Annotated in this window: 50 protein-coding genes and 1 pseudogene (2 of these 51 only partly in view); 15 read left to right on the forward strand and 36 right to left on the reverse strand. The window is 74.3% G+C overall.

Annotated elements, in window-relative coordinates; genetic code table 11:
- Together aroC and Ae717Ps2_RS14225 are read right to left on the reverse strand one after the other, a co-directional pair.
- On the reverse strand, positions 1-530 hold the 5' portion of the coding sequence (aroC, locus tag Ae717Ps2_RS14220) for a chorismate synthase (protein ID WP_075311707.1). 673 nt of this gene lie to the left of the window's left edge; only the first 530 of its 1,203 coding nucleotides appear in the window; it begins with the start codon at positions 528-530; its stop codon lies beyond the left edge, outside the window.
- 13 nt (positions 531-543) lie between these two features.
- Entirely contained in the window at positions 544-1,212 is a 669-nt protein-coding gene (locus Ae717Ps2_RS14225; RefSeq protein ID WP_083702372.1) for an A24 family peptidase, read from the reverse strand.
- 87 nt (positions 1,213-1,299) lie between these two features.
- Here Ae717Ps2_RS14225 and Ae717Ps2_RS14230 point away from each other — a divergent pair, with 87 nt between their 5' ends.
- On the forward strand, positions 1,300-2,172 hold the full coding sequence (locus Ae717Ps2_RS14230; protein WP_075333484.1) for a spermidine synthase: 873 nt from the start codon (positions 1,300-1,302) through the stop codon (positions 2,170-2,172).
- A gap of 21 nt (positions 2,173-2,193) precedes the next feature.
- On the opposite strand, the gene Ae717Ps2_RS14235 is transcribed toward Ae717Ps2_RS14230, so the two are convergent.
- From Ae717Ps2_RS14235 to shbA, 5 genes and pseudogenes are all read right to left on the reverse strand, one after another.
- Entirely contained in the window at positions 2,194-3,246 is a 1,053-nt protein-coding gene (locus Ae717Ps2_RS14235; RefSeq protein ID WP_075306055.1) for a 2,3-butanediol dehydrogenase, read from the reverse strand.
- Positions 3,247-3,349: 103 nt separating this feature from the next.
- Complete coding sequence (mltG, locus tag Ae717Ps2_RS14240; protein WP_158071495.1) at positions 3,350-4,486, reverse strand: endolytic transglycosylase MltG; 1,137 nt, start codon at positions 4,484-4,486, stop codon at positions 3,350-3,352.
- Positions 4,487-4,585: 99 nt separating this feature from the next.
- The gene (gene ruvX, locus Ae717Ps2_RS14245; protein WP_075306053.1) at positions 4,586-5,035 is read right to left on the reverse strand and encodes a Holliday junction resolvase RuvX; all 450 of its coding nucleotides are present in this window, start codon (positions 5,033-5,035) and stop codon (positions 4,586-4,588) included.
- Positions 5,032-7,692 (reverse strand): alanine--tRNA ligase, encoded by a 2,661-nt coding sequence (gene alaS, locus Ae717Ps2_RS14250; protein ID WP_075334270.1) that lies wholly within the window; start codon positions 7,690-7,692, stop codon positions 5,032-5,034. Before alaS ends, ruvX begins: the two co-directional genes overlap by 4 nt.
- Positions 7,693-8,094: 402 nt before the next feature.
- Positions 8,095-8,616 (reverse strand): annotated as a pseudogene (gene shbA, locus Ae717Ps2_RS14255) (RNA polymerase sigma factor ShbA); the annotation flags it as partial.
- Between the two features lie 486 nt (positions 8,617-9,102).
- Here shbA and Ae717Ps2_RS14260 point away from each other — a divergent pair.
- Positions 9,103-10,155: a S1 family peptidase gene (locus Ae717Ps2_RS14260; RefSeq protein WP_075306047.1), complete on the forward strand. Its 1,053-nt coding sequence runs from the start codon at positions 9,103-9,105 to the stop codon at positions 10,153-10,155.
- A 7-nt stretch (positions 10,156-10,162) separates the two neighbouring features.
- Here the strand turns inward: Ae717Ps2_RS14260 and Ae717Ps2_RS14265 are convergent, their stop codons facing one another.
- Together Ae717Ps2_RS14265 and Ae717Ps2_RS14270 are read right to left on the reverse strand one after the other, a co-directional pair.
- Positions 10,163-11,533 (reverse strand): replication-associated recombination protein A, encoded by a 1,371-nt coding sequence (locus tag Ae717Ps2_RS14265; protein ID WP_075306046.1) that lies wholly within the window; start codon positions 11,531-11,533, stop codon positions 10,163-10,165.
- Positions 11,534-11,576: 43 nt separating this feature from the next.
- Positions 11,577-12,878, reverse strand: a complete 1,302-nt coding sequence (locus Ae717Ps2_RS14270; protein ID WP_075333485.1) for a hypothetical protein — start codon at positions 12,876-12,878, stop codon at positions 11,577-11,579.
- Between the two features lie 179 nt (positions 12,879-13,057).
- Here Ae717Ps2_RS14270 and Ae717Ps2_RS36120 point away from each other — a divergent pair, with 179 nt between their 5' ends.
- From Ae717Ps2_RS36120 to Ae717Ps2_RS14280, 3 genes are all read left to right on the forward strand, one after another.
- On the forward strand, positions 13,058-13,276 hold the full coding sequence (locus Ae717Ps2_RS36120) for a hypothetical protein (RefSeq protein ID WP_139318704.1): 219 nt from the start codon (positions 13,058-13,060) through the stop codon (positions 13,274-13,276).
- A 77-nt stretch (positions 13,277-13,353) separates the two neighbouring features.
- Entirely contained in the window at positions 13,354-13,869 is a 516-nt protein-coding gene (locus tag Ae717Ps2_RS14275) for an Lrp/AsnC family transcriptional regulator (protein WP_075306042.1), read from the forward strand.
- A complete protein-coding gene (locus Ae717Ps2_RS14280) occupies positions 13,866-15,020 on the forward strand; it encodes an aminotransferase class I/II-fold pyridoxal phosphate-dependent enzyme (protein ID WP_075333486.1) in 1,155 nt (384 codons plus the stop codon). The genes Ae717Ps2_RS14275 and Ae717Ps2_RS14280 overlap by 4 nt, the downstream gene beginning before the upstream one ends.
- A 47-nt stretch (positions 15,021-15,067) precedes the next feature.
- Here Ae717Ps2_RS14280 and Ae717Ps2_RS14285 read toward each other — a convergent pair whose 3' ends face one another.
- The 6 genes from Ae717Ps2_RS14285 to Ae717Ps2_RS36130 form a co-directional block, all read right to left on the reverse strand.
- Positions 15,068-15,943: a GDSL-type esterase/lipase family protein gene (locus tag Ae717Ps2_RS14285; protein ID WP_170917153.1), complete on the reverse strand. Its 876-nt coding sequence runs from the start codon at positions 15,941-15,943 to the stop codon at positions 15,068-15,070.
- A gap of 109 nt (positions 15,944-16,052) precedes the next feature.
- Entirely contained in the window at positions 16,053-17,258 is a 1,206-nt protein-coding gene (locus Ae717Ps2_RS14290) for a hypothetical protein (protein WP_075306039.1), read from the reverse strand.
- Between the two features lie 11 nt (positions 17,259-17,269).
- The gene (locus Ae717Ps2_RS14295; RefSeq protein ID WP_075306037.1) at positions 17,270-18,211 is read right to left on the reverse strand and encodes a DUF389 domain-containing protein; all 942 of its coding nucleotides are present in this window, start codon (positions 18,209-18,211) and stop codon (positions 17,270-17,272) included.
- Positions 18,212-20,056, reverse strand: coding sequence for an aspartate--tRNA ligase (aspS, locus tag Ae717Ps2_RS14300; RefSeq protein ID WP_075334271.1), 1,845 nt, complete (start codon positions 20,054-20,056; stop codon positions 18,212-18,214).
- Between the two features lie 58 nt (positions 20,057-20,114).
- A complete protein-coding gene (locus tag Ae717Ps2_RS36125) occupies positions 20,115-21,212 on the reverse strand; it encodes a radical SAM protein (RefSeq protein ID WP_233147770.1) in 1,098 nt (365 codons plus the stop codon).
- A complete protein-coding gene (locus Ae717Ps2_RS36130; RefSeq protein WP_143510388.1) occupies positions 21,104-22,138 on the reverse strand; it encodes a hypothetical protein in 1,035 nt (344 codons plus the stop codon). The genes Ae717Ps2_RS36125 and Ae717Ps2_RS36130 overlap by 109 nt, the downstream gene beginning before the upstream one ends.
- Before the next feature lie 109 nt (positions 22,139-22,247).
- Between Ae717Ps2_RS36130 and Ae717Ps2_RS14310 the strand changes: the two genes are divergently transcribed.
- The gene (locus tag Ae717Ps2_RS14310; protein WP_233147560.1) at positions 22,248-23,933 is read left to right on the forward strand and encodes a YibE/F family protein; all 1,686 of its coding nucleotides are present in this window, start codon (positions 22,248-22,250) and stop codon (positions 23,931-23,933) included.
- 3 nt (positions 23,934-23,936) lie between these two features.
- Here Ae717Ps2_RS14310 and Ae717Ps2_RS14315 read toward each other — a convergent pair whose 3' ends face one another.
- The 4 genes from Ae717Ps2_RS14315 to Ae717Ps2_RS14330 all read right to left on the reverse strand — a co-directional run bounded on the left by Ae717Ps2_RS14315 (position 23,937) and on the right by Ae717Ps2_RS14330 (position 27,630).
- Positions 23,937-24,806: a dioxygenase gene (locus Ae717Ps2_RS14315; protein WP_075306035.1), complete on the reverse strand. Its 870-nt coding sequence runs from the start codon at positions 24,804-24,806 to the stop codon at positions 23,937-23,939.
- The gene (locus Ae717Ps2_RS14320) at positions 24,803-25,600 is read right to left on the reverse strand and encodes a citryl-CoA lyase (RefSeq protein ID WP_075333487.1); all 798 of its coding nucleotides are present in this window, start codon (positions 25,598-25,600) and stop codon (positions 24,803-24,805) included. The genes Ae717Ps2_RS14315 and Ae717Ps2_RS14320 overlap by 4 nt, the downstream gene beginning before the upstream one ends.
- A complete protein-coding gene (locus Ae717Ps2_RS14325; RefSeq protein ID WP_369804839.1) occupies positions 25,597-26,751 on the reverse strand; it encodes a CaiB/BaiF CoA transferase family protein in 1,155 nt (384 codons plus the stop codon). Before Ae717Ps2_RS14325 ends, Ae717Ps2_RS14320 begins: the two co-directional genes overlap by 4 nt.
- A 69-nt stretch (positions 26,752-26,820) precedes the next feature.
- Entirely contained in the window at positions 26,821-27,630 is an 810-nt protein-coding gene (locus Ae717Ps2_RS14330) for an IclR family transcriptional regulator C-terminal domain-containing protein (RefSeq protein ID WP_075306031.1), read from the reverse strand.
- A 180-nt stretch (positions 27,631-27,810) separates the two neighbouring features.
- Here Ae717Ps2_RS14330 and Ae717Ps2_RS14335 point away from each other — a divergent pair, with 180 nt between their 5' ends.
- Positions 27,811-29,232, forward strand: coding sequence for an amidohydrolase family protein (locus tag Ae717Ps2_RS14335; RefSeq protein WP_075306029.1), 1,422 nt, complete (start codon positions 27,811-27,813; stop codon positions 29,230-29,232).
- Between the two features lie 14 nt (positions 29,233-29,246).
- On the opposite strand, the gene Ae717Ps2_RS14340 is transcribed toward Ae717Ps2_RS14335, so the two are convergent.
- On the reverse strand, positions 29,247-29,792 hold the full coding sequence (locus tag Ae717Ps2_RS14340; RefSeq protein ID WP_075306027.1) for a bifunctional 2-polyprenyl-6-hydroxyphenol methylase/3-demethylubiquinol 3-O-methyltransferase UbiG: 546 nt from the start codon (positions 29,790-29,792) through the stop codon (positions 29,247-29,249).
- 8 nt (positions 29,793-29,800) lie between these two features.
- Positions 29,801-31,102, reverse strand: a complete 1,302-nt coding sequence (gene hisS, locus Ae717Ps2_RS14345; RefSeq protein WP_020625475.1) for a histidine--tRNA ligase — start codon at positions 31,100-31,102, stop codon at positions 29,801-29,803.
- 133 nt (positions 31,103-31,235) lie between these two features.
- Here hisS and Ae717Ps2_RS14350 point away from each other — a divergent pair, with 133 nt between their 5' ends.
- Complete coding sequence (locus Ae717Ps2_RS14350) at positions 31,236-32,081, forward strand: peptidylprolyl isomerase (RefSeq protein ID WP_075306025.1); 846 nt, start codon at positions 31,236-31,238, stop codon at positions 32,079-32,081.
- A gap of 39 nt (positions 32,082-32,120) precedes the next feature.
- Here the strand turns inward: Ae717Ps2_RS14350 and Ae717Ps2_RS14355 are convergent, their stop codons facing one another.
- The 8 genes from Ae717Ps2_RS14355 to ruvC all read right to left on the reverse strand — a co-directional run bounded on the left by Ae717Ps2_RS14355 (position 32,121) and on the right by ruvC (position 41,332).
- Positions 32,121-34,409, reverse strand: coding sequence for a bifunctional (p)ppGpp synthetase/guanosine-3',5'-bis(diphosphate) 3'-pyrophosphohydrolase (locus Ae717Ps2_RS14355; protein ID WP_143510534.1), 2,289 nt, complete (start codon positions 34,407-34,409; stop codon positions 32,121-32,123).
- A gap of 123 nt (positions 34,410-34,532) precedes the next feature.
- Positions 34,533-35,066, reverse strand: a complete 534-nt coding sequence (locus Ae717Ps2_RS14360) for an adenine phosphoribosyltransferase (protein ID WP_075334272.1) — start codon at positions 35,064-35,066, stop codon at positions 34,533-34,535.
- 38 nt (positions 35,067-35,104) lie between these two features.
- Positions 35,105-36,283 carry a protein translocase subunit SecF gene (gene secF / locus Ae717Ps2_RS14365; RefSeq protein ID WP_075306022.1) on the reverse strand — a complete coding sequence of 393 codons (1,179 nt, stop codon included), beginning with the start codon at positions 36,281-36,283 and terminating at the stop codon, positions 35,105-35,107.
- On the reverse strand, positions 36,280-38,025 hold the full coding sequence (gene secD / locus Ae717Ps2_RS14370) for a protein translocase subunit SecD (RefSeq protein ID WP_083695981.1): 1,746 nt from the start codon (positions 38,023-38,025) through the stop codon (positions 36,280-36,282). The genes secF and secD overlap by 4 nt, the downstream gene beginning before the upstream one ends.
- 152 nt (positions 38,026-38,177) lie before the next feature.
- Positions 38,178-38,552: a preprotein translocase subunit YajC gene (yajC, locus tag Ae717Ps2_RS14375; RefSeq protein WP_075306020.1), complete on the reverse strand. Its 375-nt coding sequence runs from the start codon at positions 38,550-38,552 to the stop codon at positions 38,178-38,180.
- A 352-nt stretch (positions 38,553-38,904) separates the two neighbouring features.
- On the reverse strand, positions 38,905-39,924 hold the full coding sequence (gene ruvB / locus Ae717Ps2_RS14380) for a Holliday junction branch migration DNA helicase RuvB (protein WP_198932306.1): 1,020 nt from the start codon (positions 39,922-39,924) through the stop codon (positions 38,905-38,907).
- A 50-nt stretch (positions 39,925-39,974) separates the two neighbouring features.
- The gene (ruvA, locus tag Ae717Ps2_RS14385; protein WP_075329803.1) at positions 39,975-40,580 is read right to left on the reverse strand and encodes a Holliday junction branch migration protein RuvA; all 606 of its coding nucleotides are present in this window, start codon (positions 40,578-40,580) and stop codon (positions 39,975-39,977) included.
- A gap of 101 nt (positions 40,581-40,681) precedes the next feature.
- Complete coding sequence (gene ruvC, locus Ae717Ps2_RS14390) at positions 40,682-41,332, reverse strand: crossover junction endodeoxyribonuclease RuvC (protein WP_075306014.1); 651 nt, start codon at positions 41,330-41,332, stop codon at positions 40,682-40,684.
- 142 nt (positions 41,333-41,474) lie between these two features.
- On the opposite strand from ruvC, the gene Ae717Ps2_RS14395 reads away from it, so the two are divergent.
- From Ae717Ps2_RS14395 to Ae717Ps2_RS14405, 3 genes are all read left to right on the forward strand, one after another.
- Positions 41,475-42,623: an alpha/beta hydrolase gene (locus Ae717Ps2_RS14395; RefSeq protein WP_075333490.1), complete on the forward strand. Its 1,149-nt coding sequence runs from the start codon at positions 41,475-41,477 to the stop codon at positions 42,621-42,623.
- Positions 42,623-43,201, forward strand: coding sequence for a molybdenum cofactor biosysynthesis protein (locus Ae717Ps2_RS14400; protein WP_075306010.1), 579 nt, complete (start codon positions 42,623-42,625; stop codon positions 43,199-43,201). The genes Ae717Ps2_RS14395 and Ae717Ps2_RS14400 overlap by 1 nt, the downstream gene beginning before the upstream one ends.
- Before the next feature lie 294 nt (positions 43,202-43,495).
- Positions 43,496-44,149, forward strand: coding sequence for a hypothetical protein (locus Ae717Ps2_RS14405; protein ID WP_075306008.1), 654 nt, complete (start codon positions 43,496-43,498; stop codon positions 44,147-44,149).
- Positions 44,150-44,162: 13 nt separating this feature from the next.
- Here the strand turns inward: Ae717Ps2_RS14405 and polA are convergent, their stop codons facing one another.
- Both polA and Ae717Ps2_RS14415 read right to left on the reverse strand, forming a co-directional pair.
- Positions 44,163-46,958 (reverse strand): DNA polymerase I, encoded by a 2,796-nt coding sequence (polA, locus tag Ae717Ps2_RS14410; RefSeq protein WP_083695858.1) that lies wholly within the window; start codon positions 46,956-46,958, stop codon positions 44,163-44,165.
- Positions 46,959-47,089: 131 nt separating this feature from the next.
- Positions 47,090-47,839 (reverse strand): YebC/PmpR family DNA-binding transcriptional regulator, encoded by a 750-nt coding sequence (locus tag Ae717Ps2_RS14415; RefSeq protein ID WP_020621849.1) that lies wholly within the window; start codon positions 47,837-47,839, stop codon positions 47,090-47,092.
- Positions 47,840-48,127: 288 nt separating this feature from the next.
- Between Ae717Ps2_RS14415 and Ae717Ps2_RS14420 the strand changes: the two genes are divergently transcribed.
- Both Ae717Ps2_RS14420 and Ae717Ps2_RS14425 read left to right on the forward strand, forming a co-directional pair.
- Entirely contained in the window at positions 48,128-48,406 is a 279-nt protein-coding gene (locus tag Ae717Ps2_RS14420) for a DUF1490 family protein (protein WP_226362629.1), read from the forward strand.
- A 40-nt stretch (positions 48,407-48,446) separates the two neighbouring features.
- On the forward strand, positions 48,447-50,666 hold the full coding sequence (locus Ae717Ps2_RS14425) for a cation-translocating P-type ATPase (RefSeq protein WP_139318738.1): 2,220 nt from the start codon (positions 48,447-48,449) through the stop codon (positions 50,664-50,666).
- Here the strand turns inward: Ae717Ps2_RS14425 and Ae717Ps2_RS36135 are convergent.
- Positions 50,597-51,100: a hypothetical protein gene (locus Ae717Ps2_RS36135; protein ID WP_139318739.1), complete on the reverse strand. Its 504-nt coding sequence runs from the start codon at positions 51,098-51,100 to the stop codon at positions 50,597-50,599. The two genes, Ae717Ps2_RS14425 and Ae717Ps2_RS36135, sit on opposite strands and share 70 nt — an antisense overlap.
- 137 nt (positions 51,101-51,237) lie before the next feature.
- Between Ae717Ps2_RS36135 and Ae717Ps2_RS14430 the strand changes: the two genes are divergently transcribed.
- Together Ae717Ps2_RS14430 and Ae717Ps2_RS14435 are read left to right on the forward strand one after the other, a co-directional pair.
- Positions 51,238-51,864: a TetR/AcrR family transcriptional regulator gene (locus Ae717Ps2_RS14430; protein ID WP_075306719.1), complete on the forward strand. Its 627-nt coding sequence runs from the start codon at positions 51,238-51,240 to the stop codon at positions 51,862-51,864.
- Positions 51,861-53,042, forward strand: coding sequence for an oxygenase MpaB family protein (locus tag Ae717Ps2_RS14435; RefSeq protein ID WP_020621854.1), 1,182 nt, complete (start codon positions 51,861-51,863; stop codon positions 53,040-53,042). Before Ae717Ps2_RS14430 ends, Ae717Ps2_RS14435 begins: the two co-directional genes overlap by 4 nt.
- A 181-nt stretch (positions 53,043-53,223) precedes the next feature.
- Here Ae717Ps2_RS14435 and pdxT read toward each other — a convergent pair whose 3' ends face one another.
- From pdxT to Ae717Ps2_RS14455, 4 genes are all read right to left on the reverse strand, one after another.
- Positions 53,224-53,853: a pyridoxal 5'-phosphate synthase glutaminase subunit PdxT gene (gene pdxT, locus Ae717Ps2_RS14440; RefSeq protein ID WP_020621855.1), complete on the reverse strand. Its 630-nt coding sequence runs from the start codon at positions 53,851-53,853 to the stop codon at positions 53,224-53,226.
- 148 nt (positions 53,854-54,001) lie between these two features.
- A complete protein-coding gene (locus Ae717Ps2_RS14445) occupies positions 54,002-55,408 on the reverse strand; it encodes an NAD-dependent malic enzyme (protein ID WP_020621856.1) in 1,407 nt (468 codons plus the stop codon).
- A gap of 61 nt (positions 55,409-55,469) precedes the next feature.
- Complete coding sequence (locus Ae717Ps2_RS14450; protein WP_075333491.1) at positions 55,470-56,744, reverse strand: DUF4032 domain-containing protein; 1,275 nt, start codon at positions 56,742-56,744, stop codon at positions 55,470-55,472.
- Positions 56,745-56,864: the 3' end of a LacI family DNA-binding transcriptional regulator gene (locus tag Ae717Ps2_RS14455; protein ID WP_139318741.1), read on the reverse strand. The gene runs 915 nt beyond the window's last position; only the last 120 of its 1,035 coding nucleotides appear in the window; its start codon lies off the right edge, out of view; it ends in the stop codon at positions 56,745-56,747.

A 56,864-nucleotide genomic window follows, 5' to 3' on the forward strand; every position in this document is an offset into this window, starting at 1 on the left:
TCCGGGGCGTCGACGGCACCGATGCCCACGACGTGGGACACGATCGTCACACCGAGCGCCTGCTGCAGGAACGCCTTCGCGACGGTGCCGAGCACGACGCGCGCCGCGGTCTCGCGGGCGCTGGCCCGCTCCAGGACCGGACGGGCCTCGTCGAAGCCGTACTTGGTCATGCCGGCGAGGTCGGCGTGCCCGGGGCGGGGCCGGGTCAGCGGCGCGTTGCGGGCGCGGTGCGCGATCAGCTCCGGGTCCACCGGGTCGGCGGCCATCACCGTCTCCCACTTGGGCCACTCGGTGTTGCCGATCCGGACCGCGACCGGGCCGCCCTGGGTGACCCCGTGCCGCAGGCCGCCCAGGACCTCCAGCTCGTCGGCCTCGAACGCCATCCGTGGGCTGCGGCCGTAGCCGAGCTTGCGGCGGGCCAGCTCGGCCTGCAGCTCCTTCGTGGTGACCGAGACACCGGCGACCATGCCCTCCAGCACGCCCACCAGGGCCGGACCGTGGGATTCCCCGGCGGTGATCCATCGCAGCACGGCGACCATCCTCTCACCCGGCCCCGACGGCACCCGACGGCACCACGACCGTCGCGGCGACGACCACCAGGGCGGCACCGAGCAGCACCGGCCCGTGCGGGAGCCTGCTCCCCCACCCGGCCCGGCCGGCCGCAACCACGACGAGCGCCACCACCGCCGAGGCGATCGCGGCGCCCACCGCCACCACCGGCAGCAGCGCCCACCCCGTCCCGGCGGCCGCGGCTCCCACCGGGGCGGCCAGCTTCACGTCGCCGCCGCCCATCGCGTGCGGCGAGACCAGGTGCACCACCAGGTAGGCGCCGCCGAGCAGCACCGCGCCGGCCAGGCCGCGCAGCACGGCGCCGCCCCCGGCCGGGACGAGCGCGGCCAGCACCAGCACGAACCCGGGCACCGTGAGCGCGTTCGGCAGCCGGCGGACCAGCAGGTCGGTCGCCGACCCGGCCACGGCCAGCCAGGACAGCACCGCGAGCAGCGCCGCCCACCGCGGGTCGAGCCGTCCGGTCTGCACCGCCAGCGCAACCGCCGCCCAGCACAGTGCCGTCCCCGCCGCCGTCCCCGCCGCCGTCCCCGGCCCGCACCACCGCTCCGGTACCGGCGCCCCGCGGGGCGCCCGGGCCAGCAGGTACCGGGTACCCGCACCGGCGACGAGACCCAGGGCGGCGGCGAGGACGACGAGGCTCATACCCCGATCCTGGGGCCCGGGGCGCCGCCCGGACCGACCGATCGCCCGCCTGTGGACAACTCGTCGGCCCGGGGCAGGATGACCGGAATGGGATCCCGTGCACCGCAGGACGACCGTCGGGCCGGCGCGGTGGTCCGCGCCGAGGTCGACCACGGCGTCGCCGAGCTGGTGCAGGACGCGGCGCGGCCGTCGTCGTGGACGTTGCTGCTCGACGGGACCGCCCAGTCCCACGTCGACCTCGACGCCCCCGAGCACCTCGAGTTCGAGTACGTCCGCCGGATCGGCCACCTCGTGGACCTCGCCGCGCCGCCCGCCGTGCCGCTGCGGGTGCTGCACCTGGGCGGCGGGGCCTGGACGCTGGCCCGCTACGTCGCCGCGACCCGCCCCGGGTCGGCCCAGACCGTCGTCGAGCTCGACGCCGAGCTGGCCGCCCTCGTCGCACACCGGCTGCCGGGCCCCGGCGTCGCGGACGGGCTGGCCGTGGTCACCGGGGAGGCACGCGCCACCCTGGGCCGGTTCGCGCCCGGGTCGTTCGACGTCGTCGTCGTCGACGTGTTCGCCGGCGCCCGCACCCCGGCCCAGGTGACGACGGCGGAGTTCCTCACCGCCGTCCGCCGGGTGCTCGCGCCGACCGGGATGCACGTGGCGAACCTCGGCGACGGCGCCCCGTGGCCGTTCCTGCCCGGTCAGATCGCGACGGCCGGCGCGGCGTTCGCCGAGCTCGCACTCGTCGCCGCGCCGGACGTGCTGCACGGTCGCCGGTTCGGGAACCTCGTGCTCGCCGCGTCGGACCGGGAGCTCCCGGTGCCCGGCGTGACCCGCCGCGCGGCCGGGGACCCGTTCCCGGCCCGGGTCCTCGACGACGCCGACACCCGCGCCCTCGGCCGCGGCGCGGGCGTCGTCACCGATGCGTACGCGGTCCCCTCACCGCGGCCGCCGGAGGGCTTCTGGGGGCAGTGATCCCCGGTCAGGGACCCCCGGTCAGGCCAGGGACGGGTCGACCAGGACCTTCATCTTCCGGCCCGCGTGCAGCGCCTCGAAGCCCTCCTCGACGACGTCGCGCATCGCGATCCTCTCCGTCCAGCCGGTGGTGTCGTAGTGGCCGCCCGCCATCAGTTCGATCACCGCCCGGTAGTCGTCGTGGGTGTAGCAGAGCGAGCCCTGGATGCGGGACTCCCCGAGGACCAGGCTGAGCAGCGGGGTCACCAGGGGCGTCTCGTAGATCGCGACGCTGACCATCGGACGGCCGGCACCGAGGGTGTCCAGCGCCGTCGCGACGGCCGGGGCGACGCCCGCGGCGTCGTAGCAGGCGTCGGCGCCGCGGCCGTTCGTCAGGTCGGCGACGATCGCGGGCACGTCCTGGGAGGTCGGGTCGAGGGTCTGGGCGCCGAGCCGCTCGATCGCGCCGCGCCGGGTCGCCGACGGCTCGACGACGCGGACGTTCTCCACGCCCATGCCGCGCAGCGCGAACCACAGCCCGATCCCGATCGGCCCGGCGCCGAACACCAGGGCGGTGTCGCCCGGGTCCACCTCGCCGAGCTTCGCCGCGTGGTAGGCCACCGACATGGGCTCGACGAGCGCGCCCATCTCCAGCGACACGTTCTCCGGCAGCGGGTGCAGCATGTGTGCCGGAACGACGGTCGACTCGGCCATGCCGCCGTCGGCCATCAGCCCGTGGAAGCCGATCTGCGCGCACACGTTCTCGCGGCCCTCGGCGCAGCGCGAGCACGTCCCGCAGCTGTAGAGCGGCATCACCGCGACCCGGTCGCCCTCGGTGACGCCCTGGACCCCCGACCCGATCTCGACGACGGTGCCGGAGAACTCGTGGCCGAGGGTCAACGGCAGCTCGCGGCCGGTCAGCGGGTGCTTCTGCCCGTTCGGGATGAAGATCGGCCCCGCGTAGTACTCGTGCAGGTCCGAGCCGCAGATGCCGTTGAACCCGACCCTGAGCCGGACCTCGCCGGGGCCCACCTCGCCCTCGGGCACGTCGGTGATGTCGAGGTCCCCGCGTCCCCGGTAGACGACCGCACGCATCGTTGGCTCCTCTCGCCTGACGTCGTTGTCGGGACCGGTCTACCGGTGGCGGGTGAGCGCCGTCACGGGTTGGGGCGGGGTTGCATGCGCGCCCGGTGATGGGTCAGAACGCTCCGGCGGCGCGGGCACGGTCGACGTTGCCGAGGTGCTCGGGGTAGGTCGTGGCGAAGCAGGAGGCGCCCTCGGTCGTGCACCGCACGAAGAACAGCCAGGGCCCCGCGGCCGGTTTCTCCGCGGCCGCCAGCGCGGCGGTGGACACCGAGGCGACGGGCGTCGGTGGCAGCCCGGTGTTGAGGTAGGTGTTGTACGGGCCGGGGGTGTTGCGGGCCTCGGCGGTGGTGCGCAGCGCCTGCACGTCGAGCGGGTAGTTGACGGTGGAGTCCATCTCCAGTCGCTGGTTCGCGGCGAGCCGGTTCTCGATCACCCGTGCCACCTTGGGCATGTCGGGGACGAGCGCCTCCTTCTCCACGACCGAGGCGAGCACGAGGGTGCGGTAGGAGTTCGCGCCGCCCAGCCCGGCGGCGTCGAGCCGCTTCGCCGAGGCGGTGAGGACCTGCCGCAGCACCTGCTCGGGGGTGCCACGCGGATCCAGGTCGTAGGGGCCGGGGGCGACCAGGCCCTCCATCCGGCGCTCGGGCGCCGCGGCCCGGTAGCCGGCGCGGGCCCAGTCGGGGACGGCGATCGCGGCCGGGTCGGCGTCGGCCATCGCGGTGCGCAGGGCGTCGACGCTCGTGCAGGTGGGGTCGCCGTCGGCGGCGCCGAGGCAGGTGGCGCGGGAGATCTGGGACAGCACACCCGGGGAGACGGTGCCGTCCGGGGCGCGGGTGTCGTCGAGCTGGACGCCGCCCTTGACGTCGAAGAACCCGACGCGCCGCTCCGGGTCGAGCAGCGCTTCCACCGCGGAGTCGCCGGACATGTGCGAGCGGAGCTCGTAGTAGCCGGGCTGGACCCGCTGGATGCCGGGCTCTTCGGCGGCGGCCTCGACGAAGGCCGCCCGGGACTTCACCACGTCCAACCCGACCAGGGTGTCCCCGATCGCGCTGGTGGAGTCGCCGGACTCGACCCGCACCACCACCGAGCCGCTGCCGGAACCGGTGTAGTCGTCGGCGCCGCGCAGGTACAGACCCGCCGCGACGAGAACCGCACCGGCCAGCAGCGCCGACCCCAGCAGGGCGAGCCGCCGCCGCCGGAAGTGCACCGGGGTCGGACGGTGCCGCACGGGGCCCGCGGTCGTGCTCACACCGGGCCCCGGGACGTCACGTCGTACTCGCCGGCGCCGGTCACGGGCACGAGGGTAACGGCCCGGCGCCCGCCGGGTGGTCACCCCCGGTGGCGGTGATCAGCCGTCGCGGGTGGTATCCAGCCAGCCCTGCAGGATGGCGACGGCGGCCTGCTGGTCGATCACGGAGCGTTGCTTGCGGCCGCGCACGCCGCGCCCGGCGAGCTGCCGGGTCGCGACGACGGTGGTCATCCGCTCGTCGGTGAGCTCGACCGGCACCGCGCAGCCGGCGGCGGCGAGACCCGCCTCCAGCGCGGCCGCGAACTCCCGCGCGGCGACGGCTGCCGGGCCGTCCTCGCCGCGCAGGTTCCGGGGCAGCCCGAGCACGATGCCGACGACGTCGTGCTCGGCCACCAGATCGGCGATCCGGCGCACGTCGGCGCCGCCCTCGGCGTCGCGCGCGACGGTCTCGACCGGGGTCGCGAGGATCCCGTCCGGGTCGCACATCGCGACGCCGACGCGGACGGCGCCGACGTCGATGCCCAGGCGCCGCCCGCGGACCGGCGTCACGGACGCAGCGCGGTGCGCAGCTTCTGCACCGCGGCGTCGATCCCGGCCGGGTCGGTGCCGCCACCCTGGGCGAGGTCGGGCTTGCCGCCGCCGCGCCCGCCGACCGCCGGGGCGAACTCGCCGATCAGCTTCCCGGCGGCGACCCCGTTGTCCCGTGCCGCCTTCGTGGTGGCGACGACGAACGACACCTTCTCCCCGTCGACGCCGAACAGCACGACCACACCGGGCCGGTCTCCCAGTTTGCCGCGCACGTCGGCGGCGAGGGTCCGCAGGTCGTTGCCGGTCACCCCCTCCGGGGCGGTGACGGCGACGAGCGCGGTGCCGTCGAGGTCCTCGGCCCGCTCGGCCAGCGCCCCGGCCGAGGCCAGGACGGCGTCGGCGCGGTGCTTCTCCAGGTCCCGCTCGGCCGTCCGCAGCCGCTCGACGATCCCGTTGATCCGTTCCGGCAGCTCCTCCGGGCGGGCCTTGAGCTGGTCGGCGAGCTGGTTGACCAGCAGGTGCTCGGTCGTGGCGTGCTTGAAGGCGTCCAGTCCGACGAGCGCCTCGACCCGACGCACGCCGGAGCCGATGGAGGCCTCGGACAGCACCCGGACCAGGCCGAGCTCGCCGGTGCGCCCGACGTGGGTGCCACCGCACAGCTCACGCGAGTAGTCGCCCATGTCGACCACGCGCACGCGATCGCCGTACTTCTCGCCGAACAGCATCATCGCGCCGAGCGTGCGCGCGGAGTCGATGGAGGTCTCGTAGGTCTGGATCTCCCGGTCCTCCTGCAGGACCGAGTTCACCTCCTCCTCGATCTCGACCAGCGCCGCGGGCGGCACGGCCCCGGTCGGGGAGGTGAAGTCGAACCGCAGCCGGCCCGGGGCGTTGAGCGACCCGGCCTGCGCGGCGGCGCTGCCCAGCGCCCCGCGGACCCCGGCGTGCACGAGGTGGGTGGCGGTGTGGGCGCGCGAGATCGCGGACCGGCGGGTGCGGTCGACGTCGGCGACGACCTCGGCGTCGAGGGTCACGGTGCCGGCGGTGACGACGCCGCGGTGCACCCGCAGCCCGGCCACCGGCGACTGGACGTCGTCCACCCGGACCTCGAACGACGCACCGCGGAGCACACCGGTGTCGGCCTGCTGGCCGCCGGCCTCGGCGTAGAACGGGGTGCGGTCGAGCAGCACCTCGACCTGCTCGCCCTCCTCGGCCGCGGGCACGGTGGCGCCGTCGCGCAGCAGCCCGACGACCCGGGCCTCGGACTGCAGCGTCTGGTACCCGGTGAAGTCGGTGGCGCCGTGGGTGTCGAGGACGGCGCGGTACACCGAGGCGTCGACGAAGCCGACCTTGCGCCCGGCGGCGTCGGCCTTGGCCCGCGAACGCTGCTCGTCCATCAGCGCGGTGAACCGCTCCCGGTCGACGGTGAGTCCGGCCTCGGCGGCCATCTCCAGGGTCAGGTCGATCGGGAAGCCGTAGGTGTCGTGCAGCGCGAACGCCTGGTCGCCGGGCAGGGTGTCGCTCCCGGCGGAGCGCGCCTTCGACACCGCGCCCTCGAAGATCCGCTCCCCGGCGGTCAACGTGGCGCGGAAGGTGTCCTCCTCGGCCCGGATGACCGCGGAGATGCGCTCGAAGTCGGTGGTGAGCTCGGGGTAGGTGGGCGACATGGTCTCGCGCACGACCTCGGCGAACTCGCCCAGGCAGGGACCGGTGACGCCGAGCAGCCGGGCGGAGCGCACGATGCGGCGCAGCAGCCGGCGCAGCACGTAGCCGCGGCCCTCGTTGCCCGGGGTGACGCCGTCACCGACGATCATCATCGAGGACCGGGCGTGGTCGGCGATGACGCGGAAGCGGACGTCGTCGGCCTCGTTCTCGCCGTAGCGGCGGCCCGAGAGCTGCTCGGCCTTGGCGATCACCGGTCGGACGAGGTCGGTCTCGTAGACGTTGTTGACGCCCTGCAGCAGGAAGGCGACCCGCTCGACGCCCATCCCGGTGTCGATGTTCTTGTGCGGCAGCGTGCCGATCGGCGGATGCCCCTTCTTCGGGGACAGCTCGCCGCGCTCGTCCTGCATGAAGACGAGGTTCCAGATCTCGAGGTAGCGGTCCTCGTCGGCCTCGGGGCCGCCCTCGGCGCCGAACTCCGGGCCGCGGTCGACGTAGATCTCCGAGCAGGGTCCGCCGGGACCGGGGACGCCCATGTCCCAGTAGTTGTCGTCGCCGCCGCGGCGCTGGATGCGCTCCTCGGGCAGGCCCGCGATCTCCTTCCAGAGCGCGATGGCCTCGTCGTCGTCGTGGTAGACGGTGACCCAGATGATCTCCGAGTCGAAGCCGTAGCCGCCCTCGTCCTGGCTGCGGGTGATCAGCGACCAGGCGAACTCGATGGCGCCGCGCTTGAAGTAGTCGCCGAAGGAGAAGTTCCCGGCCATCTGGAAGAACGTGGTGTGCCGGGTGGTCTTGCCGACCTCGTCGATGTCCGGCGTGCGGACGCACTTCTGGATCGACGTGGCGCGCGGGTAGGGCGCGGGGACGTCGCCGAGGAAGTACGGCTTGAACTGCACCATGCCCGCGTTGACGAACAGCAGCTGCGGGTCCTCGAGGATCAGCGAGGCGCTGGGGACGGGCGTGTGCCCGTTGCTCTCGAAGTGGGCGGTGAAACGACGGACGATCTCGTGGGTCTGCACCGGTGGGTCTCTCGTGACGGGTACGGCTGGCGACGGGTCGGCGACGGGGCGGGCGCCCTGCGCCCGCGCCACACCGTAGGCCGCGCGGCGTGGGGACGCCGCGGGAGGCCGGTCGTGCCAGGTTACCGGCACCCGCAGCAGCGACGGCCGGTGCCGGTGCGCGCCCGAGCGCACCGGCACCGGCCGCCTGCGGGCCGCGCCGTGCTCCCGGTCCGGGGGGTCGACCGGGGAGCGGGCGGGCCCGCCGTCACGCCGCGGTCACACCGCGACCGGCAGCGGGGCGTCGAGTGGGGGCCGCGGCGCGGGGACCGCGGGGACGAGGGCCGCGGGGGCGCGGACGGGGGCCCGCGGGGCGGGGACGGCGACGACCGGGGCACCCGCCCGGCGGGACGCGCGGTCCTCCAGCTCGCGGCGCAGCCGCTGCAGCGCGCGGTGCTGGGCGACGCGGACCGCACCCGGGGTGGAGCCGAGCACGTCGGCGGTCTCCTCGGCGCTCAGCCCGACCGCGACGCGCAACGTGAGGATCTCGACCTGGCGCGGGCCGAGCAGGCCCATGAGGTCGGACAGCCGGTCGTTGCGCTCGGCGTGGAGCACGAACTGCTCCGGGTCCTCCTCGCGGCTGAACCGCTCGGGGACCTCCTCGACGGCGTCGCAGCGGTTGCGGGCCATCGCCCGGAACGCGTCGGCGACCTTGTGCCGGGCGATGCCGAACACGAACGCGCGGAACGACATGCCCGAGGGCCGGTAGTCCGGCAGTACGGAGAGCACGGCCATGCAGACGTCCTGTGCGACGTCGTCGGCGCAGCCGAGGATGGTCTCGCGCCGGCCCAGCCGGGCGCGGCAGAAGCGCGCCACCTGCGGATGCACCTTGGCCAGGAGCAGTGCGACGGCGCGCTCGTCGCCGGCGACGGCGGCGGCCAGCATCTCCGGCGGGAGCAGGTCCGGCGCCTGCCCGGGGTCGGTCTCCTCGACGGTGTCGTCGGGTGCGGTGTCGTCGGGTGCGGTCGCGATGGCCACGGGTCCGTCGTGCATCTACCCAGCTCTCCTCGGTCGCGCCCCGGGGGGGCGCGTCAGGCGCCGGCACCGCCCGTCCGACCCCGGGAGAGGTCGGGCGGCGCGACTGTCGCGCTGTCCTCCGCCGGTGGTGGTCGGCGCTGCCGGCAGGTCCACCCGGCCGCGCCCCGGCCTGCGTTCAACCCTCGCGGTGCACCCTTTCGGGGTCAATTAATATGCACAATTTGCGGTATATGACGACGGACAGTAGGAGCCTCGGGTCCTGACGGGGGTGACCCAGGCCACGGACGGACGTCTCCATCTCACAGTGGGGTGCCATCCGTCTGCGGGGCGTGACCCATGCGGAGCAGCGTCGTTGGGCCGGGTGTCACGCTCCGCCCGCCCGAAGGAACGCTCGTGCCTCTGCGTCGCCCGCACCGTCTCCTGCTCGCCGCTCTCGGCACCGTCGCGATCGGTGTGGCGGTGGCCGTGCCGGCGACCGCGGCGCCCGAGCCGGCCCCGGTCACGGTCGGCGACGACGCGGCCGCGGCGCTGGTGCCGGCGGTGACCGAGGCACTCGGCCCCGCACTGGCCGGGACGTGGCTGGCCGGCGACCGGCTGATGGTGGGCACCTGGGACGCCGGGACGGCTCCGCTGATCACCGCGCTCGGCGCGACGCCGGTGGTGCGCGATGAGCCGCGCCGCGACCCGGTCGCGGTGCTGTCGGCGCTGGCCGCCCGCACCGCGACCGGGATGCCCGCCGGCCTGGACTCCTACGGCGTCGACCCCCGCACCGAGCAGGTCGTGCTGAGCGTCGTCGACGGGCCGGGTGCCGACGCGCTGGCCGCGCGCCTGACCGGTGGGCTCGACCCGTCCGCGGTACGGGTGGAACGGGTCGCGGCGCCGGCGCACCGGCAGGCCGCGGTCGGCGGGGGCGACACCATCACCGACGGGACCCGCCGCTGCACGGCCGGGTTCGCCGCCTCGGACGGCAGCAGCGACTGGCTGATCACCGCCGGGCACTGCACCCGGAACTCGTCGTCCTGGTACGCCGTCGACGGCTCGACGATCGGCTCGGAGGTCGAGACCGCGGGCGGCGGGGTCGACGTCGGGGCGATCGCGGTCGGCCCGGGCAGCGTGTCGCCGACGGTGTCGGGCATCCGGGTCGCCGGCAGCCGTCCGGCGCCCGTCGGCTCCTCGGTCTGTCTCTACGGCTCCACCAGCGGGCGGTCCTGCGGCACGATCCAGCGCACCGACATGACGGTGAACTTCGAGGGCCAGAGCCAGTCCGGGCTGACCTCGGTGGCGGCGTGCGCCCAGGAGGGCGACTCCGGCGCCCCCTACATCACCTCGTCCGGGCAGGCCCAGGGCGTGCACACCGGCGCCGGCGGCGACGGCAACTGCACCAGCTACTTCACCCCGATCCGCACCGCGACCGGAGCGCTCGGGCTGACCCTGCGCACCGGCTGATCCGGGCTCAGTCCCGGGTACCGCGCACGACGCGCCGCAGCTTCGGCAGCCGCTCGGCCAGGACGCGCTCGTGCCCACGCCCGGACGGCGCGTAGTAGTCGACGCCGACGACGTCGTCGGGCGGGTACTGCTGGCGCAGGACGCCGTCGGGGTCGTCGTGCGGGTACCGGTAGCCGACGGCGTTGCCGAGCTTCTGCGCGCCGGCGTAGTGGCCGTCGCGCAGGTGCGGGGGCACCCCGCCGACCTTGCCGGAGCGGACGTCTGCCATCGCGGCGTCGATCGCGGTGATCACGGCGTTCGACTTGGGCGCGGTCGCCAGGTGCACGGTGACCTGGGCGAGCGCGATCCGCGCCTCGGGCATCCCGACGAGCTGCACGACCTGGGCGGCCGCGGTGGCGGCGGGCAGCGCGGTCGGGTCGGCCAGCCCGACGTCCTCCGAGGCGTGGATCATCAGCCGGCGTGCGATGAAGCGGGCGTCCTCCCCGGCGACGAGCATCCGGGCCAGGTAGTGCAGGGCGGCGTCGGGGTCGGAGCCGCGGATGGACTTGATGAACGCGCTGATGACGTCGTAGTGCTGGTCGCCGGCGCGGTCGTAGCGCACGGCGACCTCGGTGACGGCGCGCTCGACGGCGGCGAGGTCGATCACCGGGTCGCCGCCCGCGCCGAGGACGCCGTCGGCGGCCGCCTCCAGCGCGGTGAGCGCGCGGCGCCCGTCGCCCGCGGAGAGCCGGACCAGTGCCTCCTCGCCGTCCTCGGCGAGCTCGACGGTCGCGTTCAGGCCGCGCTCGGAGGTGACGGCGCGATGGAGCAGGGTGCGCACGTCCTCCTCCCCGAGGGACTGCAGCTGCAGCACGAGGGAGCGGGACAGCAGCGGGGACACGACGGAGAACGACGGGTTCTCGGTGGTCGCGGCGACGAGCAGGACGAGCCGGTCCTCGACCGCGCCGAGCAGGGCGTCCTGCTGGGTGCGGGAGAAGCGGTGGACCTCGTCGATGAACAGCACCGTGGTCGTGCCGCTGCGGTCGCGACGCCGGCGTGCCTCCTCGATGACCGCCCGCAGCTCCTTCACCCCGGCCGACAGCGCCGACAGGGCGACGAAGTGCCGGTCGGCTCCCCCGGCGCCGGCCATCAGCCGGGCGAGGGTGGTCTTGCCCGTGCCGGGCGGGCCGTAGAGCAGCACCGACGCCGCGGCACCGCCGTCGAGGAGGCGGCGCAGCGGGGCGCCGGACTTCAGCAGGTCGGCCTGGCCGACGACCTCGTCGAGGGTGCGCGGACGCATCCGGGCGGCGAGCGGCGCGTCGGGACGGACGGCGTCGCCGTCACCGGTGTCGCGCTCGTCGCCCCCCGGGTCGATGTCGAACAGGCCGTCGGTGCTCATCGCATCCAGCCTGCCAGGACACCGGCCCCGGGGGACGAGCGCCTCAGGCCCGGTCGATCTCGTCGGCGAGGACGGGGGTGTGCACCGGGTTGTGCTCGTGGAAGCGGCACTCCGCGTAGGTGACGATCATGGCGGCGACACCGGCCATCTGCAGCGGCAGCTGCAGCAGGACCGCCACGAGCTCACCCAGGACGGGGCTGAGGAACATCAGCGGCGTGGCGATGACCAGCGAGATGATCATCGAGTACACGACCGCGATCAGGAAGAAGACCACCAGCCGGCCGAGTACGGGGAAGAAACGCGGGTTGACCAGGGTGAACGCCCGGCCGATCCCGGCCCGCTCGATCACCACGACCCCCATCAGCGCGCCCGTGAACACCACGCCCAGGTAGATGGCCGGGATGACGAGCAGGAAGAACCCGATGACGAACAGCAGCCCGGCCAGCAACGACCAGCCGATCACCGGGAGTGCGCGGTTCTTCGCGAACGCGATGACCTGGTCCTGGTTCCACGGGCGCTGTGCCGCGTCGCGCACGACGACGAAGACCGACGCCGCATAGCCGAGAGCCGACAGCACGAGGGTGACCACGGCCAGGAGCAGGGTGGTCAGGCCGAGGCCCGCCACGACGCCGGCGCTGAGGTCGAGGTCGACGGGGTCGAACGACGACCGCGTGCTCCCGTCGAGGACGTAGCCGAGGGCGCTGAGGATCGCGGTCGGGATCAGCACGATCAGGTTGATGACCAGCAGCGGCTTCCAGCTCCGCTGCAGCACGCCGACGATCTTGGAGAACCAGTCGCCGAAGGAGAACGGCACCAGCGGATCCGGGGAGGTGCCGCTGGGCGGGGCGCCGCCGGCGGGGTAGGCGGGCTGGCCGTAGCCGCCCTGGGGGTACGGACCGCCGTACTGCTGGCCGGGCGGGTACTGGGCGGGGTACTGCTGCCCGGCCCCGGGGTACTGGCCGGGGTACGGGGTCCCGGGCTGCTGGCCGCCGTAGGGCTGGCCCGCGCCGGGGTACTGGCCGGGGTACGGCTGCTGACCGTACTGCGACCCCGGCTGGCCGTACTGCCCCGGCTGGCCGTACTGCCCGGGCTGGCCGGGCGGGCCGTACTGCCCGGGCTGGCCGTACTGCTGCCCCGGGTCCTGCCCGTACTGCTGGCCCGGCTGCCCGTGCTGCGTGCCGGGGTCCTGCCCGTGGGGAGCCTGGCCGTACTGCCCACCCTCCGGCGTGTCCGGCCGGTCGCCGCTCCAGGCCGCGTGGCCGGGCTCCTGGGCGCCACCGGGCGGCGCGGCGCCCCCGGGACCGGCCTGCGGGTCCTCGCCCCGCGGCGGTTCGTTGCTGCTCATGCGCGCGGACCCTAGTTGCGGACCAGGTGCGGCGGCGCCGAATTCACCGGCTCGCCCCCGATTCGTGACCGTCGCGTACGCACCGTGATCGTCTCCGACCCCGGATCGTCGCCGGAACGCAACGCCGCGGACGCGCGGTGTCACCGCCTCGCAACAGATCCCGTGCATGCTCACAGGGCATGGACACGATCCCGAGTTGCCCGCTCTGTTCTCGTCCGCGCACCCCCGCCGACGTCCGCGGACTCGCGTGGAGCAGCCACCACGGCCCGGCCGGCACGGTGTACGTGTGCGGTCCGTGTACGCGGCTGCACCTCGTCGACCTGGAGTGCGGGCTGCTCGACCCGGCCCGCGGCGCCGTCACTCCGGGCGTCGCGGCCCCGCTGCCGCGCGCGGCCTGACCGGTCGGACGGGGCGGGCCACGACCGACCCGCCCGGCCCGCGGCGCGACGACGGGCGGTCGTCGTAGGGTCACGCCGTGCGCGAGATCCTCGAGTTGCTCGAACGTGACGCGTCGTTGAGCCACGACACCGTCGCCACCATGCTGGGTCTGACCCGGGACGAGGTCGACACCCGGATCGCGGAGTGGGAACGCTCCGGGGTGATCCGCAGGCACAAGGCCGTCGTGGACTGGGCCCGCTACGAGGACGGCGGCGACGGCCACCCCGGCGCGGGCCGCGCCGGTGCGCAGGTGACGGCGTTCATCGACGTCTCGGTGGCCCCGGCCCGTGGGGTCGGGTTCGACGACGTCGCCGCTCGCATCTCCCGGTTCGACGAGGTCCGCGACTGCTACCTCGTCTCCGGTGGGCACGACCTGCGCTGCACGGTCGTCGGCCCGGACATCCGCGCGGTCAGCGACTTCGTGTCCCAGAAGCTGTCCACGATCGACCGGGTCCGCTCGACCGCCACGCACTTCGTGCTGGCCACGCACAAGCGCGACGGCGACTCCTTCGCCGAGCCGGAGCCCGACCACCGGCTGCCGGTGACCCCGTGAAGCCGCTCAACACGACGATCTCGGCGATCCCGCCGTCGGGGATCCGGCGGTTCTTCGACATCGCCGCCGAGATGGACGACGTCATCTCCCTCGGTGTCGGCGAACCCGACTTCGTGACGCCGTGGCGGATCCGCGAAGCCGGCATCTACGCCCTGGAGCGCGGCTACACCACCTACACCGGCAACGCGGGCCTGCCGAAGCTGCGTGAGCTGGTGTGTGCGGACCTGGCGTCGCGCTACGACGCCCACTACGAACCCGCCACCGAGTGCCTCGTGACGACCGGGGTGTCCGAGGGGCTCGACCTGGCGTTCCGGGTGCTGCTGAACCCGGGCGAGGAGGTCATCGTCCCGGAGCCCTGCTACGTCGCCTACCAGCCCTGCGTCGCGTTCGCGGGGGGTGTCCCGGTCGGGGTGCCGACCCACGCCGAGGACGGGTTCGCCATCGACATCGCCGCGGTCGAGGCCGCGGTCACCCCGCGGACGAAGGCGATCCTGATCGGCTCGCCGGCCAACCCGACCGGCGCGGTGCAGCCGCCCGAGGTGCTGCGCGAGCTCGTCGCGCTGGCCGAGCGGCACGACCTGTACCTGCTCTCCGACGAGATCTACGACCGTCTCACCTACGTCGGCACCCACACCTGCCTGGGTGCGGTCCCCGGTGCGCGGGAGCGGACGGTGGTCCTGGGCGGGTTCTCCAAGGCCCAGGCGATGACGGGGTGGCGGGTCGGCTGGCTCGCCGCGCCGGAGCCGATCGCCGAGCTGTGTCTGCGGGTGCACCAGTACACGATGCTGTGTGCGCCGCACGTCTCGCAGATCGCCGCGGTGGAGGCGCTGACCAGCGCGGAGGGCGACGTCGCGGAGATGGTGGCCGACTACGACCGTCGCCGACGGGTGTTCGTGAAGGGCCTGCGCGAGGCCGGGCTGGACTGCCCGGAGCCCGCGGGCGCGTTCTACGCGTTCCCTTCGATCCGCGCCTCCGGCCTGGACTCGGAGACCTTCGCCGAGCGGCTGCTGCGGGAGGAGTCGGTCGCCGTCGTCCCGGGCAGCGTGTTCGGGTCGCCCGGGGAGGGGCACATCCGCTGCTCGTACGCGACGGCGCTGCCACAGCTGGAGCAGGCCGTGGAGCGGATCGGGAACTTCCTGCGACGCCTGTAGCGGGACTCCCCGGCTCCGACGGTGACCGACGCCGGCCGGGGCACGGGTCAGGCCGAGAGCCTGCGCACCCGCGCCCCCTCCACCAGGCCGCGCACCATCACCGGCCCGAGGTCCCGGCCCCGCCGCACGAGCCACGGCACGCCCTGCACCACCAGCCACGCCCCCCGCTGCCAGGCCGTCACCTCCCGGCCACCGGCGGCGTCGAGCCCGACCTCCCCCGGTACCGCGAACCCCGCGGCGCCGAGCAGCCCGGCGAAACCCCGCGCCAGCAGCCGGTGGCCCAGCTCGGACGGGTGCAACCGGTCCACGCTCCACGCCGCCGGGTCGTAGCTGCCGGCGGTGTCGAGGTCGAGGATCCCGACGGCGGACCGTCCCGTCGCGGCGACGGCGTCGGCCACCGCCGCGTCGACGGCCCCGTTCAGAGCGGAGATCCGGGCGGCGAGCGCCCGCTGCAACAGGCCCGGCAGCGGCCAGACGCGGGTGTGGTCGTGGAAGCGGAGCAGCAGCACGGTCGCACCGGCCCCCAGCAGCAGCTCCAGTGACTCCGCGCAGTCCCGCCGGATCCCGGCCGGGTCGAAGTCCGAGCGGAGGGTGTCGTTCATCCCGACGCACAGCACGACCACGTCGGGCCCCGACGCCGCGGCCACGGGAACCTGACCGTGCCGGGCGTCGGCCATGCGTGCCCCGGTCCGGGCGTGGTTGTCCAGCCGGACCGAGCCGGGGCGGGCGGGATCGTCGAGGGCGTCGCGCAGCAGTGGGCCGACACCGCGCCAGCCACCGCCCGGCAGGGGATCCCCCAGCCCGACGGCGGTGGAGTCGCCCAGCAGCACGAGGTGCCGGACGGGCCGCCCGGTCGCACGCGGTGCGGCGACGGGACGGACGGAGCGCAGGACCGGATCGACGACGGACGGGCGCGCGGTCATCGGGGACACGCCGACACCCTCACCGCCGCAGCCACCGTTTCCGTGTGCAACCGGTGACGCGTCTCGTACCGCCGCGGGAACTCTCGGGGCAGCGCTGTCGTGCAGACCCCTACCAGTCGCCGCCACGGAAGGCCGGGAACAGCGGCAGCGTCGACGACGCGTCCGGGAAGCGGGTGTCCAGCGCCGTCACCACGGCGTCGGCCAGCGCAGCCGTGCCGGGCCGGGCCGTCGCCTCCGCGGTGACACCGAGGCGTCGCCAGTAGTGCCGCAGTGCCGTCGAGATCCGGGGGGACCGGCCGGCGTCGGGGCCGATCGGCCCGTCGCGCTCGGGCACCCGCGGCAGCAGCCGCCAGGTCGACCACCACACCCACAGCACCTGGGCGTCGGCGAGGCGCGACTCCAGCAGCTCCGGGTCGTCCAGCTCGGGCCACACCGGCGCGACCTCGGCCCGCCAGGCGTCGAGCATGGCGTCGGCGACGGCGTCGGGCAGGGCGAAGCTCGACGAGCACCCGGGGAAGGGCACCCGCACGTAGGCCGCGTCGAGGACGACGTCGCGGAAGCAGCCCCACTCGAAGTCGACGAACCGAACCCCGCGGCTGGTGACCAGGTTGTTGTCCGGGCAGGTGTCGGACGGGCTGAACGCACGGAACCCGGTGCCGCCGAGCAGGCGCACCCCGCCCTGGGCCTCCCACGACGCCAGCTCCGGCACCTCGACCCCCAGGATCCCGGCCAGCAGCTCCGGCAGGCCGGCCAGCGCGGCGCGGGCCTGGTCGGCGACCGGGTCCCGGCGTGCCTTCTCCCCCAGCCGGCGCAGCAGCGCGCTGAAGTCACCCTCCCGACCGGCGGTCGCGGCCTGCATCCGGCCCAGGCCACGGGCCCAGCCGAGCAGGCAGGTGCGGGCGGCGTGGGCGTCCGGGCCGAAGAGCTTGTCGGCCAGGGTCAGGCTGCGGCCGAGATCCTCCAGGACGAGCAACCGCTGCTCGGGGTCGTGCGCGATGATCACGGGGCTGGGCCGGACGTCGCTGGGCAGCGCGGTGAACAGCTGGCAGGACGCGACCTCGTAGCGGAACGGGTCCGACACCAGGTCCGCGCCGGCCGAGCCGTCCTCGGGCGGCGCGTAGTGCTTCACGACGACGCTGCGCCGGTCGGAGAACGGGTTCTTCGCCATCCGCGCCCGGGCGACGACCGAGCGGCCGCTGCCGCCTAGGTCCTCGGGCTCGTACAGCTCGACCTCCGAGCCGGCCCGCCGCGACAGCAGGCGCGCGGCCCCGGCCACCGCCGCGACCGCGCCCGGAGTCGACTGCGGATCGGTCATCGAAGGCGACCCTACCCTTCGGAGAGCGCGCGGTCCGCGCCCCGACGTCGCGACCCGCGCCGGGCGAACGCCAGCACCGCGGCCGCGGCGCCGATCGCGCCCACCAGGTTGACCCCCAGCTGCAGCGCCGACAGTGCCGCCTCGTTCCAGCGTCCCTCGATCACCGCGACCGAGGCGTAGGCGGCGGCGGGGACGGTCGTCACCGAGATGACCACGCCGACCATCGCCGACGACCGCGCCGAGGTCAGCGAGAGCATCCCGGCCGCCCCGGCGAGCACGGCGACGACCAGCGAGAACGGCCCCACCTCGTAGATGAAGTCCATCTGCTCCAGGCTGTCGAGCCCGGCCGAGGACAACCAGCCGAGCAGGTCGAACACCAGGGTCGCGACGGCGGTCACGGCCATCGCCAGCGGGAACCCCACGGCGAGCGCGAGCGCGCCGCGCGAGACCAGGTCGCGACGACACAGCACCAATCCGACCGCCATCGCGGCCATCGGGCCGAACTCCGGGCCCAGCACCATCGCCCCGACCACGGTGACCGGCGAGTCGGTGACCGCGCCGACGGCGGCGAGCAGGCAGGCGATGGTGAGGAAGGTCAGGAACGTCCCCGACAGCCGCGACTCCTCGCCGGTGCGCTGGATCAGCTCGTCCCAGACGACGGCGTCGGCGCCGTCCCCCGGGGCGGCCTCCTCGGCGGCGTCGGCCCGGTCGGACAGCACCGTGTCGAGCTGTTCGAGGGTGATGCCGCCGTCGTGGTCGACGCCGAGATCGGACAGCCTGCCCAGCAGGTCGTCGGCGCACTCCCGGGCGACATCGGCCTCGATCAGGTCACCGGCCGGATGCACGGCCACCCCGGGGTGGACCACCAGGTGGGCCACCCCGGGTTCGGTGTCGAGGACGGTGCGGACGTCGGCGGTCCGTCCGGCTGGACAGACCACCCGTAGGTGCAGCACCTACGCGGCCGGGCCGGGCTTCTCCGGGGCGCCGCCGCCGGTCTCCGACGACGGGCCGGGCACGGACCCCCCGGGCGCGGGCGCGGCGGGCTTCGCGTCGACGCCGGCCTCCTTGCGCTGGGCGGCGGTGATCGGAGCGGGTGCCTGGGTCAGCGGGTCGAACCCGCCGCCGGTCTTCGGGAAGGCGATGACCTCGCGGATCGAGTCGACGCCGGCGAGCAGCGCGGTGATCCGGTCCCAGCCGAACGCGATCCCGCCGTGCGGCGGCGGACCGTAGGCGAAGGCGTCGAGCAGGAAGCCGAACTTCTCCTGCGCCTCCTCCGCGGACAGGCCCATGACCTCGAAGACGCGCTTCTGCACCTCGGCCGAGTGGATACGGATCGAGCCGCCACCGATCTCGTTGCCGTTGCAGACGATGTCGTAGGCGTAGGCCAGCGCGTTGCCCGGGTCCTTCTCGAGGCTGTCGATCCACTCCGGGGTCGGCGAGGTGAACGCGTGGTGCAGCGCGGTCCACGCACCGCCGCCGACGGCGACGTCGTCGGTGTCGGCGGCCGACTCGAACAGCGGGGCGTCGACGATCCAGACGAACGACCAGGCCGACTCGTCGATCGCGCCGATGCGCCGCGCGATCTCGCCCCGGGCGGCACCGAGCAGTGCGCGGGCCTCGCTCGGCGTCCCCGCGGCGAAGAAGATGCAGTCACCGGGGTTCGCGCCGACGGCCTCGGCCAGCCCGGACCACTCGGCCTCGGACAGGTTCTTGACGACGGGGCCGCGCTCGTCGACCTGTCCGTTCTCGCCGATCAGCACGTAGGCCAGACCGCGGGCGCCACGCTGCTTGGCCCACTCCTGCCAGCCGTCGAGCACCTTGCGGGGCTGCGACGCCCCGCCCGGCATGACGACGGCGCCGACGTAGGGGTTCTGGAAGACCCGGAACCCGGTGCCCGCGAAGTACGACGTGAGCTCGGTGAGCTCGATGTCGAACCGCAGGTCGGGCTTGTCCGAGCCGTAGCGGGCCATCGCCTCGGCGTAGGGCATCCGGCGGATCGGGGTGGGCACGTCGTAGCCGACGAGCTTCCACAGCGCGACCAGCACCTTCTCGGCCAGCGCGATGACGTCGTCCTGCTCGACGAAGCTCATCTCGATGTCGAGCTGGGTGAACTCCGGCTGCCGGTCGGCGCGGAAGTCCTCGTCGCGGTAGCAGCGCGCGATCTGGTAGTACCGCTCCAGCCCGCCGACCATCAGCAGCTGCTTGAACAGCTGCGGGCTCTGCGGCAGCGCGTACCAGGAGCCGGGGCGCAGCCGGGCCGGGACGACGAAGTCGCGCGCGCCCTCCGGGGTCGACCGGGTCAGGGTCGGCGTCTCGACCTCGATGAAGTCCTCGGCGGCGAGCACGTCGCGGGCGGCCTTGTTCACGTCGCTGCGCAGCTTCATGGCCGCGGCCGGCCCGGGACGGCGCAGGTCGAGGTAGCGGTGGGAGAGCCGGATCTCCTCGCCGACGCCGGTGTGCTCGTCGATCGGGAACGGCAGCGGCGCGGACTCCGACAGCACGGTCAGCCCGGTGACCGTGACCTCGATGTCGCCGGTCGGCAGGTCGGCGTTCTCGTTGCCCGCGGGCCGGCGGACGACCTCGCCGACGACCTGGATGCAGAACTCGGAGCGCAGCCGGTGCGCCCGCTCGGCCATCTCGCCCTCGCGGAACACCACCTGGGCCGATCCGGAGCGGTCCCGCAGGTCGATGAAGATCACGCCACCGTGATCGCGGCGGCGGGCCACCCATCCGGCGAGGGTCACGGTCTGGCCGGCGTTCTCGGCACGCAGGGTGCCGACGGGGTGGGTTCGCATCACGGCGGTCAAGGCTATCGGCACCACCCGGGCCGCCTGCCACCAGGTTTCCGGCGCCGCCTCACAGCAGGCTCAGCTGCCCCGCGTCCGGGTCCGGTGGCCGCACCGGCGCGACCGGCTGCCGGGTCCACCCCGGGTCCCGCGGGTTCGGTTCGGGCCGGTCCAGGCCGTGCCGGGCCAGCAGCGGGGAGACCCGCCGGGCCAGGGCCCTGCGGTAGTCCGGTGTGGCGTAGGCCCCGCCGCGGTAGAGCCGCGCGTAGCGCGGCAGCAGCGCGGGGTGGGTCCGCCCCAGCCAGGCCAGGAACCACTCCCGGGTCCCGGGGCGCAGGTGCAGCGCGAGGACCGTGGCCCGGCTCGCCCCGGCGGCGGCGATCTCGCCCAGCAGTGCGTCGAGGGCCTCGGTGGAGTCGGTCAGCCACGGCAGCACCGGGGCCACCATGACCCCGCAGGGCAGGCCCGCGTCGGTGATCCGGCGGACGAGGTCGAGCCGGGCCCGCGGGCTCGGCGTGCCCGGCTCCAGGTGCGACTGCAGCTCCCGGTCCAGCAGCGCGATCGACACCCCGGTGCCGACGCGCACATCGGCGTTCGCGGCCGCGAGCTGCGGCAGGTCCCGGCCCAGCACGGTGCCCTTGGTCAGGACGGAGAACGGCGTGCCGGAGCGGGCCAGTGCGCCGATCACCCCCGGCATCAGCCGGTAGCGGCCCTCCGCCCGTTGGTAGGGGTCGGTGTTGGTGCCCATCGCGACGTGCTCGCGCCGCCACGACGGCCGGGCCAGCTCCCGCTCCAGCACCCGGGCGACGTTCACCTTGACCACGATCTGGGAGTCGAAGTCCGCGCCGGCGTCCAGGTCCAGGTAGGTGTGGGTGTTGCGGGCGAAGCAGTTGTGGCTGACCACCCCGGCGGCGACGAAGTCACCGGTGCCGGTGGTGATGTCGACCATCGGACGCAGGGTGCCGGTGTCGCGGATCGACACCACCCGCGGCGCTCCCCCGGGCGGCTCCTCGACGCGGGCTCCGCCGACGTCACGCATCCGGGCCACGGCCGGGTCGGTCACCGCGACCAGCCGCAGCTGCTCGGCGACCCCGCCCAGCACCCGCAGCGCCCGCACCCCGGGCCGGGCCGACGGCTCCGAGGCCACCCGGAACCCGAGCCGCCGCAGCGCGTCGACGCAGGCGCGGGCGAGCGTCTCCTCGCCGGGCACGATCCGCAACACCCCGGCGGAGACCTCACCGCAGGCGTCGACGATCCCGCCGACGAAGCCGGCCGACCAGCCACGGGCGGGCCGGTGCGGCCAGGCCGTCGGCGACGGTGCGGCCAGGCCGTCGGCGACGGTGCGGGCGCCGCGAGCATCCCGGCGGCCACGGGCACCGGCCGCGCGGTCAGCAGGTGGTGGGCGCGGGCGAGCGCCTCCAGCTCCACCCAGCCGGTCGGGAACGGCTCGGCCCGCACCCGCCCGCGCACCGCGTCGGCCCGGACCAGCCCGCAGAGCCAGCCCTCGGCGTACCCCTCGGGCCGGGGCCCGCCCGGGACCGCGGCCGCACCGGGCCCGACCAGTGCCGTCCCCGGTGTCAGGTGCGGCCGGTCCGCCGAGGAACGGCAGCGCCCCGGGCGCACGTGTGCCCAGCCGGTGGTGGTGAGGAAACGGTGTTCGGCGGAGGTGACGAGCACCGTGCCGTCGTCGAGGGTCACCTCCTGCGCCCGGCGCCGGGTCGACCAGCGCGCGAGCACCGGGGTGCGGACGAACCGGCGCCGCCCGCCGCCGTCGGCGAGGGTGCCGACCACCTCGTCACCCGGGCGCAGCTCCCCGATGGGCCGGGACCGGCCGTCGGCGGTGAGCACCGGGGTGTCCGGGACGAGGCAGTAGGTGCAGGCGTGCGAGCAGCCGCGGTAGGGGTTGACCGTCCACCCGAACGGCACCGGCGACGACGACGGCACCCGGTTGAGCACCGAGCGCGCCTCGACCTCGTGGAACACCGTGTCCGCGAACCCGGGGGTGCGCACCGAGTGCAGCAACCCCCGCATCCCCGGCAGCGCCGTCGCGTGTCCGACCCCGTCCGCCCCGACCTGCTGTCCGTCCCATCGCACCGCTCCAGTCGAACACAAGTTCGAACGACGGACAACCGGTCGTCGCCGGGCGGTCGCGTCCGGGCGAACGGCACCCCGCAGGCCGAAGATCGTTTGCAAGGATGCGGAGGTGCCCCCGCCCCCGCCCGTCCCGCGCGACCCGTCCGCCCCCGACGGCGGCCGGCCCAGCGCTCCGCGGACGGACGGCGGCCGGCCCACCGCTCCGCGGACGGGGGGACGGCGGCGCGCCGAGGACCGGGCACCGGGCGCCTCCGGCGGGCACCTGTTCCCGGCAGAACCGGCGCAGCACCGGGCCCGGCGGACACCGGGCACCCGGCCACCCGCCCCGCGCCGTCCGTCCCGCGAGGAGAACGGCGCCTCCCCCGCACCGGCAGGACGTGCCGCGCCGGGCCCCACCGGCGGCACCGACAACAGCACCGACGACAGCGCCGAGACCGGTCCGATCCCCCGCGCCGGGCACCCGGGCGGCTGGGGCGACTGCCCCGGCGCGGCGGGGCCCGGCACCACGACCGGCGCGCCGGCACCGCCCGCCACCGGGCACGACCACGGCGCGGGACTCGGGGAAGGACACCGAGACGGACACAGCGCGGGACACCGAGAGGGACCCAGCGCGGCACACGGCCAGGGACACGAGCAGGGACACGGCCACGGCCACGGGCACGGCGCCGCGTCCCCGGCCGGACGACGGGTGCGGCGGCTGCTCGTCGCGCTGCTCGTGCCGTGCGTGCTCGCGACGCTCGCCGGGGTGGCCCTGCTGTGGCCGGGGGCGACCCCGGTCCCGGAGATCCCGCCCACCCAGCAGGTGCACGGCACCGTCACCACGGTGCAGGTCGCGGACTGCTCCCCCGGCGCCGGGGACCGTCGCTGCACCGGGGTGACGGTCGCGCTGTCCGACGGGCCCCGTGCCGGACGGGACCTGGTGCAGCTGGTGCCGAACGAGCCGTCGACACCGCGGTTCGCGGTGGGCGACCCGGTCACCCTGTCGTGGTCGGGCGCCAACCCCGACGACGCGGGCTCCTACCAGCTCGTCGACTTCCAGCGCGGCGCCCCGCTGGGGTGGCTGGCGGCGGCGTTCGCCCTGGCCGTCGTCGTGCTGGGACGGCTGCGCGGGTTCGCGGCGCTGGTCAGCCTGGCGCTGAGCTTCGTGATCCTGCTGTGGTTCGTGCTGCCGGCGATCCTGTCCGGTGGCTCCCCGCTCGCGGTCGCGGTCACCGGCGCCTGCCTGATCATGTTCGTGGTGCTGTACCTGACCCACGGGTTCACCGCGCGGACGTCGTGCGCGGTGCTCGGCACACTGGCCTCGCTCGCCCTGATCGGGCTGCTCGGCTACTTGTTCACCGTCACCTCCCGGCTCACCGGGCTCGACGACACCACCGCCACCCTGATCGGCACGCTCGGCCCCGGCGTACCGATCGACCCCCGCGGCCTGGTGCTGGCCGGGCTGGTGATCGGCGCGCTCGGGGCGCTGGACGACGTCACCGTCACCCAGGCGTCCGCGGTGTGGGAGCTGGGCGCGGCGAACCCGGGGATGAGCGTGGGCGAGCTGTTCGCCGCCGGGATGCGGATCGGCCGCGACCACGTCGCGTCCGCGGTGAACACCCTGGTGCTGGCCTACGCCGGGGCGGCGCTGCCGCTGCTGCTGTTGTTCACCGTCGCCGCCGGCGGGGTGACGCAGGTGCTGACCAGCCAGGACGTGGCGACCGAGATCGTGCGGACGCTGGTGGGCAGCATCGGTCTGGTCGCCGCCGTCCCGGTGACGACCGGGCTGGCCGCGCTGGTCGTCGGGCGGCGCTGAGTCTCACCCGGCGGGCTGGAGCACGAAGTCGTAGCGGGCCTCGTACCAGGGGGTGTCGCTGTGCCCGCCGTCCGGCGTGGGGCCGGGCTCGTGGCGGTCGAACGCCACGACGAGCTCGCGCTTCACACCGAACACGACGTCGGAGTCGAGGTACTCGGTGCCCTCCCGGAACAGGTGGGTGATCAGCGGTGCGTAGCCGGGCACGGCGAGCAGGAAGTGGATGTGCGCGGGCCGCATCGGGCTGATGTCGGTGCGCGAGATCAAGTCGCCGACCGGGCCGTCCATCGGGATGGCGTAGCCGAGCGGGGCGATGGTGCGCACGCAGTAGCGGCCGTCGGCGTCGGTCGTGTACTTCGCGCGCAGCCGGGCCTCGTCGACGTCGAGCTGGGCCTCGTAGGTGCCGTCGGCGTCGGACTGCCACACGTCGAGCACGGCGCCGGGGACGCCGGTGCCGTCGAGCGAGCGGACGGTGCCGTGCACGAACAGCAGGTCGCCGGGCAGCCCGTCGGACATGTCGGCGCCGAAGTCCTTCTCCGGGGAGCCGTCGATGTGGAACGGGCCCAGCACGGTCGCCGGGGTGGCGGCCGGGTCGAGGCGGTGGTTCTGCTGGACGACGAGCATGGACAGCCCGAGCACGTCGGAGGCGAGGATGAACTCCTCGCGCTTGTCGTCGGAGATCTGCCCGGTGGCGGTCAGCCAGCGCACGGCGGCCATCCACTCGTCCTCGGTGAGGTGGGTCTCGCGGGCGAAGTCGTGCAGGTGGCGCACCAGGGCGGTCATCAGCTCGGCGGTGCGCGGGTCGTGCGCGGTCGCCCAGCGCGCGACGGCGGCGTCGGTGATCGTGTCCTCGGTGACGGTGGTGGGCTGCGTCATCGCAGGTCTCCCTCGGGCTGGTACGGGTCGGGGTCGACGGACCGGTTGTGCAGGTCCACGGACAGGAAGATGTCGTTCGCGACGGGGTGGCGCAGCTCCTCCGCGAGCTGACCGATCAGACCGGCGGTCCGGGCGAGCAGCGCGAAGCCGCGCAGCAGCTCCAGCGGCAGCCCGAGGTCGGCCAGTGCCGCGCCGCAGACCCCTGCGCCGTTGAGCGGCAGCGTCCGGCCCAGCACCTGCGGGTGCACCCGGTCGATCGCGGCGAACAGGCGCAGGTGCGGGCCGAGCAGCCCCTCCTGTTCCGCGATGGCGAACAGCCGCGGGGTGCGGGGGTCGCCGTCCTTGTGGACGTGGTGGCCGAGGCCGGGGACGAACCGCTTCGCGGCCCGCTGCGCGGTGACGACGTCGAGCGCGACGGCGTCCCAGCCGTCGTCGTCGGTGGGGCGCTCGGTGGGCAGGTGGTCGTGCAGGAACCGGCCGCAGTCCTCGGTGACGCCGAGGAAGCGCGAGCCGCCACCGAGCAGGCCGGCGGCGAGCGCGCCCTGCACCGAGTCCGGCGCGGACAGGTGGGTGAGCCGCGTGACGATCGCGGTCGGGGTGAACCCGTGGTCGGCGAGGGCGGCGAGGACGGCCTCGAACACCCGGGTCTCACCGGGGGTCGGGCGGCGCTGGGTGGCGAGCCAGAACGCGAGCTCACCGAACCCGACGGTGCCCATCACGTCCTCGGCGAGGTCGTGGCCGAGCAGGGTGATGGCGTCCTTCGACGAGGCACCCAGGGCGGCGGGGTAGGTCATGAGTCGAGCCACTTCCGCAGGTCGGCGCCGTGCTCGTCGAGCTGCGGCGGGGGGAGCCGGTAGACGGCAGGGGTGGCGGAGAAGCGGACCGGGTGGCGCGTGGTGGGCACCGCCCGCTCCCCCTCCCCGACGGTGACGACGGGGTCGAGGCCGAACCGCTCCGCCATGGCGAAGCCGCCGTCGATGGTCTGGATGGGGCCCGACGGCACGCCGGCCTCGGTGAGCAGCTCGAACCACTCGACGGCGCCGCGGGTCGCGAGCCGCTCCTCCAGCAGCGGGCGCAGCGCCTCGCGGTGCACGGTGCGGTCGGCGTTGCGGGCGAAGCGGGGGTCGTCGGCGAGGTCTCCGACCCCGAGCACGACGCAGAGCTTGCGGAACTGGGCGTCGTTGCCGGCAGCGACGATGAGGTCGTCGTCGGCGGTCGGCATCGGCTCGTAGGGAAAGACCGACGGGTGGGCGTTGCCCATCCGGTACGGCACGGTGTCCCCGGCGACCCAGGCGGAGCTGTGGTTGACCAGCCCGGTGAGCGCCGAGGAGAGCAGGTTGACCTCGACGTGCTGGCCGGTGCCGGTGCGGTCGCGGTGGCGCAGCGCGGCCAGGATCCCGATCGCGGCGTGGTTGCCGGCCATCACGTCGAACACCGAGATGCCCGCCCGGTACGGCGGCCCGTCCGGATCGCCGGTGAGGCTCATGAGCCCGGACATCGCCTGGACCATGAGGTCGTAGCCCGGCACGTGCGCGCCCGCGCCGGAGCCGAACCCGGAGATCGAGGCGTAGACGACGCCCGGGTTGGTCGCGGCGACGGCGTCGAAGTCCAGCCCGAAGCGGGTCATCCCGCCGGGGCGCAGGTTCTCGATGACGACGTCGGCCCGCCGCGCGAGCTCGCGGGCGGCGGCGAGGTCGGTCTCGTCGCGCAGGTCCAGCGCGATGGAGCGCTTCCCGCGGTTGATGCCCAGGTAGTAGGTGGACTCCCCATCGCGCTCGGGCGGCATCCACGTCCGGGTGTCGTCGCCGGCCGGACCCTCGACCTTGACGACGTCGGCGCCCATGTCGGCCAGCAGCATCGTCGCGTACGGCCCGGCCAGGATGCGCGAGAAGTCGGCCACGAGGATGCCCTCGAGCGGCCCGCCGGTTCCGGCTTCCGCCATCATTTCCTCCGAAGTGATCGCTGTGCGGACGCCTGTCCGCCAGACGATCGTGGCCCCGTCCGGGCCGGGAGGTCAAGCCGGGGCGGACACGGTCACGTGCGGGGCGGTGGCGAGCCGGGCGAAGTCGGCGCTGATGTCGCCCGCGGTCTGCAGCAGCAGCGGCAGGTGGTGTTCGAGGAGGGTCTCCAGCGAGGTCTCCGCGGCGTGGCAGTTGACGTTGACCCCGGCGATCACCCGGCCCTCGCCATCGCGCAGGGGGGCGGCGACCGAGCGGATTCCGGGCGCCAGCTGCTCGTCGGTGAGCGCCCAGCCGCGGGCGCGGACCTCGCGCAGCTCCGCGTCGCGCTCGGCCGGAGTGGGGGCGCTGCGCGGGGTCAGCCCGGACCGCGACGGCTCGGCCAGCACGCGTTCCAGCTCGTCCGGGGCGAGCGCGGCGAGCTGCACCTTCCCCAGCGAGGTCGACGCCGCCGGGAACCGGGTCCCGATCTGGACCGACAGTGCGACGATCTTGGGCACCGCGACCCGCGCGACATAGACGATGTCGCTGCCGTCGAGCTGGGCGATCGAGCACGACTCGTGCGTGCGCCCGACCAGGCGCTCCAGGTGCGGGCGGGCGACGTCCCACAGCCCGGTGGAGCGGACGTAGGCGACGCCGAGGTCGAGCACCCGCGGCGTGAGGGTGTACCCGCGCTCGCAGGCGCGGACGTAGCCGAGCTCGGCCAGGGTGAGCAGCACCCGGCGCACGGTCGGCCGGGCGAGCCCGGTCGCCGCGGCGAGGTCGGCCAGGGTCATCTCCGGCCGGCCGGGCCGGAACGCGGTGATCACCTCCAGGCCGCGGGCGAGCGCCTCGATGAAGTCCGGGCCGGTCCCGTCGCGTGGCATGGGCGTCACGGTAGCGCCTCGCGTCCGCCCTGCGGACACACCGCGACCGACCGCACGACGACGGCGGCCCGGACGGTGACAGCCCGGACGTTGACAGCACAACCAGCGTGCGCGACAGTGACCGCCGTTCCACGGTGTCCGTTCAGCGGACGTCTGTCCGGCAGATCGAGGGGTGCGCCGATGAGCGTCGTCTTCCGCAACACGACCGTCCTGACCGTCGATGCGAGCCGGACGGTCCTGTCCGGCCACGACGTCCTGGTGACCGGCGACCGGATCGCCGCCGTCGGCGTCGGGCTGGCGGTTCCCGAGGGCACCGAGGAGATCGAGGCGGCCGGCGGCATCGTGATGCCCGGCATGATCGACACCCACCGGCACATGTGGCAGACCTCGCTGCGCGGCTACGGCGCCGACTGGACGCTGACCCAGTACTTCGTGTGGAACTACCTGGAGTGGGGGAAGGTCTTCCGTCCGGAGGACATCCACGCGGGCAACCTGCTCGCGGCGCTGGAGGCCCTCGACGCGGGCGTCACCACCACGGTCGACTGGTCGCACGGGCTGCAGACCCCGCAGCACGCCGACGCCGCCGTCGACGCCCTGACCTCCACCGCGGGCCGGTTCGTGCTCGCCTACGGCAACATCCACGACGCCCCCGCGAACTGGACCGCCGACCCCGGGTTCGCGGAGTTCGTGTCGCGGCGCATCACCCCCGGCGACGACATGCTGGGCTTCCAGCTGGCCTTCGACGTCACCGGCGACCCGGCGTTCCCCGAGCGTCCCGCGTTCGAGGTGGCCCGCGAGCTCGGCGTCGGCGTCACCACCCACGCCGGGGTGTGGGGCGCCACCAACGACGACGGCGTCCGGCTCATGCACGAGCACGGCTTCGCCGGCCCGGACACCGTCTACGTGCACGCCGCGTCGCTGTCCGCGGACTCCTACCACCGGATCGCCGCGACCGGCGGCTCGGTGTCGGTGTCCACCGAGAGCGAGCAGAGCGCCGGTCAGGGCTACCCGCCCACCTGGGCGCTGCGCGAGCACGGCATCCCGGTGTCGCTGTCGATGGACTCGTCGATGTGGTGGAGCGCGGACCTGTTCTCGGCGATGCGCACCACGCTGGGCGCCGACCGGTCCCGCGAGCACCTGGAGGCGCACGGGCGCGGGGACACCGTCACCCACTCGTCGCTGCGGGCCGAGCAGGTCGTCGAGTGGGCCACCCGCGGCGGGGCCCGCGCGATCGGGCGCGAGTCGGACCTGGGCTCGGTCGAGGTCGGGAAGAAGGCCGACCTGGTGCTGCTGCGCAACGACCACTCACCGGTGTCGTTCCCGGTGCTGCACCCGCACGGCCACGTCGCGTTCCAGGCCCAGCGCGGGGACGTGCACACGGTCCTGGTTGACGGGCGCGTGGTGAAGCGCGACGGGCGTCTCGTCGACGTCGACCTGCCCGCCGCCCGCGCAGCGGTCACCGCGACCGTGGAGCACCTGCGCGCGACGATGGGCGAGCAGGCGTGGCAGGCGGGGATGAACCCGGAGATCCCGGAGACCAAGGTCCTCGACAACCCCTACACCTACACCGACTACCGCAGCGCGGCGACGCACGGCGGCTGAGCGGCGGCGCCCGTTCAGGCGGGGGCGCGGGCGACGAGGTGCGCCTCGCCGTTGCCCTCGCGGTGGGCGAGGACCTCGAGGCCGGCGAACGCCGCGGTGAGCTCCCCCGGCGCCGCCCGGAACGCCCCGCCCGTGTCGCCGACCTCGGACAGGACCGTGATCACCAGCAGCCCTCCCGGGGCGAGCGCCGCGGCCATCGCCGGGTAGAGCGCCGGGTCGCGGAAGCGCTGGCACACGACGAGGTCGTAGCGGTCGTCCTCGGCCGGGAACCCGGCGTCGAGGTCGGCCTCCACCCAGCGCACGCGACCGGGCGGCTGCTCGCGGGTGACGAGCTCGGCTCCCGCGGCGAGCGCGGCCGGCGACACGTCGACGGCGACGACGTCGAGCCCGCGCCCGGCCAGCCACACCGCGACGCTCCCCCGCCCGCAGGCCACGTCCAGCGCCCGGCCGGACGACGGGAGCAGGTCGAGGTGCTCGCGCAGGGCGTCCGGCGGGGCGGGGGTGCCGGTGCCGAGGGCGCGGTGCTTCGCGTCCCACCGGTCCCGGTCGGTCCGGGCCACGGTGGGCCTCAGCCCGCCAGGGCGGTCACGACGGCGTCGGTGACCGCGTCCAGCGGGACGTCCTGCTGCTCGCCGGAGACGAGGTCCTTGAGCCCGACGGTGCCGTTCTCCAGGTCCCGGTCCCCCAGGACCAGCGCGAACCGCGCCCCGGACCGGTCGGCGGACTTCATCGCGCCCTTGAGTCCCCGGCCGCCGTAGGCCAGGTCGACCCGCAGGCCCCGGGCCCGCAGCTGCGCGGCGATCACGACCAGGCGGCGCTGCGCGGCGTCGCCGAGGGACACCCCGAACACCTCGACCCGCGCGTCCGACCAGGGCGCGACGCCCTCGGCGCGGCAGGCGAGCAGCGTGCGGTCGACGCCGATGCCGAACCCGACGCCGGACAGCTCCGGTCCGCCGAGGGTCGCCATGAGACCGTCGTAGCGGCCGCCACCGCCGATGCCGGACTGCGCGCCGAGGCCGTCGTGGACGAACTCGAAGGTCGTCTTGGTGTAGTAGTCCAGGCCCCGGACCATGCGCGGGTTCGGCGTGTAGGCGACGCCGAGGTCGTCGAGGTGGGCCAGCACGCGGGCGTGGTGGTCGGCGGCGGCGTCGGACAGGTGGTCCATCAGCAGCGGCGCGTCGGCCATCGCGGCGCGGATCTCGGGGCGCTTGTCGTCGAGCACCCGCAGCGGGTTGATCTCCGCCCGGGCCCGGGTCGCCTCGTCGAGGTCGAGCCCGGCCAGGAACTCCTGCAGCAGTGCGCGGTAGGCGGGGCGGCACTCGGCGTCGCCGAGGGAGGTGATCTCCAGGCGGTAGCCGGTCAGGCCGAGGGCCTTGAACCCCTCGTCGGCGATCGCGATGACCTCGGCGTCCAGGCCTGCGTCGTCCACCCCGATCGCCTCGACGCCGACCTGCTGGAGCTGCCGGTAGCGGCCGGCCTGGGGACGCTCGTAGCGGAAGAAGGGTCCGGCGTAGCGCAGCTTGACCGGCAGCCCCTGCTTGTCGAGGTTGTGCTCGATCACCGAGCGGACGACGCCCGCGGTGCCCTCGGGGCGCAGCGTCACCGAGCGGTCGCCGCGGTCGGCGAAGGTGTACATCTCCTTGGAGACGACGTCGGTGGACTCCCCCACCCCGCGGGCGTAGAGGCCGGTGTCCTCGAACACCGGCAGCTCGATGTGGCCGTACCCGGCGCGCTCGGCGGCGGCGGCGAGGGTGTCCCGCACGTGCACGAACCCGGCCGAGGACGGCGGGAGGTACTCGGGGATGCCCTTCGGCGCGGCGAACGGCTCGGGCCTGCGGGCCCGGCTCACCTGCGGCTCGGTGGCGGTCACGGTGGTTGCACGTCCTCTCCGGGGATCAGATCGGTCCTCCCAGCCTAGAACCGGTGTCTCTCAGCTTTCTCCCCAGGTCGCCCCGATACCCTCACCGCGCGTACGGATGATCAAGTCAGGGAGTTGGCGGGACGTGGCGACGAACGAGCAGCGCCGGGAGGCGGCCAAGCGCAAGCTGGAGGCGCAGCAGGCCCGCCGGGCCGAGCGCGAGCAGAAGCGCAAGCGGAACACGACGATCGCGGCCGTGGTGACCGTGCTGGTCGTCGTGCTGGCCGCGGTCGGGATCTACGCGCTGACCTCGGCCTGGGGCGGCCCCGACGACGCCACCCCGGCCGCCGCCCCGCCCGCCGGTGACGGCCCGGACACCTCCGGGCTGCCGACCGTCCCCCTGCCGAAGCGCCCGACGGCCCTGCCGGCCTCGGTCGACTGCACCTACCCCCGGGCTCCCGAGCCCGCCGCGAAGCCGGTGAACCCGCCGGCCGCCGGCGCCACCCCGGCGCAGGGGACGGTGACCGCGGACCTGCAGACCAGCGCCGGCCCGATCGACCTGACGCTGGACCGCGCCCTCGCGCCGTGCACGGTCAAGAGCTTCGCGAGCCTCGCGCAGCAGGGCTACTTCGACGGGACCTCCTGCCACCGGCTCACCACCAGCCCTGGCCTGCAGGTGCTGCAGTGCGGCGACCCGTCCGGCTCCGGCCGCGGCGGCCCCGGCTACTCCTTCGCCGACGAGGTGTTCCCCGGCCTCACCTACGGCCGCGGCCTGCTGGCGATGGCCAATGCCGGGCCGAACACCAACGGCAGCCAGTTCTTCATGATCTACGGCGACGCCCAGCTGCCCCCGAACTACACCGTGTTCGGCTCGATCGGCACCGCGGGGCTCGCGACCCTGGACAAGGTCGCCAAGGGCGGCGAGTCCGTCGGCTCCGGCGACGGCCTGCCGAGCATCCCGGTCGAGATCCAGCGCACCACCCTCGGCTGACCGGCGCCCCGGCCCGCCCCCGCGTGGGGTGGGCCGGGGTCAGGCCGCGCTGGTGACGCGGTAGACGTCGTAGACGCCCTCGATGTTGCGCACCGCGTGCAGCAGGTGCCCGAGGTGCTTCGGGTCCCCCATCTCGAAGGAGAACCGGGAGATCGCGACCCGGTCGCGCGACGTGGTCGTCGTCGCCGAGAGGATGTTGACCTTCTCGTCGGCCAGGACCTTCGTGACGTCGGACAGCAGCCGGTGCCGGTCGAGCGCCTCGACCTGGATGGCGACCAGGAACACCGACTCCGGCGACACCGACCAGGTCACGTCGACCAGGCGCTCCTCGCGGGCGGTGAGGTCGCCGGCGTTGGTGCAGTCGGTGCGGTGCACGCTGATCCCGCCGCCGCGGGTGACGAACCCGAGGATCTCGTCGCCGGGCACCGGGGTGCAGCAGCGGGCGAGCTTGACGTAGAGGTCACCGAGGGACTGGCCGTCGGCGCCGGTGACGACGACACCCGCGTTGCCCGACGGGCGGCGGTGGCGGACCGTCGACGGCGTCGCCCGCTCGGCGAGCTCCTCCTCGGCCTCCTCCTCGCCGCCGAACCAGGCCACGAGGCGCTGCACGACGTGCTGGGCGCTGGCCTGGTGCTCGCCGACGGCGGCGTAGAGCGCGGAGACGTCGGAGTAGTGCATCTCCCGGGCGAGCGCGGACATCGCGTCGGCGGAGATGAGCCGCTGCAGCGGCATCCCGGTGCGGCGTGCCTCCCGGGTGATCGCCTCCTTGCCCTCCTCGACGGCCTCCTCGCGACGTTCCTTCGCGAACCACTGCTTGATCTTGGCCTTGGCCCGCGGGGACTTCGCGATCTGCAGCCAGTCCCGGCTCGGCCCGGCGTCCTCGGCCTTCGAGGTGAAGATCTCGACGACGTCGCCGGAGGACAGCTGGCGCTCCAGCGCGACGAGCTTGCCGTTGACCCGGGACCCGATGCAGCGGTGCCCGACCTCGGTGTGCACGGCGTAGGCCAGGTCGATCGGGGTGGAGCCGGTCGGCAGGGTGACGACGTCGCCCTTCGGGGTGAAGACGAAGATCTCCCGCGCGGCGAGGTCGAAGCGCAGCGAGTCGAGGAACTCGCCGGGGTCGGCGGCCTCGCGCTGCCAGTCGAGCAGCTGGCGCATCCACGCCATCTCCTCGACCTCGACCTCCTTGTTGCCGCCGCCCTTGACCTCCTTGTACCGCCAGTGCGCGGCGATGCCGTACTCGGCGGTGCGGTGCATGGCGTGGGTGCGGATCTGCACCTCGAGGGGCTTGCCGTCCGGTCCGATCACCGTGGTGTGCAGCGACTGGTAGACCCCGAACCGGGGCTGGGCGATGTAGTCCTTGAAACGGCCGGGCATCGGCTGCCACAGCGCGTGCACCATGCCGATCGCGGCGTAGCAGTCGCGCACCTCGTCGACGAGCACCCGGACCCCGACGAGGTCGTGGATGTCGTCGAAGTCGCGGCCCTTGACGATCATCTTGCGGTAGATCGAGTAGTAGTGCTTCGGCCTGCCCTCGACCTTCGCCGGGATCCGCGCGGAGTCCAGCTGGGCGGACACCTCGTCGATGACCTGGCGCAGGTAGGTGTCGCGCGAGGGCGCCCGGTCGGCGACCAGCCGCACGATCTCCTGGTACTTCTTCGGCTGCAGGATCGCGAAGGACAGGTCCTCGAGCTCCAGCTTCACCGTGGCCATGCCGAGCCGGTGCGCGAGCGGGGCGAACACCTCGATGGTCTCGTTCGCCTTCTTGACCTGCTTCTCCGGGCGCAGGAAGCGCATCGTGCGCATGTTGTGCAGCCGGTCGGACAGCTTGATGACCAGCACCCGCGGGTCCCGCGCCATCGCGACGACCATCTTGCGGATCGTCTCGGCCTCGGCGGCGGTGCCGAACTCGACCTTGTCGAGCTTGGTGACCCCGTCGACCAGGTGCGCGACCTCGTCGCCGAAGTCGGCGCGCAGCCGTTCCAGGGAGTAGTCGGTGTCCTCCACGGTGTCGTGCAGCAGCGCCGCGACCAGCGTCGTGGTGTCCATGCCCAGCTCGGCCAGGATCGTGGCGACGGCGAGCGGGTGGGTGATGTAGGGGTCCCCGGACTTGCGGGTCTGCCCGTCGTGCTTGTCCTCGGCGACGTCGTAGGCACGCTGCAGCAGCACCAGGTCGGCCTTGGGGTGCAGCGACCGGTGGACCGCGGCGAGCGGCTCCAGCACCGGGGTCACGATGGCGACGCGCTGCGGGGTCATCCGCCGGGCGATCCGGGCGCGGACCCGGCGGGTCGCGGACGGGCGTGGCGGCTCGTCGTCGGCAGGCGACAGCGGCCGCGTGGCCGGGTGGGTGCTCGTCCGGTCGACCTCGGTCACCGCACCTCCTGCTCGTGCTCGGGTGGCGGGGAGGTCCCCGCCACCCGAGGATAGTCCGCGTTCGGGCCCGCGTCGTCGTCAGGCGTTCAGCAGGGCGTCGATCCGCAGGTCACCGAGCTTCGCCCGGCCGTTCAGCGCGCTCAGTTCCAGCAGCGTGCCGAACCCGACGACCTCGGCCCCGACGTCGGTGAGCAGCGCGCAGGCCGCGGTGGCGGTGCCACCGGTGGCGAGCACGTCGTCGACCACGTAGACCCGGGCCCCCGGCTCGACGACGCCGGCCGGCAGCTCCAGGGTGGCGCTGCCGTACTCCAGGTCGTAGCTGCGCGACGCGGCGACCGCGGGCAGCTTGCCCGCCTTGCGGACCGGTACGGTCCCGACCCCGGCGACGAGCGCGACGGCGGCGCCGAGCAGGAACCCGCGCGCCTCCACCCCGACGACGAGGTCCGCCTGGCCGGCGCCCGCGGCCAGCTCGGTGGTGACGGTCGCGAAGGACTCCCCGTCCGCCAGCACCGGGGTGATGTCCCGGAACAGCACGCCGGGCTGCGGGTAGTCGGGAACCGAGCGGACCAGCTCGGCGACCCGGAGCAGGTCCTCTGCGGAGTCGCCGCTGATGCCGGGCCCGACCCGGATGCCGTCGACCTGTGCCCCGCTCACCCGCGACGCCGTCCGGTCTTGCCGGTCGGGCGGGCGCCGGGCCGCGGGGCGGCGGGTGCGGAGGAGCTCACGGCGGCGAGGGTGTCGGTGGCCGGGCCGCCGTCGACGTCGGAGTCGGGCCCGGTGTCGGGCCCGGAGTCCGTCCCGCCGCGGCCGGCCGCGCGGGCACGCCGGGCCTCGACCCGGGCGGCCTGGTCCCGGACCCGCTTGTCGCGCAGCTTGATGTCCACCAGCACGGGGGTGGCCAGCAGCAACGAGGAGACGACACCGGAGATCATGCCGACCAGCTGGACCAGGGCCAGGTCGGCCAGGGTGCCGACGCCGAGCAGCCCGACGCCGATCACGAGCAGGCCGAGCACCGGCAGGATCGCGATCAGCGAGGTGTTCATCGACCGCATGAGCGTCTGGTTCAGCGCGAGGTTCGCGGCCTCGGCGTAGGTGCGCCGGGTCAGCTTGAGCAGTCCGCGGGAGTTCTCCCGGACCTTGTCGAACACCACGACGGTGTCGTACAGGGAGAACCCGAGGATGGTGAGCAGCCCGATCACCGTGGCCGGGGTGACCTCCAGACCGATGATCGAGTACACGCCCGCGGTGACGACGATGTCGTTGATCAGAGCCACCAGCGCGGCGGCCGCCATCGCCCGCTCGAAGTAGAACGCCAGGAACAGCGTGACCAGCACGATGAACACGGCGAGCGCGATCAGCGCCTGTGTCGTGACCTCGCCGCCCCAGGTGCCCGAGACCTGCGAGTCGCTGATCGAGGCGGCGCTGGGGGTGCCGTCCGCGCCGAGCGGCTGCAGCTGGGTGAACAGCGCCTCGCGCAGCGGCACGAGCTGCTCGGAGGTCAGCGGCTCGGACTGCAGCACGATCGACGCGGCGTCGCCGGACCCGACGGACTGGGTGACCTCGGGCGCGGAGCCGATCACGCTCTCGTAGACCCGGTCGACCTGCTGGGTGCTGATCGCGCCGTTCGCCCCGGTGGCGGGCATCTGGATCTGGGAGCCGCCGGTGAAGTCGATCCCGAGGTTGAAGCCCCGGAAGACCAGCGACAGCAGGCAGATCGCGATGAGCACGCCGAACCCGATGTACCAGGTCTTCCGGCGGCCGATGATGTCGACGTTCGCGGTGCCGGTGGTGAGCCGGGTCCAGCCCGACATCGACTCGGGGTTCGTCATGCGCCCGCTCCCTTCCCGGTGGTGGCCGCGCGCCTGCCGACGGCCGGCTTCTCACGGCGGTGCCGCTGCCCGATCCGGTCGACGGCCGCGAGCCCGGACAGCCCGGGCCTGCCCAGCGACTTCGACCGGGAGATGAGCACGACCAGCGGGAACGTCACGAGGAACACGACGACGAGGTCGAGGATCGTGGACATGCCCAGAGTGAACGCGAAGCCGCGGACCTCGCCGACGGCCAGGATGTAGAGCACCGCGGCGGCGAGGAAGCTGACGGCGTCGGCGGTGAGGATCGTGCGCCGCGCCCGCTCCCAGGACCGCGGGACGGCCGAGCGGAACGTGCGGCCCTCCCGCATCTCGTCCTTGAGCCGCTCGAAGAAGATGACGAACGAGTCGGCGGTGATGCCGATGGCGATGATGAACCCGGCGACGCCGGCGAGGTCGAGGGTGAACCCGATCCAGCGCCCGAGCAGGATCAGCACCGCGTAGACGACCAGGCCGGACAGGGCCAGCGACAGGATCGTCAGGATGCCGAGCAGCCGGTAGTAGAACAGGCAGTAGGCGAACACCAGGGCCAGTCCGACGGCGCCGGCGAGCAGCCCGGCCTCCAGCGAGGCGAGCCCCAGGGTGGCCGAGACGGTCTGGGCGTTCCCGGAGTCGAACGACAGCGGCAGCGAGCCGTAGCGCAGCACCTGGGCGAGCTGCTGGGCCCGCTCCTGGTTGAACTGCCCGGAGATCTGGGTCTGCCCGTAGATCGGCTGGTTGATCGTGGGGGCCGAGACGACGTCGCCGTCGAGCACGAACGCCACGTTCTTGCCGACGTTGTTCGTCGTGTACTGCCCCCAGGTGTCGGCGCCCTGCGGCTTGAAGGTCAGCGAGACCACCCAGCCTGCGCCCTGCGGGTTCTGCTGGGCCTGGGCCGAGGCGATCTCGGTGCCCTCCAGGAAGGAGGGGCCGAGCAGGTACTTGTTCTGCTTGTCCTCGCTGCACGCGACCAGCGGCTTCGTCGGGTCGTCGTAGCCCTGCAGCGGGTCGGGGGCGTTGCAGTCCAGGGTCAGCAGCGCCTGCAGCTGGGTGGCCTGGTCGGTGCTCTGCCGGGTCTCACGGAGCTTCGTGACCTCGGCGGCGACCCGCGGGTCGTCCGGGGCGAGCCCACCAGGGCCCGGTGCGGGGGACGGCGCGGGCGTCGGCGGCGGGTCCTGCAGCGGCGAGACCTGCGCGACCGGGGCGACGGGGCGGCTCTGCTCGCCCATCCCCTGCGGCTGCGCAGGGGCAGGGCTCGCGGGGGCCGGGCTCGCCGGGGCCTGACCGGTCTGCGCGCCCTGGCCCGGTGCGGGCTGCCCGCCGGCGGCCTGGTTCGCCGGGACCGGGCCCTGCAGCACCTCGCGGAAACGCAGCTGCGCGGTCTGCCCCAGGGAGCGGGCCTGCTCGCCGGCGTCACCGGGGACGGTGATGACGATGTTGCTGCCGTCCAGCTGGACCTCGGCGCCGCTGACACCGAGCCCGTTGACGCGCTGCTCGATGATGTCCTGCGCCTGGACCAGCTGGTCACGCGGCGGTGGCTGCCCGTCGGTGGTGCGCGCGGTGAGCGTGACGCGGGTGCCACCCTGCAGGTCGATGCCCAGCTTCGGCGTGAGGTTGCCGCCCCCGGTGAGGAACACCAGTGCGTACAGCACCACGACGATGCCTGCGAAGGCCGTCAGGTAGCGCCAGGGGCGCACGTGCTGCTGCCCCGACGACGTTGCCACGTGATCGTTCTCCTGATCCGACTCGTGCGGCGGCCGCGGCCTGCCTCACGGTCGGTCGCCGTCCCACCGGGCCGGTGCGGCAGAGCCGCGGCCGGGCCCGGTACGGACGCCGAGGCCGCCGGAACGGGCCGTCCGGCCCGTTCCCGACGTGCTCAGTGGATGGTCGGCTTGTTCTCCGACGCGTCCTTGTCGGCCGACTCGGCGACGGTCTCCTCCGTCGCCTCCTCGGTCGTGACCTTCTCCCGGATCGCCGCACGCAGCCAGGTGGTGACCACGCCGTCGGCGATCTCGAGGTCGATCGTGTCCTCGTACGAGGCGTCGACGATGGTGCCCCGCAGCCCGGACGTGGTGACGACGACGTCGCCGTCCTCCAGCGCCTGCTGCATCGCCTGCGTCTCCGCCATCTGCCTGCGCTGCTTGCGGCCGTTGAGGAACAACGGCACGAACAGCAGCAGGATGATGAGGAACGGCAGCAGTGAGAAGATGCTCGAGCCGCCACCGGCCTGCTGGGCGAGAATTGATGTCATCGTGCGGGGTCTCCGTCTCGTCTCGTAATCGTGAGTGTGCCAGCCGGGACCGACACCGACGGCCTGCCCCCTCCCGGTGGCGGACCGCTCGTCGCAGTGCGGCGGGCCGAACGGCGTCGTCCGGGAGCTGTCGACTGTCCGACCTGCCCCGGAACGAGTCGCACGCCCGGATCGTTCCGACGTCCCGGTCCGGGTCGCCGGTCGGGGCACGCGGTGTCCGGAGGGCTCCGCGCGGTGTGCGGGCACCAGGGTGCCCGTCGTCCCGGCCGGGCGCTGCCCGATCCGTTCGGTCCGTCCGGATCCTCCCATGTGCGACCGGTCGTGCGCTCCGGCGCCCCGGCGGCGCGCCGGGTCAGAACAGCGGGTCGATCCGGTGTCCGGCAGGCGCGTCCGCGGGCGGGGTCAGCCCGAGGTGGGTCCAGGCCAGCGGGGTCGCGACCCGCCCGCGCGGGGTGCGGGCGATCATCCCGGCCCGCACCAGGTAGGGCTCGCAGACCTCCTCGACGGTCCCGGGCTCCTCCCCGACCGCGACGGCGAGGGTCGACACCCCGACCGGGCCGCCGTGGAAGGAGCGGACCAGCGCGCCGAGCACCGCGCGGTCGAGGCGGTCGAGGCCAAGCTCGTCGACGTCGTAGACGGCCAGCGCGTCGCGGGCGACCTCCCGGGTGACGACCCCGTCCGCGCGGACCTCGGCGTAGTCGCGGACCCGGCGCAGCAGCCGGTTCGCCACCCGGGGGGTGCCGCGGCAGCGACCGGCGATCTCAGCCCCGCCGTCGGGGCGCAGGTCGATGCCGAGGATCCCGGCGGCACGGCGGAGCACGAGCTCCAGCTCGGGGACGTCGTAGAACTCCATCTGCCCGGTGAACCCGAACCGGTCGCGCAGCGGACCGGTCAGCGAGCCGGCCCGCGTCGTGGCCCCGACCAGGGTGAACGGCGCGACCTCCAGCGGGATCGAGGTGGCACCAGGGCCCTTGCCGACGACGACGTCGACCCGGAAGTCCTCCATCGCGAGGTAGAGCATCTCCTCGGCGGGCCGGGCGGCGCGGTGGATCTCGTCGATGAACAGCACGTCGCCGGGCACGAGGTTGGACAGCATCGCGGCGAGGTCCCCGGCACGCTCCAGCGCCGGGCCGGAGGTCAGCCGGATCGCGGCCCCCATCTCCTGGGCGATGATCATGGCGAGGCTGGTCTTGCCGAGCCCGGGCGGGCCGGACAGCAGGATGTGGTCCGGCGGGTCGCCGCGGCGACGGGCGCCCTCCAGCACCAGCTGCAGCTGCTCGCGGACCCGGGGCTGGCCGACGAACTCGGCCAGCGAGCGGGGCCGCAGCGACGCCTCGACGTCGGTGTCCCCCGGCTGGACCCCGGCGTCCACGGCGCGCTCGTCGAGCCGGCCGTCGACCCCGGCATAGGGGTCGGGGTCGGTCACCGCGACCGGCCCAGGCTCGACAGCGCGGTGCGCAGCAGGTCCCGGGCGTCGGTGTCGGGGGCGTGGGCCAGGACCGCGTCGACGGCCTGCTCGGCCGGGCGCTGGGTGAAGCCGAGCCCGAGCAGCGCCTCGACGACCTGGTCGCGCACCCCGAGCATCGGGGCCGGTGCGGCCGCGACGGCGCCCGCGGGCACCGCGGCCGGCGCGGTCACCTTGTCGCGCAGCTCCACGACCAGGCGTTCGGCGCTCTTGCGCCCGACGCCCGGGATGCGGGTGAGCACGGCCAGGTCGCCGTCGGCCAGCGCGCGGCGCAGCGTGTCCGGCTCCAGCACCGCGATCGTGGCGAGCGCGAGCCGCGTCCCGATCCCGGACACCGTCTGCAGCAGCAGGAACAGCTCGCGTTCCTCGGCGTCGGCGAACCCGTAGAGGGTCAGCGAGTCCTCGCGCACCACCAACGTGGTCGGCAGCCGGGCCTCGTCCCCGCGACGCAGCCCGCCCAGCGTGGCGGGGGTGGCGTACACCGCGAGCCCGACCCCACCCACCTCGATGACCGCGTGGTCCAGCCCGATCTCCAGCACCGGACCGCGCACCGAGTGGATCACTGACAGGTCCCCTTCCGACGAACGACCGTTCGAGCACCGACGCTACCGGGCCGCACCGACCGGACCGCACGCGACACCACGCCACCACCGGGCGAGAGGGATCAGCGCGCGCGCCACCCGCCGGTCGAGCGGGCGTCGGCGGCCGCGCGGGCCGCGGCCCACTGCTCGGCGGCACCGGGCCGGGCGCCGCCGCGCTCGCGCTGGGCCTCGGCGAGCCGGGCACGGTGCACCGCGGCCAGCTCCTCGGCGCGGGCCTGGGCCTGCGCCATCCGGTCGATCATCGGTGAGCGCCAGCAGTGGCAGATGGCGAGCGCGAGCGCGTCGGCGGCGTCGGCGGGCTTCGGGGGTGCGTCCAGGCCGAGGAGCCGGGTGACCATCGCGGTGACCTGCGCCTTGCCCGCGCGGCCCTCCCCGGTGACGGCGGCCTTCACCTCGCTGGGGGTGTGGAAGGCGACCGGCAGCCCCGCCCGGGCCGCGACGAGCGCGACGACGCCGCTGACCTGCGCGGTGCCCATCACGGTGCGGACGTTGTTCTGGCTGAACACCCGCTCGACGGCGATCACGTCGGGTCGGTGCCGGGCCACCCAGCGCTCCACCTCGTCGGCGACGGCGAGCAGCCGCCGTTCCAGCGGCAGGGCCGGCTCACTGCGGGCGACGCCGACGTCGACGAACCCGACGGTCCGGCCCGCACCGGCCTCGACGACGCCGATGCCGCACCGCGTCAGTCCGGGGTCGACCCCGAGCACCCGCACCGCGTCCCCCTCGCCTCGGACCGCACAGCCGTTCGAGAACCGTACCGGTCGGGACGGTCCCGTCCGGGCGGGCACGCCGGACCGGCGGGTCCGGACCGGGCCGGGCGGACCGGGGTGACGCCCGGGATGACAGGGTGCGCAGGTGACGTCGTTCCTCCGGGTCCTCGCGTGGGTGTGGGCCGCGCTGCTGCTGGTCGTGCTGGTGGGGACGTTCCGCCCCGAGACCCCGGCGATCGGGCTCGCGGGGTCGTTCCTGTCCGGGGCGTACCCGCTGCACGTCGCCCTCGCCGGGGTGCTGGGGATCCTGTTCGGGCTGGCCGCGCGGGCCGCGGGCGCACGGTTCACCGGCGTCGCGACGGCGGTGCTCGCCCTGGCGGCGGTCGTCGGGTCGGTCACGGTGCTGGCCGCGCAGGGCCGGGCCGCGTCCGAGCAGGGCGTCCCGCTGGACTGGACGGCGGCGCTGACCGAGCTGGGCCAGCCCGACGGGAAGCCCGACCGGTCGGTGGAGTTCGCCCCCGGCCGCACGCTGGACCTCTACCTGCCGACCGGCGCGGGTCCGCACCCGACGATGGTGTGGGTGCACGGCGGGTCGTGGACCAGAGGGGACCGCAGCGACCGCACCGCGCTGAATCGGTGGCTCGCCGAGCGCGGCTGGGCGGTCGCCGCGGTGGACTACCGGCTGCCGCCACCCGAGCCCGTCGGCCGCGACCAGCAGCGCGACGTCGCGTGCGCCGTCGACTGGGTCCGCGCGCACGCGGGCGAGGCGGGTCTGGACCCCGCGCGGCTGGTCCTGGGCGGGCAGTCCGCCGGGGCGACGCTGGCGCTGTCGGTCACCTCCGGACTGCTCGACGGGACGCTGGCGTGCTCCGAGGCACCCGCCGCGTACGGCGGCACCGGCCCGGCCGACGCCCCACCGCCGACGCCCGGCCCGCCGCCGGTCGGCGTGGTCGCCTACTACCCGCCCGTCGACCTGACGCTGGTCGACCCCGACCTACAGCGCACCCTGTTCGGCGGCACCGCCGACCAGGCGCCGGGCCTGCTGCGGCTGCTCTCCCCCGCCGAGCAGGTGCGCCCCGGGCTCCCACCGACCCTGCTGCTGCGCGGCTCCGCGGACCACTACGTCCTGCCCGACCGGGTCGCCGCCTACGACCGGCAGCTCCGCTCCGCGGGGGTCGACGGCAGGCTGGTCACCGTCCCCTACGCCGACCACGTCTTCGACCGCCCCTTCGGCAGTCCCGGTGCGCAGCTGACCCGGGAGGCCGTGATCCGCTTCCTGACCGGGCTGAACTGATGCGGGTCGAGATCACCGCACTGGTGGTCGCGTCCCGGCACGCCTACGAGGGCAGGCCCGCCGACGGGCCGCGTCCCGACCCGGAGCCGCCGCTGCGCGACGAGGTCCGGGTACGCGCCGGCCACGGGATCGTCGGCGACCGCTACGCCGGCCACCCGGCGCACGCCCGCGCCGCGGTGACGCTGCTGGCCGCGGAGTCGCTGGACCACCTGCGCACGGTCCTCGGCGACGTCGTCGAGGCCACCGCGACCCCGCGGGCGGCGCGGCGCAACATCGTGCTGCGCGGCGCCCCGGTCGACGCGCTCGCCGCACCGGGCCGGGGCGGCACCGGCGCGCTGTTCGCCCTGGACTCCGGCGACGGCCCGGTCCGCTTCCGCGCGCACCGCGCCGCCGCGCCGTGCCGCTGGATGGACACCGAGATCGGCGACGGCGCGTGGGCCGCGCTGCGTGGCCGGGGCGGGGTCCGCTGCGAGCCCCTCGACGACGGCGTGCTCCGCCTCGCCCCCGCCGAGCTGACGATCCTGGAACCGGCGGCAGCCGCACCGCAGGGATCCACACAGCGGGGATCCACACCGTAGGGACCCGCACAGCACGGATCCGCACCACACGGATCCGCACCACGGGGATCCGCACCACGGGGATCCGCACCACGGGGATCCGCACCACCGAGAGCAGCACCACCGAGAGCAGCACCGCGGGGATCCGCGACGTCGAGAGCAGCGCCACCGAGGCCAGCGCTGCCGGGATCCGCACCGCCGGACGCCGGGCACCGACCGTCCGGCGGGGGGCCCGCACCGTCCGCCGCCACGCTGTAACAGCAGGTAGGAGGGTTTGCGACCCTACCGACGTCGGCACCGCAGGAGGTGACGCCGATGTCGTCCCCGGTCCCGCATCCCCGCCGCCCCGACGTGCCGCCGGCCGTCCCCGCGCAGGCGGGCGTCGTCGTGCACCGGGGTCTGCCCGGGGACCGGGCGACCTGGGCCCGCCGGGCCGTCCTGATCGGGGAGCTGCTGGTCGCCCTGGCCGATGCCGAGGCCGGCGGGCTGGAGCTTCCGCCGTCGCTGGCCGGGCGGCGTGCGCTGCGGGCATGGTCGCGTTCCGCGGAACGCGCGGTGGCCGCGGCCGGGGACGCCGACGCGGTCGTCGCGGTCCACACCGACGACGCCGACGTCCTCGCCGCCGCCGGGCGCGACCTGGCCGCGGTGCTGCGCCACGAGCGCGACACCCGACGCCGCACCGGCCCCCGTGCCACCCCGATCGGCCTCGCGGCCGGTGGCACGACCGACACCACCACGGGCGTCACGGCCGGCACCACAGGCACGGAGGGCACGGCCGGCACGGTCGGTCGGCTCTGCGCGATCCTGCACGCCGCGGCCCGCCGTCAGGACGTCGCGGTCGAGCAGCTCGTCGCGGAGCTGGGCCGCGCCGGCCGCATCCTCGCGCCGGGACATCTGCGCCACCGCTCCGCAGCCGCACACGGCACCGGAGCCGGCACCGCGCCCACCCGGGGAGCGGTCGCCGGCTGACCCGGGCGCGAGGTCAGTGCGCCGCGGCGTCCCAGCTGCGGCCGGACCCGACCGACACCTCCAGCGGCACCGACAGGTCCGCCGCGGCCGCCATCTCCCGACGAACGAGTGCCTCCAGGGCCTCGCGCTCACCCTCGGCGACCTCGAGGACCAGCTCGTCGTGCACCTGCAGCAGCATCCGGCTGCGCAGCCCCTCGGCCTGCAACGCCCGGTACACCCCGAGCATCGCGACCTTGATGATGTCCGCGGCGCTGCCCTGGATCGGGGCGTTGAGCGCCATCCGCTCGGCCATCTCCCGGCGCTGACGGTTGTCGCTGGTGAGGTCGGGCAGGTAGCGCCGCCGCCCGAGGATGGTGGCGGTGTAGCCGTCCTTGCGGGCCTGGTCGACGACTCCCGCGAGGTAGTCGCGCACTCCGCCGAACCCGGCGAAGTAGTCGTCCATCAGCCCCTTCGCCTCCTCGGTGGAGATCCGCAGCTGCCCGGACAGGCCGTAGGCCGACAGCCCGTAGGCCAGGCCGTAGTTCATCGCCTTGATCTTGGCGCGCTGCTCGGGCGTCACCTCGGTGGCCGCGACGCCGAAGACCCGGGCGGCGGTCTCGGCGTGGAAGTCGTGCTGTGAGCGGAAGGCCTCGATCAGCGCGGCGTCCTCGGACAGGTGCGCCATGATCCGCATCTCGATCTGGCTGTAGTCCGCGGTGAGCAGCTCGGCGTACGGCGTGCCGTCCGGCGCGGACCCGACCACGAAGGCGTCCCGGATCCGGCGCCCGGCGGCGGTGCGGATCGGCACGTTCTGCAGGTTCGGGTCGGTGGAGGACAGCCGGCCGGTCGCGGCGATCGTCTGCGAGTACGTGGTGTGGATCCGGCCGTCCTCGGCGACGGACTTCATCAGCCCGTCGACGGTCACCTTCAGCCGGGTCGCGTCGCGGTGCTGCAGCAGGAACTGCAGGAACGGGTGCTCGGTCTGCGCGTAGAGGCTCGCCAGCGCGTCCGCGTCGGTGGTGTAACCGGTCTTGGTGCGCTTGGTCTTGGGCATCTCCAGCTCGTCGAACAGCACGACCTGCAGCTGCTTGGGCGAGCCGAGGTTGATCTCCTTGCCGATCACCTCGTAGGCCTGCCGCGCGGCCTCCCGGACCTGGGTGCCGAAGTCGGACTCCAGGTCGGACAGGGTCTCGCCGTCGACGGCGATCCCGGCGGCCTCGCAGTCGGCCAGTACGAACGCCAGCGGCAGCTCGAGGTCGGCCAGCAGCTCGCTGCCGCCCCGCTCGGCGAGGTCGGCGTCGAGGGCGTCGGCGAGCTCGGCGATCGCCGAGGCCGCGAGCATCTCCTGCTCGGCGGCCCGGGCGTCGGCCTCCTCCTCGCCGCCCAGCAGCGACAGCTGACCGTCGGCGGGCTCCTCGGTGCGCAGCTCGCGACGCAGGTAGCGCAGCGCGAGGTCGGCCAGGTCGAAGGTCCGCTGCCCCGGCTTGGCCAGGTACGCGGCGAGCGCGGTGTCGCTGGTCAGCCCGCCCAGGGTCCAGCCCCGCGCACGCAGCGCGTGCAGCACCGGCTTCACGTCGTGCGCGGCCTTGGGCACGGACGGGTCGGCGAGCCAGTCGCCCAGCGCCGCCTCGTCGTCCGGGGTGAGGCCGGTCAGCGCGAGGTAGCCGGCGGCCGGGACGCCCGCGGTGGCGCCGGCGGCCCGCTGCTCGACCGTCGGCTCACCCGCGGCGAGCGCGATCCCGTCGAGGTCGCGCCCGGCGATCGGGCCGGTGACCCCGGCGAAGCTCACCGCGACGCGACGGCCGTCGCGGGCGTGGGTGTCCAGCCAGGCCCGCACCGCGCCGGGGGCGACGACCTCGCCGGCGACCTCGAAGACGGACTCGGCCTCGGGCTCGGCGGAGGACAGCGTGGAGAACAGCCGCTCGCGCAGCACCCGGAACTCCAGCTCGTCGAACAGGCGGTGCACCGCGTCCCGGTCCCAGGGGCGCAGCTCGAGCTCCTCGGGGTCGGCGCCGAGGTCGACGTCGCGCACCAGCTCGGTGAGCTGGCGGTTGAGCAGCACGTTCGCCAGGTTGGCCCGCAGGTTGTCCCCGGCCTTGCCCTTCACCTCGTCGACCCGGTCGGTCAGCTCCGCGAGCGAACCGAACTCCCGGACCCACTTGGCCGCGGTCTTCTCCCCCACCCCGGGGATGGAGGGCAGGTTGTCCGAGGGGTCGCCGCGCAGCGCCGCGAAGTCCGGGTACTGGGTCGGGGTGAGCCCGTAGCGCTTGTCGACCTCGGCCGGGTCGATCCGGCCGAGGTCGGACACGCCGCGCTTGGGGTACAGGACGGTGACGTCGTCGGTGACCAGCTGGAACGCGTCACGGTCCCCGGTGGTGATGAGCACCTGGAAGCCGCGCGCCTCGGCCCGGGTGGCGAGGGTGGCGATGAGGTCGTCGGCCTCGTACCCGTCGACGGCGAAGACCGGGATGTTCAGCGCGCCCAGGACCTCCTTGATGAGGTCGATCTGGCCGCGGAAGTCGTCCGGCGTCGACGAGCGGTTCGCCTTGTACTCGGCGTAGCGCTCGGAGCGGAAGGTCGTGCGGGACACGTCGAAGGCCACCGCGAGGTGGGTCGGCTCCTCGTCGCGCAGCAGGTTGATCAGCATCGAGGTGAAGCCGTAGACCGCGTTCGTGGTCTGCCCGGTTCCGGTGCGGAAGTTCTCCGCGGGCAGCGCGAAGAACGCCCGGTAGGCCAGGGAGTGGCCGTCGAGCAGCAACAGGCGCGGCTTCGCCGGTGCCTTCTTCTTCGCCGAGGCCGACTTCTGGGTGCCCTGCGTCGCTGTGCTCATCGGCGGCGAGTCTAGAACCGACCCCCGACAGTGAACGCGGCCGCGGGTCGGCTCCCGGACGGGCCGGCCCCGGAGACGACGGTGCGGCCGCCCCACGAGGGGGACGACCGCACCGGGACGGGACGCGCCGCTCAGCCGACCTCGGCCATGACCTCGTCGGAGACGTCGAAGTTGGCGTAGACGTTCTGGACCTCGTCGGAGTCCTCGAGCGCCTCGATCAGCTTGAAGACCTTCTTCGCGCCCTCGGCGTCCAGCTCGACCTGCATCGACGGGACGAAGACCGCCTCGGCGGAGTCGTAGTCGATCCCGCTGCGCTGGAGCGCGGTGCGCACCGCGACGACGTCGGTCGGCTCCGAGACGACCTCCCAGCTGTCGCCGAGGTCGTTCACCTCCTCGGCGCCGGCGTCGAGGACGGCCATCAGCACGTCGTCCTCGGACAGGTCGGCCTTCGGCAGCACCACGACGCCCTTGCGGTTGAACAGGTACGCCACCGACCCCGGGTCGGCCATGGTGCCGCCGTTGCGGGTCATCGCGGTCCGGACCTCGGTCGCCGCCCGGTTCCGGTTGTCGGACAAGCACTCGACCAGCACGGCGACCCCGTTCGGGCCGTAGCCCTCGTAGGTGATCGTCTGGTAGTCGGCGCCACCGGCGTCGGCACCCGAACCACGCTTGACCGCACGGTCGATGTTGTCGTTCGGGACCGAGCTCTTCTTCGCCTTCTGGATGGCGTCGTAGAGCGTCGGGTTGCCGTCGGGGTCACCGCCGCCGGTCCGGGCCGCGACCTCGATGTTCTTGATCAGCTTGGCGAACATCTTGCCGCGGCGGGCGTCGATCACGGCCTTCTTGTGCTTGGTCGTCGCCCACTTGGAGTGACCGCTCATCGGCTCGTCTGCCCACCTCTCGTGCTCGCACCACGCACACGACGCGCGGTGAGGGGCAGGTCCGACGCCCCGCAGCGCGAGCTGCGGTCGGGCCGACCTGCGGGAACCCGTCAATGCTACCGACGACGCGGCTCCGCGCCGGGTCGGGCCCGAGCAGACCCCGCCCCACGAGGACACGTGCATGAACCGCTATGGTTCGCCACCACGTCCCGTCGGGAACCCGGCGAGGACTACTCTGACAACCGTTGTCGGCACCTGCACCGGGCGCCGGTCGCGAGAGGAGCGCACGTGTTCGGAGCAGTGGCAGGCAAGGCCGTGGGGCTCGTCGTGAGCGGGCTGGCCGGCGCGGTCGCCTACGACGGCGTCAAGAAGGTCGCACGCTCCGGCGCCGTCCGCGAGGCCGCCGTCTCGGTGACCACCTGGGGCCTCAAGGGCGCCCGCGCCGCGGAGACCGGCGCCGAGAAGGCCCGCCTGGCGACCGCCGACATCGTCTCCGAGGCCCGCGGCCGCATCGGCGAGGAGGCCCCCGCGCCGGGCAACGGGCACGGGCACGGCCACGAGCACTGATCCCGGTCCTCCGGGCACGACGAGCGAGACGAGCGAGACCGTGAGCAGCGACACCGCCGGCCCGGAGGCCACCGTCCTCAGTGACGCCGCGGGCCGCGTCCGCTTCGCCGTCCCCGCGCTGCGCGGGCGGACGGCGCTGGCCGTGGCCGTCGAGGACGAGCTGGACCACGTCGGCGGGGTGCGCCAGGTGCACGCCTACCCGCGCACCGGCAACGTCGTGGTCTGGTACCGCCCCGGCTGCCACCGTGTCGAACTCGTCGAGGCCATCGGCAAGGGCCTGGGCGCCGAGCCGGAGGCCACCGCGGCGCGCACACCGCGCTCGGCCGACCAGCACAACGGCGAGCTGGCCCGCCTGGTCGTCGGTGGCGTCGCGCTCGCCGCACTGGGATTCCGCCGCTACGCGCTCCGCCGCCCGCCGCTGCTGGGCCCCGCCAGCCGCACCGTCGCCACCGGCGTCACGATCTTCACCGGCTACCCGTTCCTGCGCGGGGCGCTGCGCGCGCTCGCCGGCGGGAAGGGCGCGGGCACCGACGCGCTGGTGTCCGCGGCGACCGTCGCGAGCCTGGTGCTGCGCGAGAACGTCGTCGCGCTGACCGTGCTGTGGCTGCTCAACATCGGCGAGTACCTCCAGGACCTGACGCTGCGCCGCTCCCGGCGCGCCATCTCCGAGCTGCTCACCGGTGCCACCACCCGCACCTGGACCCGGACGCTCGCCCCCGACGGCAGCACCGTCGAGGTCGAGGTCGACATCGCGGACCTGTCCGTGGGCGACGAGGTCGTGGTGCACGAGCGGATCGTGCTGCCCGTCGACGGCGAGGTCGTCGAGGGCGAGGGCGTCGCCGACCAGGCCGCGATCACCGGCGAGCAGCTGCCGGTCTCGGTCGCCCCCGGCGACACCCTGCACGCCGGGTCGGTGCTGCTGCGCGGGCGGATCGTGGTCCGGGCGACGGCCGTCGGCCAGGACACCGCGATCGGCCGGATCATCGACCGGGTCGAGCAGGCCCAGGGCGACCGGGCCCCGATCCAGACCGTCGGCGAGAACTTCTCCCGCCGGTTCGTGCCGGCGTCGTTCCTGCTCTCGGCACTGACCCTGATCGCCACCCGCGACGTGCGGCGCGCGATGACGATGCTGCTCATCGCCTGCCCGTGCGCGGTCGGCCTGTCCACCCCGACCGCGATCTCCGCGGCGATCGGCAACGGCGCCCGGCGCGGCATCCTCATCAAGGGCGGCGCGCACCTCGAGGCGGCCGGGCGGGTCGACGCGGTCGTGTTCGACAAGACCGGCACCCTGACCCAGGGCCGCCCGATCGTCACCAACGTCATCTCCTTCCACGACGACTGGTCGCCCGAGCAGGTCCTCGCCCACGCCGCGTCGTCGGAGATCCACTCCCGGCACCCCCTGGCCCAGGCGGTCATCCGCTCCACCGAGGAGCGGCGGATCGAGATCCCGCCGCACGAGGAGTGCGAGGTCCTGCTCGGCCAGGGCATGCGGGTCCAGGCCGACGGCCGGGTGCTGCTCATCGGGTCGCGCGACCTGCTCCGCGCGCAGGGCGTCACGGTGCCGCGCAAGGCCGCGGACTGGGTGCGACGGCTGCAGAAGGCCTCGGAGACCCCGCTGCTGCTGGCCGTCGACGGCACCCTGGTCGGTCTGGTCTCGCTGCGCGACACCGTGCGTGCCGAGGCCCGCGACGTGCTGGAGCGGCTGCGCGCCGACGGCGTCACCCGGATCGTCATGCTCACCGGCGACCACCCGCAGACCGCGAAGGCCGTCGCCGAGGAGCTCGGCATCACCGAGTACCGGTCCGAGGTCATGCCCGAGCAGAAGCAGGACGTCGTGCGGGCGCTGCAGGAGCAGGGCCACACCGTCGCGATGATCGGCGACGGCACGAACGACGCCCCGGCACTGGCGCTGGCCGACATCGGGATCGCGATGGGCGTGGCCGGTACCGACGTCGCGGTGGAGACCGCCGACGTGGCCCTCGCCGCGGACGACCTCGGCGCGCTGCTGGACCTGCGTGACCTGGGACGCCGGTCGATCACCCTGATCCGGCAGAACTACGGCATGTCGATCGCGGTGAACGCGGCGGGGCTGCTGGTCTCCGCGGGCGGCGCGATGTCACCGGTGGTCGCAGCGATCCTGCACAACGCCTCCAGCGTCGCGGTCGTCGCGAACAGCTCCCGACTGATCCGCTACCGGCTCCCGGCCGCCGCACCGGCCACGGTCGTCGACGGCGAGGTCGTGCGGGCGGACGCCCGGTAGAAGGTCTGCGCAGCGGGGTGGAACAGCAGCACGACGGCGGCGAGCAGCTCCGCCACGTGCAGCGCGCGCAGCGCGGCGGCGGCCAGCTCGGGGCCGGTCGCGGTCGTCAGGAACAGCCCGACCGATCCCCCGCCCGCCAGCGCCCGCAGCGGCCCCACCACCAGTGACGCCGTGCCGAGGACCCCCAGGACACCGACGACGGTCCAGCGGTGCACGTCGTGCCCGGAGAGCAGCTGCACGACCAGCACGCCCAGCACCAGGTAGATCCCGCCGCGCGCGAGGATCTCCACGACCGAGGGTGGCACCGGGCCCGCCAGCCGGACCAGGGTCTCGGCGAACCCGGCCAGGATCGCGCCGAGCCACAGCGCCACGCTCAGCCCCACCGCGGACGGCAGGGCCGGGCGCGACCCGGTGGGCACGACGGTGCTGGTCATGACCCCATGCTCCCCGCGGCGGGCCGATCGGCCCACACGGCGCTCCCCCGGGTGCACCTGGGGCAACCCCCACCCCGGGGGCCCGGTGACGGAACCGAGTTGCCCCTCGCCCATCAATTCGTACTACCGTACAGATTGTGGACGGACGACACACCCGCAGCGCACGGACCCGCGCCGCGCTGCTCGACGCCGCCATCGAGATCATCTGCACCGACGGCGTCGCCGCGGTGACCCAGCGCGCCGTGGCCGCCAAGGCCGGGACGTCCCTCGCCTCGACGACCTACCACTTCCGCACCGCCGACGACCTGCTCGTCGCCGCGTTCGAGGCGACCAGCTCCCGGACCATCGCCGACATGCGCCGGACCGCGCGCGAGGCCGTCGAACGCGGGGCCGGGATCGTCGACGCGGCCATGGCCGTCGTGGCCCGCGCCCCCTACGGCGACCGACTGCCACCGGACGGGGTCGTCCAGCTGACCCTCAGCGCGATCCACAACCCGCGGCTGCGCCCGATGGCCGAGGCGTTCGTCGAGGAGCTGGCCGCGCTGTTCGCCCCGCTGACCGCGTCCCGCGACACCGCACGCACCCTCGCCCGCTCGCTGTCCGGGCTGATCCTGCACGAGATGGCGCGTGGCGCCGACGCACCCACCGCGACCATGCGCGCCGACGTCACACGGCTCTTCGCCGCGTTCGGCGTTCCCGACCACCCGACGCCCGGTCGGCCACCGGCCGACCCGCCACACCACGAGGACCAGGAGCCACGATGACCGTCACCGCCGCATGGCCGACCGCCCGGTCGAGCCGGACCGCCGTACTCGCCCAGTTCGGCGAGACCCGCGCCGACCTGATGCAGTGGGCCCTGACCACCGGCGATCCGCTCGCCGACGCCGTCGTCGACGAGATGCACGCGCTCGGGACGGCGACGGCGCGACCGCTGCTCAACCGCGGGATCGAGCACGGCCTCGACGCACTCGACGACCCGCCGCCCGCCCTCGCCGCGCTGCTGCGGCAGACCGAGACCCCGCCCGACTACGTCGACGACGAGCTGCTCGACGAGTTCCCTCGCCCCTGGTTCAGCTCGCCCACCCCGGTCCACATCCTCTCGCTCAGCGCGGGCGCCCTCGTCCGCGTGTACGAGTCACCGTCGATCGCGAAGGTCCTGTCCACCACCGGCCGCCTCGTCGACCGCGCCGACAAGCGGCTCTCCGAGACCGGGGCCTGGCTGACCCAGGCGATGCTGCCCGGCAACCTGCGCCGCGGGCGGCCCGGCTACGTCGCGACCCTGAACGTCCGCATGCTGCACGCCCACATGCGCAGGCTCGCACTCGACCGCGGGTACGACAGCACCGCCGACGGCGTCCCCATCAACCAGGTGGACCTCGGGCGGACCTGGATGGACTTCACCCTGACCTCCTTCGTCGCGGAGGAACGGTTCGGGTTCGACCTCACCGGACGCGAGCTCGACGGCCTCTACCGCTACTGGTGGTACATCGGACACCTGCTCGGGATCGATGCCCGGCTCGTCGAGGGGATCACCAGCCACGACGCGGCCCGCCGGATCGACGACGTCCTGCAGACCGTCACCGGGCCCGTGTCCGACGACTCCGCGCGTCTCGCCGCCGCGACCCTCGACTCGATCTCGGTGCTGCTCCGGGGCCTGCTCGGAGTCCCGCCGCGGCTGTCCCGGCCCGCACTCGACGCGATCACCCGCCGCATCCACGGCCCGGCGATGAGCCAGGACCTGCAGATCCGGCACGCTCCGGTCGCCGACGCCCTGCTGACCCCCGCCGTCGCCGGGTTCCGCCGTGCCCGGACCGTGCGCCGACGCTCCCCCGAGCGGTGGCACGCGGGCATCGACTCCACCGTGGCCGCGGAACGCCGGCGGACCGCCGAACCCGGCGAGCCCACCGCCTACCAGCGCGGCGCCACCGGCTCGACCGACTGACCCGCCGCGGCGCCACCCGGTGGTGGCCGCGCCGAACCACCCCGTGGCGGCCCGCACCGCATCAACCGGTGGCGGCCCGCACCGCATCAACCGGTGGCGGCCCGCACCGCATCAACCGGTGGCGGCCCGCACCGCATCAACCGGTGGCGGCCCGCACCGCATCAACCCGGCCCGCACCGCATCAACCGGTGGCGGCCCGCACCATGTCGACGAACAGTGCGTGCACCCGCCGGTCCCCGGTCAGCTCCGGGTGGAACGAGGTGGCGAGCACCGGGCCCTGCCGCACCGCGACCGCGCGGCCCGAGGCCTCACCGGCATCGGCACCGGTGCTGGTGACGGCGGGGACGGTGGCGAGCACCTCGACCTCGCCGCCGGTCTTCTCCACCCACGGGGCCCGGATGAACACCGCGTGCACCGGATCACCGGTGAGCCCGGTGAACTCCAGGTCGGTCTCGAAGGAGTCGACCTGCCGGCCGAACGCGTTGCGCCGCACGACGACGTCGAGCCCGCCGAGCTGGTGCTGATCGGGCCGCCCGTCCAGGATCTCCTCGGCCAGCAGGATCATGCCGGCGCACGAGCCGTAGGCGGGCAGTCCCTCACGCAGCCGGGCACGCAGCGGCTCCAGCAGCTCGAAGGTGTCGAGCAGCTTCGACATGGTCGTCGACTCACCGCCGGGCAGGACGATGCCGTCCACCGCGGCCAGCTCGGACGCACGGCGGACCGGCACGGCCTCGGCACCCGCCCCGGTCAGCGCCGCCACGTGCTCGCGGACGTTGCCCTGCAGGGCCAGCACACCGATCCTCACCGCCATGCCGACCAGCGTAGACCCGCCCGACCTGCGGCAACCGCCCGTCCGGGGGTGAGCCGCGGCACCGTACGGCGACCTCCCCGTCGAACGCGGCCCGGCGTCCGCGCCGGTGCCCGCGCCGACCGGGGTGGTCGCCCGCCGCAGGGCCGGGTCAGCCCGCCTCGACCTCGCCGCGCTTGGCCTGCTTCGTGGCGGCGTTGCGGAGCGCCTCGGCGACGGCCGGGGCCACGCTCTGGTCGAACACGCTCGGCACGATGAACGACGGGTTCGGCTCGGCGACGACGTCGGCGATCGCCGCGGAGGCCGCGAGCATCATCTCGTCGGTGATGTCGTGGGCCTGCGCGTCGAGCAGGCCGCGGAACACGCCGGGGAAGGCGAGCACGTTGTTGATCTGGTTCGGGTAGTCCGACCGCCCGGTCGCGACGACGGCGGCGTGGCGCATCGCCAGCGTCGGGTCGACCTCGGGGTCCGGGTTGGCCAGCGCGAACACGATCGCGTCGTCGTTCATCGACCGCAGCTCGGTCTCGCCGAACAGGTTCGGCGCGCTGACCCCGATGAAGACGTCGGCCCCGACGAGCGCGTCGGCCAGCGTGCCCTGCTTGCCGTCCTTGTTGGTCTGCGCGGCGATCGAGGCGAGGTTGTCGTCCATCCCCTCGCGTCCGGTGTGGACGATGCCGTCCACGTCGACGGCGACGACGTCGGCGGTCTCCTCCGACCCGAGCAGCCGGATGATCGCCGAGCCGGCCGCACCGACCCCGCAGACGACCACGCGGACGTCGGAGAACTTCTTGCCGACCACGCGCAGCGCGTTGCGCAGCGCGCCGAGGACGACGACGGCGGTGCCGTGCTGGTCGTCGTGGAAGACCGGGATGTCGAGCAGCTCGCGCAGCCGGCGCTCGATCTCGAAGCAGCGCGGCGCCGCGATGTCCTCCAGGTTGATGCCGCCGTAGCCCGGCGCGATCAGCTGGACGGTGCGGATGATCTCCTCGGTGTCCTGGGTGTCGAGGCAGACCGGCCACGCGTCGACGTTGGCGAACTGCTTGAACAGCGCCGCCTTGCCCTCCATGACCGGCATCGCCGCGGCGGCGCCGATGTTGCCCAGGCCGAGCACCGCGGACCCGTCGGTGACGACGGCGACGGTGTTGCGCTTGATCGTCAGACGGCGGGCGTCGGACGGGTTCTCCGCGATCGCCATCGACACCCGCGCGACGCCCGGGGTGTAGGCGCGCGACAGGTCGTCACGGGTGCGGAGGTTCACCTTGGAGCGGACCTCGATCTTGCCGCCGAGGTGGAGCAGGAAGGTCCGGTCCGAGACCTTGCGGACCGAGAAGCCCTCGAGCTGCTCGATGGCGGCCTTGATCTCCTCGACGTGCTCGGTGTTGCGGGCGTTGACCGAGATGTCGACGACGAGACTCTCGGTGCGCGCCTCGACGACGTCGAAGGCGGTGACGACGCCGCCGACCTGGCCGACGGCGGCGGTGAGGTCACCGGCCGAGGTCGGGTTGGCGGGGGCGTCGACGCGTGCGGTGATGGCGTAACCGGGACCGGGAATGGACACGGCCCCGAACAGTACCGCCAGGCGTGTGGTTACCGGGGCGTCAACGATGTGACGACGCACGTCACCGGTCGTCGGGCTCCTCCGCGGGGATCCGCGGCAGCGGCCCGGTGGGCGCGTCGGCGACGGCCATCTTCGCCGCCGAGTCGGTCGGGGCACCGGCCCCGAGCGCCGCGAGTGCCGCCTCGTTGCCGACGTCGGCACCGGCCCGTTCGGACAGCAGCCAGCGCACCTCCAGCAGGTCGCAGTAGGCCTGCACCGGATCCCCGGCACCGCCGAGCGCGGCGTGCGCGCGGGCCGAGCCGGGCTCGAGACAGTGGTCGATCCAGCTGCGTGCGGCCGCGCGGTCCGAGACCGGCTGACCGGTGCGCCGCTGCATCCAGTCGCGGTGCGCGTTGAGGTCGCCGAGCAGGATCCGGGCCTGGCCCTCCCCCACCTCGACGCCGGTCAGCCTGCGCAGCGTCGCGGAGTGGTAGTTCCGGTCACCGACGGCGATGTGCAGCCGGGACCGGCCGTCGCCGACCGGCAGCAGGGAGACCTCGTCCACGGCGAAGCCCAGGTCGTTGAGCTCACGGATGGCACCCTCGACGCGGTAGCGGTCGCCGAAGGCGAAGACCGGCGAGGCGTGCAGGGCGTCCCACAGCTCCCGGTAGCGCTCGGGCAGCGCGGTGGCCTCGTCGATCAGCTGCGGGATCATCTCCGGCGGCCGCTCCAGCGAGGTCGCCAGGTCGATCATCCCGGCGGCGACGTTCTCGACCAGGATCGTCACGTCGTGCTCGCGCTGACCGTCGGACAGGCCGTCCGGGTGCACCTCGCTGGTCTCGGCGTCGACGAGGAAGGCCTGCAGGGTCTGCCCGTCGCGGGTGAGCAGGGTGTTGTTCAGCGAGCAGTCGCCCCAGAACACGCCGTGCCGGTGCAGCTCGACCAGCAGCGAGATCATCGCGTCGAACAGCCGGGCGCGGTGCCGCGGCCGGTTCGGGGGGAGCCGCAGGAACAGCCTGCGGTACTGCCAGGACCCGCTCAGGTACCGGGTCACCAGGATCGCGGTCTCGTGCGCCGGCTGGTTCACCAGCCCGGCCGGGCGGACCGCGGGCAGACACTGGTGCCCGAGCCGGCGCAGCACGTCGTACTCGCGACGGGCGATCCGCTCGGGCATGTCCTTGAGCACCCACAGTGCACCGTCGGCCTCGACGAACCGGACGAGGTGCCGGCTGGGACCGACCTCCATGTCGCGCAAAGGGACCCGCGTCTCGTCCCAGTCCTCCAGCGGCTCGTTCCACGGCAGGGCGATCAGCTCGGGGCCGGGTGCCCGCAGCACGAGCTCCGGTGAGGCATCCATTCAGGACACTCCCCGGGCGCCGCGGGCCGGTGGGGCGGTGGAGCCGCGGATGACCAGCCGGGTCGGCAGGGTGGCGAGCGGGTCGACCGGGTCGCCGGCCAGCGTCGCCAGCGCCATCCG

This window comes from Pseudonocardia sp. Ae717_Ps2, assembly GCF_001932475.1.
Taxonomy (GTDB): domain Bacteria; phylum Actinomycetota; class Actinomycetes; order Mycobacteriales; family Pseudonocardiaceae; genus Pseudonocardia.

What these genes read in the sequence shown, in the direction of transcription:
- Ae717Ps2_RS14405 (WP_075306008.1), top strand. Translation starts at nt 43,496, where the DNA reads ATGTCGTCCCCGGTCCCGCATCCCCGCCGCCCCGACGTGCCGCCGGCC.
- pdxT (WP_020621855.1), bottom strand. Translation starts at nt 53,853, where the DNA reads ATGGCGGTGAGGATCGGTGTGCTGGCCCTGCAGGGCAACGTCCGCGAG.
- Ae717Ps2_RS14320 (WP_075333487.1), bottom strand. Translation starts at nt 25,600, where the DNA reads ATGACCTACCCCGCCGCCCTGGGTGCCTCGTCGAAGGACGCCATCACC.
- Ae717Ps2_RS14235 (WP_075306055.1), bottom strand. Translation starts at nt 3,246, where the DNA reads ATGCGTGCGGTCGTCTACCGGGGACGCGGGGACCTCGACATCACCGAC.
- Ae717Ps2_RS14450 (WP_075333491.1), bottom strand. Translation starts at nt 56,744, where the DNA reads ATGGATGCCTCACCGGAGCTCGTGCTGCGGGCACCCGGCCCCGAGCTG.
- secF (WP_075306022.1), bottom strand. Translation starts at nt 36,283, where the DNA reads ATGACGAACCCCGAGTCGATGTCGGGCTGGACCCGGCTCACCACCGGC.
- Ae717Ps2_RS36135 (WP_139318739.1), bottom strand. Translation starts at nt 51,100, where the DNA reads ATGACCAGCACCGTCGTGCCCACCGGGTCGCGCCCGGCCCTGCCGTCC.
- Ae717Ps2_RS14315 (WP_075306035.1), bottom strand. Translation starts at nt 24,806, where the DNA reads ATGACGCAGCCCACCACCGTCACCGAGGACACGATCACCGACGCCGCC.
- Ae717Ps2_RS14325 (WP_369804839.1), bottom strand. Translation starts at nt 26,751, where the DNA reads ATGATGGCGGAAGCCGGAACCGGCGGGCCGCTCGAGGGCATCCTCGTG.
- Ae717Ps2_RS14435 (WP_020621854.1), top strand. Translation starts at nt 51,861, where the DNA reads ATGACCGTCACCGCCGCATGGCCGACCGCCCGGTCGAGCCGGACCGCC.
- Ae717Ps2_RS14400 (WP_075306010.1), top strand. Translation starts at nt 42,623, where the DNA reads ATGCGGGTCGAGATCACCGCACTGGTGGTCGCGTCCCGGCACGCCTAC.
- Ae717Ps2_RS14290 (WP_075306039.1), bottom strand. Translation starts at nt 17,258, where the DNA reads ATGACCGATCCGCAGTCGACTCCGGGCGCGGTCGCGGCGGTGGCCGGG.
- Ae717Ps2_RS14265 (WP_075306046.1), bottom strand. Translation starts at nt 11,533, where the DNA reads ATGAGCACCGACGGCCTGTTCGACATCGACCCGGGGGGCGACGAGCGC.
- Ae717Ps2_RS14415 (WP_020621849.1), bottom strand. Translation starts at nt 47,839, where the DNA reads ATGAGCGGTCACTCCAAGTGGGCGACGACCAAGCACAAGAAGGCCGTG.
- Ae717Ps2_RS14270 (WP_075333485.1), bottom strand. Translation starts at nt 12,878, where the DNA reads ATGAGCAGCAACGAACCGCCGCGGGGCGAGGACCCGCAGGCCGGTCCC.
- Ae717Ps2_RS14335 (WP_075306029.1), top strand. Translation starts at nt 27,811, where the DNA reads ATGAGCGTCGTCTTCCGCAACACGACCGTCCTGACCGTCGATGCGAGC.
- Ae717Ps2_RS14330 (WP_075306031.1), bottom strand. Translation starts at nt 27,630, where the DNA reads ATGCCACGCGACGGGACCGGCCCGGACTTCATCGAGGCGCTCGCCCGC.
- Ae717Ps2_RS14285 (WP_170917153.1), bottom strand. Translation starts at nt 15,943, where the DNA reads ATGACCGCGCGCCCGTCCGTCGTCGATCCGGTCCTGCGCTCCGTCCGT.
- Ae717Ps2_RS14230 (WP_075333484.1), top strand. Translation starts at nt 1,300, where the DNA reads ATGGGATCCCGTGCACCGCAGGACGACCGTCGGGCCGGCGCGGTGGTC.
- polA (WP_083695858.1), bottom strand. Translation starts at nt 46,958, where the DNA reads ATGAGCACAGCGACGCAGGGCACCCAGAAGTCGGCCTCGGCGAAGAAG.
- Ae717Ps2_RS14225 (WP_083702372.1), bottom strand. Translation starts at nt 1,212, where the DNA reads ATGAGCCTCGTCGTCCTCGCCGCCGCCCTGGGTCTCGTCGCCGGTGCG.
- yajC (WP_075306020.1), bottom strand. Translation starts at nt 38,552, where the DNA reads ATGACATCAATTCTCGCCCAGCAGGCCGGTGGCGGCTCGAGCATCTTC.
- Ae717Ps2_RS36120 (WP_139318704.1), top strand. Translation starts at nt 13,058, where the DNA reads ATGGACACGATCCCGAGTTGCCCGCTCTGTTCTCGTCCGCGCACCCCC.